Source organism: Microbacterium sp. USTB-Y (assembly GCF_023703415.1).
Classification (GTDB): Bacteria; Actinomycetota; Actinomycetes; order Actinomycetales; family Microbacteriaceae; genus Microbacterium.
Map to the genome: position 1 here is coordinate 396,821 of NZ_JAGMTU010000003.1, position 55,440 is coordinate 452,260.

General features: G+C 70.9%; 53 protein-coding genes (1 of these 53 running past the window's edge). 13 read left to right on the forward strand and 40 right to left on the reverse strand.

What is annotated here, in order from left to right; genetic code table 11:
* Window positions 1-165 precede the first annotated feature (165 nt).
* Window positions 166-747 (reverse strand): TetR/AcrR family transcriptional regulator, encoded by a 582-nt coding sequence (locus tag J8G10_RS09075; RefSeq protein ID WP_251443439.1) that lies wholly within the window; start codon window positions 745-747, stop codon window positions 166-168.
* A gap of 137 nt (window positions 748-884) precedes the next feature.
* On the opposite strand from J8G10_RS09075, the gene J8G10_RS09080 reads away from it, so the two are divergent.
* A complete protein-coding gene (locus J8G10_RS09080) occupies window positions 885-1,727 on the forward strand; it encodes an alpha/beta hydrolase (RefSeq protein ID WP_251443442.1) in 843 nt (280 codons plus the stop codon).
* A gap of 85 nt (window positions 1,728-1,812) precedes the next feature.
* On the opposite strand, the gene rpsN is transcribed toward J8G10_RS09080, so the two are convergent.
* The 10 genes from rpsN to J8G10_RS09130 form a co-directional block, all read right to left on the reverse strand.
* Entirely contained in the window at window positions 1,813-2,118 is a 306-nt protein-coding gene (rpsN, locus tag J8G10_RS09085; protein WP_045250847.1) for a 30S ribosomal protein S14, read from the reverse strand.
* 3 nt (window positions 2,119-2,121) lie between these two features.
* A complete protein-coding gene (gene rpmG, locus J8G10_RS09090; protein ID WP_045250846.1) occupies window positions 2,122-2,292 on the reverse strand; it encodes a 50S ribosomal protein L33 in 171 nt (56 codons plus the stop codon).
* Window positions 2,292-2,528 (reverse strand): 50S ribosomal protein L28, encoded by a 237-nt coding sequence (gene rpmB / locus J8G10_RS09095; RefSeq protein ID WP_045271470.1) that lies wholly within the window; start codon window positions 2,526-2,528, stop codon window positions 2,292-2,294. Before rpmB ends, rpmG begins: the two co-directional genes overlap by 1 nt.
* Window positions 2,529-2,669: 141 nt before the next feature.
* A complete protein-coding gene (locus J8G10_RS09100; protein ID WP_251443445.1) occupies window positions 2,670-3,482 on the reverse strand; it encodes a DNA-3-methyladenine glycosylase in 813 nt (270 codons plus the stop codon).
* On the reverse strand, window positions 3,482-5,335 hold the full coding sequence (locus J8G10_RS09105; protein ID WP_251443448.1) for a hypothetical protein: 1,854 nt from the start codon (window positions 5,333-5,335) through the stop codon (window positions 3,482-3,484). The genes J8G10_RS09100 and J8G10_RS09105 overlap by 1 nt, the downstream gene beginning before the upstream one ends.
* Entirely contained in the window at window positions 5,325-6,212 is an 888-nt protein-coding gene (locus J8G10_RS09110) for a TIGR03943 family protein (RefSeq protein ID WP_308220687.1), read from the reverse strand. Before J8G10_RS09110 ends, J8G10_RS09105 begins: the two co-directional genes overlap by 11 nt.
* Window positions 6,205-7,212: a permease gene (locus J8G10_RS09115; protein WP_285814213.1), complete on the reverse strand. Its 1,008-nt coding sequence runs from the start codon at window positions 7,210-7,212 to the stop codon at window positions 6,205-6,207. The genes J8G10_RS09110 and J8G10_RS09115 overlap by 8 nt, the downstream gene beginning before the upstream one ends.
* 73 nt (window positions 7,213-7,285) lie before the next feature.
* Window positions 7,286-7,684, reverse strand: coding sequence for a Fur family transcriptional regulator (locus J8G10_RS09120; RefSeq protein ID WP_251443451.1), 399 nt, complete (start codon window positions 7,682-7,684; stop codon window positions 7,286-7,288).
* 225 nt (window positions 7,685-7,909) lie between these two features.
* Entirely contained in the window at window positions 7,910-9,223 is a 1,314-nt protein-coding gene (locus J8G10_RS09125; RefSeq protein ID WP_251443454.1) for a DivIVA domain-containing protein, read from the reverse strand.
* Window positions 9,224-9,502: 279 nt separating this feature from the next.
* Window positions 9,503-10,084: a TetR/AcrR family transcriptional regulator gene (locus J8G10_RS09130; RefSeq protein WP_251443457.1), complete on the reverse strand. Its 582-nt coding sequence runs from the start codon at window positions 10,082-10,084 to the stop codon at window positions 9,503-9,505.
* 118 nt (window positions 10,085-10,202) lie between these two features.
* On the opposite strand from J8G10_RS09130, the gene J8G10_RS09135 reads away from it, so the two are divergent.
* Entirely contained in the window at window positions 10,203-10,889 is a 687-nt protein-coding gene (locus J8G10_RS09135) for a DUF899 family protein (RefSeq protein ID WP_251443460.1), read from the forward strand.
* Between the two features lie 63 nt (window positions 10,890-10,952).
* Here J8G10_RS09135 and J8G10_RS09140 read toward each other — a convergent pair whose 3' ends face one another.
* The 6 genes from J8G10_RS09140 to J8G10_RS09165 form a co-directional block, all read right to left on the reverse strand.
* The gene (locus J8G10_RS09140) at window positions 10,953-11,846 is read right to left on the reverse strand and encodes a metal ABC transporter permease (protein WP_251443463.1); all 894 of its coding nucleotides are present in this window, start codon (window positions 11,844-11,846) and stop codon (window positions 10,953-10,955) included.
* Entirely contained in the window at window positions 11,843-12,688 is an 846-nt protein-coding gene (locus tag J8G10_RS09145; RefSeq protein ID WP_251443466.1) for a metal ABC transporter ATP-binding protein, read from the reverse strand. The genes J8G10_RS09140 and J8G10_RS09145 overlap by 4 nt, the downstream gene beginning before the upstream one ends.
* Window positions 12,685-13,578, reverse strand: coding sequence for a metal ABC transporter solute-binding protein, Zn/Mn family (locus J8G10_RS09150; protein ID WP_251443469.1), 894 nt, complete (start codon window positions 13,576-13,578; stop codon window positions 12,685-12,687). The genes J8G10_RS09145 and J8G10_RS09150 overlap by 4 nt, the downstream gene beginning before the upstream one ends.
* A 97-nt stretch (window positions 13,579-13,675) precedes the next feature.
* The gene (locus J8G10_RS09155) at window positions 13,676-14,605 is read right to left on the reverse strand and encodes a carbohydrate ABC transporter permease (protein WP_251443472.1); all 930 of its coding nucleotides are present in this window, start codon (window positions 14,603-14,605) and stop codon (window positions 13,676-13,678) included.
* An 8-nt stretch (window positions 14,606-14,613) separates the two neighbouring features.
* Window positions 14,614-15,576 carry a carbohydrate ABC transporter permease gene (locus tag J8G10_RS09160; protein ID WP_251443475.1) on the reverse strand — a complete coding sequence of 321 codons (963 nt, stop codon included), beginning with the start codon at window positions 15,574-15,576 and terminating at the stop codon, window positions 14,614-14,616.
* Window positions 15,573-16,874, reverse strand: a complete 1,302-nt coding sequence (locus J8G10_RS09165) for an ABC transporter substrate-binding protein (protein WP_251443478.1) — start codon at window positions 16,872-16,874, stop codon at window positions 15,573-15,575. The genes J8G10_RS09160 and J8G10_RS09165 overlap by 4 nt, the downstream gene beginning before the upstream one ends.
* A gap of 226 nt (window positions 16,875-17,100) precedes the next feature.
* On the opposite strand from J8G10_RS09165, the gene J8G10_RS09170 reads away from it, so the two are divergent.
* From J8G10_RS09170 to J8G10_RS09180, 3 genes are read left to right on the forward strand one after another with little or no spacing between them, the layout of a single operon-like run.
* Entirely contained in the window at window positions 17,101-18,231 is a 1,131-nt protein-coding gene (locus J8G10_RS09170) for a substrate-binding domain-containing protein (protein WP_251443481.1), read from the forward strand.
* 9 nt (window positions 18,232-18,240) lie between these two features.
* Window positions 18,241-19,233 carry a Gfo/Idh/MocA family protein gene (locus tag J8G10_RS09175; RefSeq protein WP_251443484.1) on the forward strand — a complete coding sequence of 331 codons (993 nt, stop codon included), beginning with the start codon at window positions 18,241-18,243 and terminating at the stop codon, window positions 19,231-19,233.
* Entirely contained in the window at window positions 19,230-20,645 is a 1,416-nt protein-coding gene (locus J8G10_RS09180; protein ID WP_251443487.1) for a sulfatase-like hydrolase/transferase, read from the forward strand. Before J8G10_RS09175 ends, J8G10_RS09180 begins: the two co-directional genes overlap by 4 nt.
* A gap of 6 nt (window positions 20,646-20,651) precedes the next feature.
* Here J8G10_RS09180 and J8G10_RS09185 read toward each other — a convergent pair whose 3' ends face one another.
* The 6 genes from J8G10_RS09185 to J8G10_RS09210 all read right to left on the reverse strand — a co-directional run bounded on the left by J8G10_RS09185 (window position 20,652) and on the right by J8G10_RS09210 (window position 29,250).
* Window positions 20,652-22,076, reverse strand: a complete 1,425-nt coding sequence (locus J8G10_RS09185) for a sulfatase (protein ID WP_285814216.1) — start codon at window positions 22,074-22,076, stop codon at window positions 20,652-20,654.
* 45 nt (window positions 22,077-22,121) lie between these two features.
* Entirely contained in the window at window positions 22,122-24,536 is a 2,415-nt protein-coding gene (locus tag J8G10_RS09190) for a polysaccharide lyase 8 family protein (RefSeq protein ID WP_251443493.1), read from the reverse strand.
* 172 nt (window positions 24,537-24,708) lie between these two features.
* On the reverse strand, window positions 24,709-26,391 hold the full coding sequence (locus J8G10_RS09195; RefSeq protein ID WP_251443496.1) for a glycoside hydrolase family 13 protein: 1,683 nt from the start codon (window positions 26,389-26,391) through the stop codon (window positions 24,709-24,711).
* Window positions 26,392-26,441: 50 nt separating this feature from the next.
* Window positions 26,442-27,338, reverse strand: a complete 897-nt coding sequence (locus J8G10_RS09200; RefSeq protein ID WP_251443499.1) for a carbohydrate ABC transporter permease — start codon at window positions 27,336-27,338, stop codon at window positions 26,442-26,444.
* On the reverse strand, window positions 27,338-27,949 hold the full coding sequence (locus J8G10_RS09205; RefSeq protein WP_251443501.1) for a hypothetical protein: 612 nt from the start codon (window positions 27,947-27,949) through the stop codon (window positions 27,338-27,340). The genes J8G10_RS09200 and J8G10_RS09205 overlap by 1 nt, the downstream gene beginning before the upstream one ends.
* Window positions 27,946-29,250: an extracellular solute-binding protein gene (locus tag J8G10_RS09210; protein ID WP_251443504.1), complete on the reverse strand. Its 1,305-nt coding sequence runs from the start codon at window positions 29,248-29,250 to the stop codon at window positions 27,946-27,948. The genes J8G10_RS09205 and J8G10_RS09210 overlap by 4 nt, the downstream gene beginning before the upstream one ends.
* Window positions 29,251-29,380: 130 nt before the next feature.
* Here J8G10_RS09210 and J8G10_RS09215 point away from each other — a divergent pair, with 130 nt between their 5' ends.
* On the forward strand, window positions 29,381-30,664 hold the full coding sequence (locus tag J8G10_RS09215; RefSeq protein WP_251443507.1) for an ROK family protein: 1,284 nt from the start codon (window positions 29,381-29,383) through the stop codon (window positions 30,662-30,664).
* Window positions 30,665-30,719: 55 nt separating this feature from the next.
* Here J8G10_RS09215 and J8G10_RS09220 read toward each other — a convergent pair whose 3' ends face one another.
* From J8G10_RS09220 to J8G10_RS09235, 4 genes are all read right to left on the reverse strand, one after another.
* Window positions 30,720-32,063: a dihydrolipoamide acetyltransferase family protein gene (locus tag J8G10_RS09220; RefSeq protein WP_251443512.1), complete on the reverse strand. Its 1,344-nt coding sequence runs from the start codon at window positions 32,061-32,063 to the stop codon at window positions 30,720-30,722.
* A gap of 139 nt (window positions 32,064-32,202) precedes the next feature.
* A complete protein-coding gene (locus J8G10_RS09225; RefSeq protein ID WP_251443513.1) occupies window positions 32,203-33,210 on the reverse strand; it encodes an alpha-ketoacid dehydrogenase subunit beta in 1,008 nt (335 codons plus the stop codon).
* Window positions 33,207-34,346, reverse strand: coding sequence for a thiamine pyrophosphate-dependent dehydrogenase E1 component subunit alpha (locus J8G10_RS09230; RefSeq protein WP_251443516.1), 1,140 nt, complete (start codon window positions 34,344-34,346; stop codon window positions 33,207-33,209). The genes J8G10_RS09225 and J8G10_RS09230 overlap by 4 nt, the downstream gene beginning before the upstream one ends.
* A gap of 316 nt (window positions 34,347-34,662) precedes the next feature.
* Window positions 34,663-35,733: a histidinol-phosphate transaminase gene (locus J8G10_RS09235; protein ID WP_251443519.1), complete on the reverse strand. Its 1,071-nt coding sequence runs from the start codon at window positions 35,731-35,733 to the stop codon at window positions 34,663-34,665.
* A 106-nt stretch (window positions 35,734-35,839) separates the two neighbouring features.
* Here J8G10_RS09235 and J8G10_RS09240 point away from each other — a divergent pair, with 106 nt between their 5' ends.
* Window positions 35,840-36,244 (forward strand): phage holin family protein, encoded by a 405-nt coding sequence (locus tag J8G10_RS09240; RefSeq protein WP_251443522.1) that lies wholly within the window; start codon window positions 35,840-35,842, stop codon window positions 36,242-36,244.
* A 26-nt stretch (window positions 36,245-36,270) separates the two neighbouring features.
* On the opposite strand, the gene J8G10_RS09245 is transcribed toward J8G10_RS09240, so the two are convergent.
* Both J8G10_RS09245 and J8G10_RS09250 read right to left on the reverse strand, forming a co-directional pair.
* Window positions 36,271-37,749, reverse strand: coding sequence for a hypothetical protein (locus J8G10_RS09245; RefSeq protein ID WP_251443525.1), 1,479 nt, complete (start codon window positions 37,747-37,749; stop codon window positions 36,271-36,273).
* A 4-nt stretch (window positions 37,750-37,753) separates the two neighbouring features.
* Complete coding sequence (locus J8G10_RS09250) at window positions 37,754-37,999, reverse strand: hypothetical protein (protein ID WP_251443526.1); 246 nt, start codon at window positions 37,997-37,999, stop codon at window positions 37,754-37,756.
* Window positions 38,000-38,149: 150 nt separating this feature from the next.
* Between J8G10_RS09250 and J8G10_RS09255 the strand changes: the two genes are divergently transcribed.
* Together J8G10_RS09255 and purB are read left to right on the forward strand one after the other, a co-directional pair.
* Complete coding sequence (locus J8G10_RS09255; protein WP_251443529.1) at window positions 38,150-38,671, forward strand: low molecular weight protein-tyrosine-phosphatase; 522 nt, start codon at window positions 38,150-38,152, stop codon at window positions 38,669-38,671.
* A gap of 41 nt (window positions 38,672-38,712) precedes the next feature.
* Window positions 38,713-40,089 (forward strand): adenylosuccinate lyase, encoded by a 1,377-nt coding sequence (purB, locus tag J8G10_RS09260; RefSeq protein WP_251443531.1) that lies wholly within the window; start codon window positions 38,713-38,715, stop codon window positions 40,087-40,089.
* Between the two features lie 414 nt (window positions 40,090-40,503).
* On the opposite strand, the gene J8G10_RS09265 is transcribed toward purB, so the two are convergent.
* The 5 genes from J8G10_RS09265 to manA all read right to left on the reverse strand — a co-directional run bounded on the left by J8G10_RS09265 (window position 40,504) and on the right by manA (window position 45,596).
* The gene (locus J8G10_RS09265; protein ID WP_251443533.1) at window positions 40,504-41,946 is read right to left on the reverse strand and encodes an MFS transporter; all 1,443 of its coding nucleotides are present in this window, start codon (window positions 41,944-41,946) and stop codon (window positions 40,504-40,506) included.
* 48 nt (window positions 41,947-41,994) lie between these two features.
* On the reverse strand, window positions 41,995-42,366 hold the full coding sequence (locus J8G10_RS09270) for a hypothetical protein (RefSeq protein WP_251443536.1): 372 nt from the start codon (window positions 42,364-42,366) through the stop codon (window positions 41,995-41,997).
* The gene (locus J8G10_RS09275) at window positions 42,363-43,040 is read right to left on the reverse strand and encodes an acyl-CoA synthetase (RefSeq protein WP_251443538.1); all 678 of its coding nucleotides are present in this window, start codon (window positions 43,038-43,040) and stop codon (window positions 42,363-42,365) included. Before J8G10_RS09275 ends, J8G10_RS09270 begins: the two co-directional genes overlap by 4 nt.
* Before the next feature lie 107 nt (window positions 43,041-43,147).
* On the reverse strand, window positions 43,148-44,173 hold the full coding sequence (locus tag J8G10_RS09280; RefSeq protein ID WP_251443541.1) for a DMT family transporter: 1,026 nt from the start codon (window positions 44,171-44,173) through the stop codon (window positions 43,148-43,150).
* A 253-nt stretch (window positions 44,174-44,426) separates the two neighbouring features.
* Window positions 44,427-45,596 carry a mannose-6-phosphate isomerase, class I gene (manA, locus tag J8G10_RS09285; protein ID WP_251443544.1) on the reverse strand — a complete coding sequence of 390 codons (1,170 nt, stop codon included), beginning with the start codon at window positions 45,594-45,596 and terminating at the stop codon, window positions 44,427-44,429.
* Window positions 45,597-45,834: 238 nt separating this feature from the next.
* Between manA and J8G10_RS09290 the strand changes: the two genes are divergently transcribed.
* Window positions 45,835-47,580, forward strand: coding sequence for an AMP-binding protein (locus J8G10_RS09290; RefSeq protein ID WP_251443547.1), 1,746 nt, complete (start codon window positions 45,835-45,837; stop codon window positions 47,578-47,580).
* Between the two features lie 35 nt (window positions 47,581-47,615).
* On the opposite strand, the gene J8G10_RS09295 is transcribed toward J8G10_RS09290, so the two are convergent.
* From J8G10_RS09295 to J8G10_RS09305, 3 genes are all read right to left on the reverse strand, one after another.
* Window positions 47,616-48,518 carry a VOC family protein gene (locus J8G10_RS09295; protein ID WP_251443550.1) on the reverse strand — a complete coding sequence of 301 codons (903 nt, stop codon included), beginning with the start codon at window positions 48,516-48,518 and terminating at the stop codon, window positions 47,616-47,618.
* A 237-nt stretch (window positions 48,519-48,755) separates the two neighbouring features.
* On the reverse strand, window positions 48,756-50,228 hold the full coding sequence (locus J8G10_RS09300; RefSeq protein WP_251443553.1) for an MATE family efflux transporter: 1,473 nt from the start codon (window positions 50,226-50,228) through the stop codon (window positions 48,756-48,758).
* 373 nt (window positions 50,229-50,601) lie between these two features.
* On the reverse strand, window positions 50,602-51,606 hold the full coding sequence (locus J8G10_RS09305; RefSeq protein WP_251443556.1) for an aldo/keto reductase: 1,005 nt from the start codon (window positions 51,604-51,606) through the stop codon (window positions 50,602-50,604).
* Between the two features lie 174 nt (window positions 51,607-51,780).
* On the opposite strand from J8G10_RS09305, the gene J8G10_RS09310 reads away from it, so the two are divergent.
* Window positions 51,781-52,671, forward strand: coding sequence for a helix-turn-helix domain-containing protein (locus J8G10_RS09310; RefSeq protein ID WP_251443559.1), 891 nt, complete (start codon window positions 51,781-51,783; stop codon window positions 52,669-52,671).
* A gap of 2 nt (window positions 52,672-52,673) precedes the next feature.
* On the opposite strand, the gene J8G10_RS09315 is transcribed toward J8G10_RS09310, so the two are convergent.
* From J8G10_RS09315 to J8G10_RS09325, 3 genes are read right to left on the reverse strand one after another with little or no spacing between them, the layout of a single operon-like run.
* Window positions 52,674-53,225: a PIN domain-containing protein gene (locus J8G10_RS09315; RefSeq protein ID WP_251443562.1), complete on the reverse strand. Its 552-nt coding sequence runs from the start codon at window positions 53,223-53,225 to the stop codon at window positions 52,674-52,676.
* Complete coding sequence (locus J8G10_RS09320) at window positions 53,222-53,749, reverse strand: helix-turn-helix domain-containing protein (protein ID WP_251443565.1); 528 nt, start codon at window positions 53,747-53,749, stop codon at window positions 53,222-53,224. Before J8G10_RS09320 ends, J8G10_RS09315 begins: the two co-directional genes overlap by 4 nt.
* Window positions 53,750-53,802: 53 nt before the next feature.
* Window positions 53,803-54,303, reverse strand: a complete 501-nt coding sequence (locus J8G10_RS09325; protein ID WP_251443568.1) for a MarR family winged helix-turn-helix transcriptional regulator — start codon at window positions 54,301-54,303, stop codon at window positions 53,803-53,805.
* A 53-nt stretch (window positions 54,304-54,356) separates the two neighbouring features.
* Between J8G10_RS09325 and J8G10_RS09330 the strand changes: the two genes are divergently transcribed.
* Window positions 54,357-55,067: a hypothetical protein gene (locus J8G10_RS09330; RefSeq protein ID WP_251443571.1), complete on the forward strand. Its 711-nt coding sequence runs from the start codon at window positions 54,357-54,359 to the stop codon at window positions 55,065-55,067.
* Window positions 55,064-55,440 carry the 5' portion of an SDR family NAD(P)-dependent oxidoreductase gene (locus tag J8G10_RS09335; RefSeq protein ID WP_251443574.1) on the forward strand. The gene runs 349 nt beyond the window's last position, so the window shows 377 of its 726 coding nt (coding positions 1-377); the start codon lies at window positions 55,064-55,066; its stop codon lies off the right edge, out of view. The genes J8G10_RS09330 and J8G10_RS09335 overlap by 4 nt, the downstream gene beginning before the upstream one ends.

Below are 55,440 nucleotides of genomic sequence, written 5' to 3' on the forward strand. Positions count from 1 at the left end.
CTCGACCGAGCTCAGCCCCCCTCCTCTGAACACAACGCAGGAGATCCCGCAGGGTTCGGCGCAGATCGCCGATGGATGCCCCGAATCTCCTGCGTCGTGCTCGCGACGGCGCTGCCACCGGCATGCGGGGCGGGCGACGAGGGGTCCGTCCGTCGCCCGCGGAGGTCAGGCGCGGTGCGCGGCGATGAGATCCCGGGCGGTGCGGGAGAAGGCCGGGGCGACCCGGTCCTGGCCGTCCAGGTACCCGCCGACGAGCGCGGCGTCGCGCAGCAGCACGAGAGAGGCCGCGACGGCTTCGGGATCGCGGAGCCGGGCATCCTCCGCCAACTGGCGCAGCGTCTCCCGGAACCACTCGCGGTGCGCGGCGATCAGGTCGCGCACCGGGCCCTCGTCGGGATATTCCGCGGCGGCGTTGATGAACGGGCAGCCGCGCGTGTGACGCTCGCGGATGTCGAGCGCGATGCCGTCGACGACGAGGTCGAGCAGCACATCGGGGTCATCCGAGGCCTGCGTCGCTTGCGCGAACAGGCCGCGCAGCCCCTCGTCCTCCCCCTGGAGGTAGGCGAGGACCAGCCCCTCCTTGCCCGCGAACTGCTTGTACATCGTGGCGCGCGTGACACCCGCCTCCTCGATGATCCGGTCCACGCCGACGGAGTGGATGCCCTCGCGGTAGAAGAGGTCGGTCGCCGCGTCGAGCAGCCGCTGCCGCGCCGACCCGGATCGGACCGCCGCTGTGGTCGTCGTCATGGATGTCCCTTCCCCTCTCATCGTGCCACACGGGAATACTCTGGTGTAGATAGAACGTTCAGTCTACTATGAACGACAGCACCGCGGACGCGGATCCGGCAGAACACCAGAGCACCACCTCACCCAAGGAGCACGACATGACCGCCTCGACCAAGACCCCGATCGTCCTCATCCACGGCCTGTGGATGACGCCCAAGAGCTGGGACACCTGGGCGCAGCGCTTCCGTGACGCCGGCCACGAGGTCATCGTCCCCGGCTGGCCCGGCATCGACGACCGCGACGTGGAGGACATCCGCGAGAACCCCGAAGCCCTCAAGGGCGTGGGACTGAAGCAGATCGTCGACCACTACGAGGGCATCATCCGCACCCTCCCCGGGAAGCCGATCATCATCGGGCACTCGTTCGGCGGCGTCATCACCCAGATGCTCGCCGACCGCGGCCTCGGCGCCGCCTATGTCGGCGTCGCGCCGGGACAGACCGCCGGCATCACCACGCTGCCCCTGTCGACACTGCGGACGGGCTTCCCGATCCTCGCCAACCCGTTCGGGCGCAACGGAGCGAAGCCCCTGTCGAAGAGCCACTTCCACTTCACGTTCGGCAACGACCTGCCCCGCGCGGAATCCGACCGGCTGTGGCAGGAGTACGCGGTCAACTCGTACAACCGCGTCTTCTTCGAGGGCGTCTCGTCCGTGCTCGACGAGAAGGGCGGTGTCACCCATGTGGACTACAGCCGCATCGACCGCGCCCCGCTGCTGGTCATCACCGGCGAGATCGACCACGTCGTGCCGCCGGCCATCGGCCGGGCCATCGTGAAGAAGTACCGCTCCGGCGGCAGCCCCGCGGTCGTCGAGTACCGGGAGTACCCGGGCCGCACCCACCGGCTGGTGAGCCAGGACGGCTGGGAGCAGATCGCGGACGAGACCCTGGAGTGGGCGACCGCGCATCAGATCCCCCAGTCCGCGGCGGCGTCCGCGGAATGACGACGCCTCCGGGCACGCAGAAGGGGCGGGGATCCGAAGATCCCCGCCCCTTGCGTCCCCCGATGAACTCAGGGGCCGGTAAGACTTACCAGCTCGACTTGGTCACGCCGGGCAGCTCGCCACGGTGCGCCATGTCACGGAAGCGGACACGCGAGATGCCGAACTTCGTGAGGACACCGCGGGGGCGGCCGTCGATGGCGTCGCGCGAACGCACGCGCGCGGGCGACGCGTTGCGCGGCAGCTTCTGCAGGCCGACGCGGGCGGCCTCGCGGGCCTCGTCGGTCGCGTTCGGGTCGACCAGGGTCTTCTTCAGCTCGGCACGACGCTCGGCGTAACGCTCGACGACGACCTTGCGCTGCTCGTTGCGCGCGATCTTGCTCTTCTTAGCCATGGATCAACGCTCCTCTCGGAATTCGACGTGCTTGCGAACCACCGGGTCGTACTTCTTCAGCACGAGGCGGTCGGGGGTGTTGCGACGGTTCTTCTTGGTCACGTAGGTGTACCCCGTGCCCGCGGTCGAACGCAGCTTGATGATCGGACGGATGTCCTGTGCCTTCTTGGCCATTAGAGCTTCACACCCTTCGCCTGGAGGTCCGCGACAACCTTCTCGATGCCCCGGGCGTCGATCACCTTGATGCCCTTGGCGGACACGTTCAGCGTGATCTTGCGACCGAGCGACGGAACGAAATAGGTCTTCTTCTGCACGTTCGGGTCGAAGCGGCGCTTCGTCCGACGGTGCGAGTGCGAGATGTTGTGACCGAAACCGGGAACTGCTCCGGTCACCTGGCACACTGCTGCCATGATGACTCCTTCTCTACCGTGAGGCCGGACGGCCCCACCCAAGATCCCTTGTCTGCACACCTCTCCCCTCGCCGATCGACCGGCCGCAGGGAGGGAGGCATACGAACTGCGCACAGGAGTGTGCGCAGACAAAGAGCTACTCTAGCACGGATCCGACCCCGGGCGTGTCGTCGACCGCAGCGCCTCGGCGGCGCGATGGGCCTCCGCCGCGCCCCTCCCCCACCGGAACGGCGAGACCGTTGGATCCCCCGGGATCCAGAACCGCCACGGGAACGCGTCGGTACCGGCGACGCCCGCGACCCCCACCCGGGGCCCGGACGCGACCTCGGCGAGTGGCCGGCCCAGCCACAGCTCGGCGCGCGCGCCGGCCCGCTCGGCGCCCGTGACGGCATCGATGCCGTCGTGCTGCGGATGCCGCAGGCCGGAGGCCTGGCCGAACCGTCCCGGTCCGCGGGCGAGGTCTCGCGCCGATCCAGACCATGACGCAGGAGAATCCGCGGTGAGGACGTCGGATCCGGGAGCCGGATCCGGGTTTCTCCTGCGTTGTGTTCCGGCAGAGCGGCGCATCGCCGCCACGGCCACGCCGGATTCGACCTCGCCGGCGCGCAGCAGGATTCCGCCCGCGACGCGCTCCGGGCCGCAGACCACGTTCACGCAGGAGTGGATGCCGTGGCTGAGATACACGTACAGGTGCCCCGGCTCCCCCCACATCGTGGCGTTGCGGGCGGTGCGGCCCATGCGCGCATGCGAGCCGGGATCGTGCCGGTCGCCCACGCCCTGGCCGTGGTACGCCTCGACCTCGGTGATCCGCAGAATCACCTCCGCGCCGCCGACGACCGTGCGCAGCCGTGCGCCCAGCAGCCGCGGCGCGACCTCGAGCGGCAGCGCGAGCAGGTCGTCCCGACGAGCCCGGCGCAGGCCCTCGCCGGCCGGCGGCTGACCGGCGCCGCTCATCACCGGTGCGGCGCCTGGGCGCACCACGACGGGTCGAAGCCGGCGAGCACCACGAGCTCCTTGCCGGTCCTCGTGTCGACGATGTGCGTCTGCATCGTGGTCGGCAGCGGCAGCAGCGACTGGTCGTAGGGGTTGTTCACGAGCTTTGGAGCCACCACGATCGCGCTGTACTGGCCGCTCGGCGACGGGCAGGCCTGCATGATCGCGTCGGATCCGGTCACGCTGAACAGCTTGGTCGCCTTGCCGTCGTCGGCGACGCGGGTCACGATCTGCCCGGTCGGCAGACCGCTCTCGTCGCGGGTGGCGACCTGGCGCAGCGTCCCTCCGGGGAACGGAGCGATCGTGCCTGGCACGCCGAAGTCGGGCGTCGAGGCGGCGAGCGGCTTCTCGGATCCGTCGGCCAGGTTCAGCTCGATGAGATCGGCGCCGCGGCTGACGATCGCGGTGTAGGTGCCGCGGGTGATGCCCTCGATCGTCTGAGCGGCGCCGAGGGCGGTCGGGGCGGCCTTCGCGTCCGCGCGGTCCTCGACGTACAGGGCGCCGGTGAAGTCGATGAACAGCGCCGAGGAGGAGTCGGGCACGAACGCCCACTGCCCCACGCTCGGCTGCTTGTCGGCGAGGGACACGATCCGCGGCTCGCCGTCGCCGGTGAGCGACTGCGTGACGAGGACGCTCGCCCGCCCGCTGGTCGCGCTCACGCCCTTGTCGGTGAAGGTGTAGCCGACGAGGTTGCCGCGCTCCGACACCTGCAGGGAGGAGAGGAACCCGGGTCCCGGGAGCTTCAGCTCCCGCTCGTTCTTGCCCTGGCGGTCCATCACGAGCAGCGCCGAGATGCCGTCCTTCTCGGTGGCGACCACGAGGTGGTCGGCGGTGGCACGGAAGTCGTCGATCTTCTCGTGCTGCACGATCGGGACGGCGTTCTTGCCGCCGAGATCGGTGTGGAAGATCGTGTCGTCGCCGTCGGGATTGCGCTGCAGCAGGAAGATCGTCGACTTCGGCGTCTGGAAGGTGGCCTGCAGCGTGCCGCGGCGCTGCTTGTCCGTGCCGGTCGCATCCTTCACCGTCACCGTGTAGTTCGTGTCGTCGTCGAGCGGCACCGTGAAGCGCACGCCGACGTTGCGCCCCGAGGTGTCGACGGTGAACGGCGTGGCGGGGCTGACCGACACCTGCGAGGCCGCGACCTTCGCGAGCGGCTGGCTGGCGGTGATGATCATCCGGGTCCCGGAGGCGTCGATCGCGGCCTGCGCGTCGACCTTCACGCTGCTGACCCGCGGGCCCTGCAGCAGGGTGATCACGCCGAATCCGGCGACGACGAGCACGAGCACGCCGATCACGGCGCCGAGGATCAGCGGGAATCGGCGGCGCGACCTGACCGGCTGGGGGGTGGGATGGGGCTCCCACGCCGGCGGCTCGAAACGCGGATCCGGTCCGGGGCCGCCCGCGGCATCGTCAGCCGAGCGGCCGAGATCGGGGCCGGCGGAGGCGTCGACCGGAGCGGGCGGCACGGGGACGGGCGGCACGGCAGGGGCGGGTTCCGGCAGCGGCGCCGGCGAGGCGGGCATGTCGCGGGGATCGATGACCGGCGTGTCGTCAGGGGTGACCGAAGCCGCCGGCACCGGTTCCAGCGAAGCGGGCGCCTCGGGCGCTTCCGAAGTCGTCGGGAGAGCCGACGGCGCGTCGGGACGCGGCATGCCCGCAGAGGACGACGTCTCGCCTCGGTCGCCTTCGGCGTCCTCGCCCGACGCGGGATCCGAGTCCGCGGAGGCAGGGGCGACCGAGGCCGCCTCCTCGGCCTCGCGGCGGGCACGCAGCTCGGCGCGGGTGAGGGGACGATCCGCGTCGTCAGTGCTCATAGGGGTCCTTCGGCTCCGGGATCTTCGACACGCTGGCCGGCACGATCGAGAGCTTCCCGTCGGCGCTCGCGCGGACGGTCCCCTTGACCTGCACCCAGTCGCCCACAGCGTACTGGCCCTGCCAGCCGGTGATCTGCACCGGCACCGAGGCGGGCTGCGCGTCGAGCACGCAGTGCGAGATGACCATGCGCGTCAGATGCGCCTGATCCTTCGCGGATCCGCTGGGCGTGAGGAATCCGGTGAGCGTGACCGACGAGCCGTCGTACTTCTCGGGCCGGGATCCGGTCGCGAACACGCTCGCCCATCCGCCGATGCCGAAGGTGCTGGTGTCGGTGTTGGCGCCGAGCGCCACGTCGTCGGCGCCCGCGAACAGCACATTGCCCATCGGGGCGCGCTGCATCGCCATGTCGACCGAGAGCGACGCGGGCGGCAGCAGCAGGGCGCCGGCGACGACGCCCGTCGCGATCACGCCTCCCGTCGCACCCGCGACCGCGCCGACGACCCGGCGTGCCGACGGTCGCGCGTGATCCTGAGCGTGACCGTGGTCGTGACCGCCGTGGTCGTGGCTGCCGTGGTCGTGCCCGTGCTCCTGCTCGGCGCCGAGGGGCAGCGCGCACGACCAGACCGCTCCGACGAGCGTGACGATCGCCGCGGCGACGGCGAACCAGACCGTCTCCGGGCTGATGTAGAGGGTGAGGCGGCCGGTCGCCGCGAGGGCGAGCGTGGCCACGGCCAGCGCCGCGGCGAGTCCGGCGCCGAGCCAGCGGGTGCCCAGCGCCCGCGCGCGCGACCCTGCGGCCTCTGCGGCGTGGTCGTGAGCGTCGACGGCGCGGGGCGCATGCGTCTGCCGGCGGGTGGCGGTCGTCGTGTCAGGCAAAGACGTTCACCCCGATCCCCAGTGCGAAGCCGAACAGGATCACGATGCCGACGATCCCAGCGAGGGTGCGCGCGGTGAACGTCGTGCGCAGCAGCGCCATCATCTTGATGTCGACCAGCGGACCCACCAGCAGGAACGCGACGATCGCGCCGGGCGAGAACGTGGAGGCGAAGGACAGCGCGAAGAACGAGTCGACGTTCGAGCAGATCGCCACCGAGATGGCGAGCGCGATCATCGCGACGACCGAGAGCAGCGGGTTGGATCCGATCGCGAGCAGCACGTCGCGCGGCACCAGCACCTGCACGGCGCCGGCGAGGGCGGATCCGATGATCAGTGCGGGCATCACGGCCCGCAGCTCGATGAGGAATTGCGCGAGGCTGCGACGGATCCCGGATCCCTGCTCGTGCACGACGACCTCGCAGGTGTCGCGGAACCGCTCGGTGAGCAGCGCATCGGGATCCGGATGCCGGCTGTAGATCCAGCCGATGAGGTTCGCGACGAGGTAACCGCCGACGAGGCGGGCCACGAGGATGCCGCCGTCGAAGCCGAACGCCGCATGGGTGGTGAGGATGACGATCGGGTTGACGATCGGCGCGGCGATGAGGAAGGTCAGAGCCTCGGCCGGCCCGAGACCCCGCATCATCAGTCCGCGCGCGAACGGCACGTTGCCGCACTCGCACACCGGGATGAGCATGCCCAGCAGCGACAGCACCGCCCGCCGCGCCCAGCCGCGCTTCGGCAGCACCCGCTCGATCACCCCTGCGGGCAGCCACACCTGCACGACGATCGACAGCAGCACGCCCAGGATCACGAACGGCAGCGCCTCGAAGAGCACGCTGAGCGACAGCGTCAGTCCGTCCTGCAGCCGGTTCGGCAGCCGTGCGGAGAACAGGTGCGGCGCGAGGGCGTCGATCGCGATGAGCGCACCGATCACGACCGCGCCGATCGCGGCGCCGATGAGAGCGGTGCGCCCGGTCAGCCGCGGCGGTTCGGCGCGCAGGGCGTGCGGGGTCGCCGCCCCGTCTCGTGCGGCGGTCGCGCGGCGGCCGGGGGTCGTCAGGGTCACGCGGGGATCACTCCTGGGCGGCGTTGGCGCAGCTCGCGCACAGTCCGAAGATGTCGACGACGTGCTCGGCATCACGGAAGCCGTGCAGGGCGGCGGTGCGCTGCGCCCACTGCTCGACGTCGGTGGCCTCGATCTCGACGGTGAGCCCGCAGGACCGGCAGATCAGATGATGGTGGTGGCCCTCGCTGCTGCACGCCCGGTAGAGCGCCTCACCCTCGGGGCTCTGCAGCGAATCGGCGTCGCCCGAGGCGGCGAGACCGGCGAGCGCCCGGTAGACCGTGGCCAGTCCGATGCCGGTGTTCGCCTCGCGCAGAGTGGCGTGCAGGGTCTGCGCGCTCACGAATCCGCGCGCGTCCGAGAGCTCCTCGCGCACGCGCTCGCGTTGCCACGTGTTCCGCTGAGCCATGCGTCGAGTCTAGAGCGGTGTTCTGGCCCCCGGCTGGGAGCAGCCGTTCCGGGGGCTGGACGCCGGATCCGCTGCCGTCCTCAGGGTCGCCGAGCGAGGATGCCGAAGGCGACCGAGACGAAACGGGGTCGCCGAGCGAGGATGCCGAAGGCGACCGAGACGAACGGGGTCGTTGAGCGAGGACGACGAAGGCGACCGAGACGAAACGGGGCCGGACCGGAGTGGTCAGGCGTCGGCACCCTCTGCGGGAGCCGCCGTAGCCTCGTCCGCGGCGACGTCCTCGGAAGCCGCGGCCGCGGATCCGGATCTCTCGCTGCCGAGCGCGCCGTCGGGGCGGATGAGCTCGCGCACCTCGGCCATGAAGCTGGTGAGCTGCTGCTGCTGCCAGCGCAGCTGGCGGGCGCGGTCGTCGGCGTCGCGCACGACGTTCGCCGTGTGCGCGGTGACCATGTCGACGATCTTCTGCGACTTGGTGCGGGCGCGGTCGAGCGTCTCGCGGGCGCGCACCTGCGCCTCGGCCTCGATCGCGTTCGCCTGCGACCGCATCAGCCGCTCGTAGTCGTCGGCCTTGCCCGAGATCCGCTCGGCGTGCGCGAGCGAGGCGGCGACCTGCTCGTTCGCGTCGACGGTGATGCGCTCCGCATGGGCGACGGCCTGGTTGTGCAGCACCAGGAACTCCTGCTGCGCGTCGTCCTGACGGCGGGTGAGGGACTCCTCCATCTCGAGCACGCGCGCGTTCATCTCGCGCACCTCGCGCTCGGCGGCGACCCGCAGATCGGTGGTCTCGCGGGTGACCATGGCGCGCAGCGCCGCGGCGCCCTTCTCGGCCTCGGTGCGAATGGAGTGCGCCTCCTGCTCGGCGTGGTTCACCTTCTCGGCGGCGTGCGCGGCCTCGCGCTCGACCTGCGCGGTGTGCGCGGTGAACTCGGTCTCCATCTTCAGGCGCACCTGGTCGGCGTCGCGTTCGGCCTGCGCGGTGATGCGCGCGACGTCGGCATCGAGCTCGGCGCGCTTGGCCGCGGCCTCGTCGCGGGCCGCCTCGAGCAGGCGCTCGGCCTGCACCGCGGCGTTCTGGATGAGGACGCTGGCCTGCTCCTCGGCCACGCGCAGCACGGTCTCGAACTGCGAGCGCGAGGTCGCCTCGTCGATGTCCTCCTGGGATCCCGCGAGCGCCGTGCTCAGCGACTGGATCTGCTGAGCCGACTCGGCGATCTTCGCGTTCGCGGCGGCCAGGTCGGCCTCGAGCTTCGCCGAGCGCTCCTCGTGCGCCGCCGTGGCCTTCTCGAGCTCGCGGCGGTGCTTCTCGGACGCCTTGTCCAGCTCGCCGCGGAGGTGGGCGTCGGTCTTGGCGCTCGAGTCGGTCGCGCGGCGCAGCTCTTCCGTCAGGGCGGTGAGGTGGGCGTCGACCTCGGCCTTGTCATAGCCGCGGAAGCCGATCGTGAAGGCGTGCTGGCTCGACGGGGTCTCCAGGAGCTGATCGAAGAAGTCGCCCTGCGGCGCCTGCTCCTCGGATGCACGGTTCTCGGTTGCCTCGGCCACGGCATCGCCTTTCTGTCCATCCCTCCCCCTCCCGGGCAGGGGGGATGCCGGGAGGATCGATGCGGAGGGGGAATCGCGTCGTCCAGCGCCCTGGGTGCGGGGGCCGTGATCCGCGCGAGTCCTGACGATCCTAACCCGCGGTCCCCGGTGCCGACAGGGGGCGGACCCTGAACGGATGACGAGAGATCCCTGTCGGGATCCTCCCCGTGCGTGATGCGGTGATCCGCTCCGGGGACCGCGACGGTCAGGGATCCGATGCCGGGCAGGAGAGGGCCGGCCTCAGCGGGCGGCCGCCTGTATCCCGGCGATCACGGCCCGGACGGCCGCCTCCCCGCGACGGCGCTGCTCCACGCGGTCCACACCGACGAGCGGTCCGCGCAGGCACAGCTCGGCGAAGCCGTGCACCGTTGCCCAGCACGCCCAGGCGGCGTCGTCGCGACCGGCCGGCGGCAGCGCCCCCGCGTCGACCAGGTCGTCGAGTGCCGCGGTCAGCGCCCGGAACGCCGGGGACTGCGCCATCGTCGCGGAGTCGGGCGGGCGGATGCCGAAGAACACCACGGCGAACCATCCCGGCTCGTCTAGCGCGAACGCGATGTAGGCCGTGCCGATCCGGTGCAGGCGCTCGGCGGGCGAGAGCCCGGGGGAATCGGTCATCGCGGCGGCGAGACCCTCCTGGATCGCGGCGGCCGCGGCGCCCACGAGCGCGGCCCGGTCGGCGAAGTGCCGGTAGGCGGCGTTCGGCGACACGCCTGTGCGCCGGGTGACCTCGCGGATCGTGATCGCGGCGGGTCCGCCCTCGCGGCCCAGGGCGACCGCCGCCTCGACGAGGGCGGTGGCGAGATCGCCGTGGTGATAGGCCATCGGATAGCTCCTGCCCCCTTGAGGTGTCGCCACCTGATGTGTACGGTGTGAACATAGCAGATGTGGACGCCGTGAACATCGGCGCCCGAGAGCACGCCGCAGACCATCGGAGGATGTCATGACCGCTCTGCCCCCTGTCGTCGACGAGCAGACCTGGCGCGAGGAGCTCGCGAGACTCCGAATACGGGAGAAGGCCGCGACCCGCGAACAGGATGCGATCGCCGCCGCGCGCCGCCGCCTGCCGGCCGTGAAGCTCCCCGCCTACACGCTGATCGCCGAGGACGGCAGCCGGGTGAGCCTCGCCGACGTGTTCGACGGGAAGAGCCAGCTCGTCACCTATCACCACATGTGGACCGACGGTGCGTCCTGGCAGTGCGGAGGGTGCACCGGCCTCACCTCGCAATGGACCCGCACCGGGCACATCGAGGCGCAGGACGCACGCCTCGTGATCGTGACGAACGGCCCGATGGACGAGGTCCTCGCGTACAAGAAGCGCGTCGGGAACCGGCTGACGTGGTACTCCTCGTCCGAGTCCTCCTTCGGCGCCGACATGGACGCCGGCCCCGGAGAGGGGTTCGGCTTCAACGTGTTCCTCCGCGACGGCGACGACGTCTACCGCACCTGGCACACCGACGGTCGTGGCGCCGAGCGCTTCAGCGTCGCGTTCGCCGTCTCCGACGTGCTCCCCTACGGCCGGCAGGAGGAGTGGCAGGACGTGCCGGAGGGCTGGCCGCAGGATCCGACGTACTCGCGCTGGGTGAGCTCCCAGGACGTCGCGGCGCAGTACGGCGATCCGGTCGCCTGACGGAGGGCGGCGGGTCGGGCTCTCCGCGCTCGGCGAGCTCGGCGACCGGCGGTGCTTCCCGCCTCAGCCGGCCCGCCGCACCCGGTCGCGCGCGCGCTGCACCAGCCAGCACACCACGTAGATCCCGAACGAGATCGTCGTGATGTAGGGGCTCACCGGCAGCGTGCCGGCCAGGGCGAGCAGGATGCCGCCGACCGCCGAGACGAAGCCGAACAGCGCGGCGAGCAGCGGCACCCGCAGCGGCCCCGCCGTGACGCGCATCGCGGCGGCTGCGGGCGTCACCAGCAGCGCCATCACGAGCAGCGCGCCGATGATGTGCACCGCCACCGCGACGATCAGCCCGAGCAGCACCATGAACACGAGACCGATGGTGCGGGTGGGCACGCCGCGCGCCTCGGCCGACACCGGGTCGAGCGAGTCGAACCGCAGCGGGTTCCAGACGAGCACGAGCGCCACGAGGACCGCCGCGCTGATCCCGATCAGCCAGCCCAGATCGGGTGAGGAGACGGACACGATCTGCCCGGTGAGCAGGCTGAACCGGTTCGCGCTGCGCCCGTCGTAGAGCGACAGGAACAGGATCCCGAGGCCGAGGCCGAACGGCATGAGCACGCCGACGATCGAGTTGCGCTCCCTGGCGCGCGCGCCGAGCAGGCCGATCAGGATCGCCGCCACGAGCGCGCCGCCGATCGAGCCGGCCACGACGCTGCCCCCGAACAGCAGGGCGGCCGCGGCTCCGGCGAACGACAGCTCGCTCACGCCGTGCACGGCGAAGGCGAGGTCGCGCTGCATCACGAATACGCCCACGAGGCCCCCGACGATGCCGAGCACGGCGCCGGCGATGATCGAGTTCGCCAGCAGCGCGACGAGCTCGACGTAGTCGGCGAACGAGAAGATGTCGCCCCAGTTCACGGCGGGAACGGGACCCGCGGCGGTCAGCAGGCCGAGCACGGCGCTCATGCGGCGCCCTCGTGGTCGTGGTCGTGGTGCGGCTCGACATCGGGCACGCCGACGACGATGAGGCGGTCGCCGGCGCGCAGCACGAACACCGGCGCCCCGTAGAGGTCGGTGAGCACGCGGGTCTGCAGCACCTCGTCGGGCGTGCCGAGCATGAACCGGCCGCCGGCGATGTAGAGGATGCGGTCGACGCGGCCCAGGATCGGGTTGATGTCGTGGGTGACGAACAGCACGGCCGCGCCGTGCGCACGCCGCTGGCGGTCGATGATCTCGGTGACGCCCTGCTGGTTGGCGAGATCGAGGTTCGACAGCGGCTCGTCGCAGAGCAGCAGCGCCGGGCGGTCCATGAGCGCCTGGCCGACGCGCAGCCGCTGCTGCTCGCCGCCGGAGAGCGCGCCGACCCGGCGGTCGCCGTAGTGCGCGGCGCCGACCTCCGCGAGCATCTCGTCCACGCGCTCGCGGTCGCCCCGGCGCGGCACCGGCAGTCCGAACCGGCGGCCCTGCAGCCCGAGCGCGATCACGTCGCGGGCCCGCATCGCGGTGTCGGGCGGGTAGGGGCGCTGCTGGGGGATGTAGCCGATCCGGGGGTTGCCGCGGGTGGCGGGGACCCCGGCGACCCGGATCTCCCCCGCGCTCAGATCCTGCAGCCCGAGGATGCTGCGCAGCAGCGTGGTCTTGCCGGATCCCGACGGGCCCAGCACCGCGATGAACTCGCCGGGCCGCACATCGAGGTCGAGCCCCGACCACAGCTCACGGTCGCCGCGGCCCTGCGGGCGGTGCAGCGCGGCGCCGCGGATCTGCAGCACCGTCGCGGCGGCCGCCGAGGCGTCCGCGGGCGCGGTCATGCTCCGACGGCAGCGGCGAGGGAGGCGATCGCTGCATGCATCCATTCAGCGTACGCGGTGCCCTTCGGAAGGATCTCCGTGAAGGTCACCACCGGGATCCCCGCCGCCTTCGCCTCCTGCTCGACGCGCTGCGTCTCGGATCCACCGGCCTGGCTGTTGGCGAGCACGGCCTTCACCTCGCCGCTCTTGACGACGTTCACGGCCGCGAGCAGCGTCGCGGGGGCGACGTCATGGCCCTCCTCGACCGCGCTCGCGAAGCCCTCGGGCGCCTTGTCGACCAGACCCGCCGCGTCGGCGAGGTAGCCGGGCACGGGCTCGGTGATGAACACGCCCGCCCCGGGGGCCTTCGCCTTGATGGCGGCGAGCTCGCCCTCCGCCCGGGTGAGGTCCGCAGTGAGGGCCGCAGCGCCCTTCGCGAACTGCTCCTTGCCGGCGGGGTCGGCCTTCGTCAGCGCGCTCTCGACCTGGCCGACCACGGTGATCATGGTCGTCGGGTCGAACCACACGTGCTCGTTGAACCCCTCCTGATCGTGACCGGGGTGCGCGTCGGCGGCCGTGACCACCGTCGCCTTCGATCCGTCGAGCAGGTCCTTCATGAACGGGTCGTAGCCGCCGCCGTTCTCGATGACCAGCGCGGCGCCGCGCACGGCCAGGCGGTCGCGTGCGGTTGCCTCGTACTCATGCGGATCCTTCGAGAGCGAGTCGATAATGCTCGTGACCTGCACCCGGTCGCCGCCGATCTCCGTGGCGATGCTGCCGTAGACGTTGGTCGTCGCGACGACGTCGATCTTCCCCCCGCTGTCCGCGCCGCTTCCCGTGGTCTCGGAGCATCCCGCCAGAGCGAGGATCGAGGCGGCGGCGAGGGCGAGGGCGACGAGGGGCTTCTGCATGACCTCGACACTACGTTAAATGAGAATCATTATCAAAACGGACCCGCATCCGCCGTGACGGATCGATTCCGCCCGTACCGCCGGAACCGTCGCGAGGTTACTTGCCCATGCCGAGCGTGAGCCCTTCGGTCAGGCGACGCCCGAGCCACAGATAGATGGCGAGCATCGGCAGCACCACGATGCACAGTCCGGCGAACAGTCCTCCCCAGTCGGCGCCCGAGTACGTCTGCTGCTGGATGAACGAGATCAGCGCCACCGGCAGGGTGTACTTGTCCGTCGACTGCAGCAATGTCAGCGCGAGCAGCGTCTCGTTCCAGTGCGAGATGACCTGCAGCACGAACGCGGTCAGGATGCCGCCCTTCGCGAGCGGCAGCGTGATCCGCCAGAACGTCCCGAACGCGGAGGCGCCGTCCAGCGCCGCGGCCTCCTCGAGCTCCTGGGGCAGCGAACGGAAGAACGCGATGAGCAGGAACACCGTGAACGGCATCGAGACGCCGACGTAGACGATGTTGAGGCCGACCAGGCTGTCGGTGAGGTACACCTCGTTGAGCATCACGAACAGCGGGATCAGGATCACCTGGACCGGGATCCCCAGCCCGAGCACGAAGTACATCGTGAGCGCGTTCGTGAACCGGTTCTCCACCCGGCCCAGGTAGTAGGCGGCGGGCGCCGCGATCGCGACCGTCACGAACGAGGAGACCAGCGTCGTGCTCACGCTGTTGAGCGTCGCGGTGGCGAAATCGCCCGCGGTCCAGGCGGTCACGAAGTTCACCGGATCGAGCGAGGTGGGCAGCCCCCACGGATCGCTCAGGATCGAGCGCGTGTCACGGAACGCCTGGATCACCATCCAGATCATCCAGGCGATGTTCAGCGCGACGAAGGCCCACAGCAACACCAGCCCGATCCCGCGCAGCACGCTGCGCTCGCGGCCGATGGCGGCGCCCCGGCGGCGGCGCGGCCGGTCGGACCGACCGGTCACGACCGTGCGGGTGCTGGTGTCCTCCCGGAGCATCTCAGCAGTGGTCATCAGGACTCCTAGATCTCGATCGCGTCGCGCCTCATCACGCGGCGCAGCAGGACGACGAGCACCGACACCAGGGCGAGCGACAGGATCGCGCTGGCACTGGCCATGCCGTATGCGGGGATGGACTCTCCGGAGAACGCCGTCACGTAGGTGTAGACGGCCGTGCTCCAGGTGCGTGTGGGCGGGATGCCCTGACCGGTCGAACCTCCGAAGATCCAGATGATCTCGAAGATCTTCACCGAGGAGATCGTCCACAGCACGGCGCAGGTGCCGAACACGTCCCAGGTCAGCGGGAGGATCACGTAGCGCAGCCGCTGGAACGCGTTCGCGCCGGCGAGGGCGCAGTCCTCGTAGTAGTAGGGCGGGATCCGGTCGACACCCGCCATCAGGATCGTCGTGTAGTAGCCGGTGGTGATCCAGGTGAGCATCACCATGATCAGCGGGAACAGGTTCTCCGTCGCGAGCCAGGCCGGCGGATCCGTCACGCCGGCCCAGCCCAGCAGCGTGTTCACGAGACCGCCGGGGTTGAGCACGAAGCCGGCGAGCACGCCGAAGATCATGGCGTTCACGAGGTGCGGGAAGAAGATCACGGAGCGGGCGATCTTGCGCCCCGCCATGTCCCGCAGCACCAGGGTGAGACCGAACGAGACCACGAAGATCGCCAGGCCGACCACGAACAGCAGCAGCAGGGTGTTGCCGAAGGACTGCAGGAACAGCTTGTCGCCGAAGAGCTTGACGTAGTTGCCGAGACCGACGAACTCCATCGGACCGGCTCCGGCCCATTTGTGGAAGCTGATCCAGATCGCGTAGACGGAGGGGCCGACGAACAGCACCGAGTAGAACAGCAGCGCCGGACCCACGAAGGGGACGAAGAGCTTCTTGCGGGCCTTGTCGATGGCGTTGCCGCCGGCGCGGGTCGTGCGTCGCGCGACCCGGCCGGCGGCGACCCCGGGCATCGCTGCCGTCTGGGTCATGAGTTCTGCTTCCAGTAGTCGGCCTGGCCCGAGGTCATGGCGGCGATGAACTCGGTCGCGGAGAGCTTGCCCTGCACGAGCTGGTCGATGGTCGGGTAGAGCAGCTTCTCGGCGTAGCCCGGGAGGGTGATGCCGTCGTTCTGCACATAGAAGCCGTCGGCCGCGTCGAGGGCCTTCTTCACGGAGTCGACCTCGGGACTGATGGCGGCATCCGCGCGGATGGGCAGGATCTTCGCGTCCGTGCCGAGCGCGTCCTGGTACTTCTTGCTCAGGAAGAACGAGGCGAACTTCTGCGCGTTCTCGGCGTTCTTGGCCTTGGCCGGCACCGCGAACCCGATGAAGTCGGCCCGCGAGACCTGCTTGCCGCCGTCGACCGTCGGGAACGGGAACGACGAGTACTGGAAGCCGCTCGTCGCGTACGACGCCGTCTCGGTCGGGATCCAGGTGCCGTTGTAGAGCAACGCGGCCTTGTTGTCCGCCCAGGCCTGCTGCTGTGCGGGCCACTTGCTCGCGTTGTAGCCGGAGATGAAGTAGCCGCCGTCGACGAGCTGCTGCACCATCGTGGCGGCCTCGACGGCGTCGGCGCCTTGCCATGCCTTGCCGGTCTTGTCCTCGGCGATCTTCTTCATCGCTCCGGGACCGGCGATGTGCACGAGCGCCGACGTGTACCAGTAGGCGTTGTAGCCGGAGACGTCGCCGTCGATCGCGAGCGGCACCTCGTTCGCGGCCTTGAGCGTGTCGAGTTCGGCGACGAACGCGTTCCAGTCCTTCGGCGGCGCGGACGCGAGCTCTGGGTGCGTGGCGGCGTTGAACCAGATCGCGTCGCTGGTGAGCGTGTAGGGCAGCATCCACGGCGCCGTGTCGCCCTCGCGCGTGATGTCAGCATCGGCGAGGTACGCCTTCGGGACGAGGTCGGAGACCTTCTCGCCGTCCACGTCCGCGCCGTACGCGGCGGTCAGTTCCTTGGCCTGCCCGCTCGTCGCGAGGACCGGGGCCAGTTTGGCGAACGAACTGTCGATGAGGTCGGGGACGTTGTTGGTGTTGAGCGTCGGGACGACCTTCTTCACGCTGTCGCGACCCTGCCACTGCACGGTGACCTTGATGCCGGTCTCCTTGGTGAAGTCGGCGATCGCGGAGGCGAGGACCTTCTGCTGCGCCTCCCCCTCCTTCCACATCGACCAGTAGGTGAGCGTGCCCCCCGAGCCGGACCCGCCGCCCGCACCGGATGCGCATCCGGTGGCGGCGAGTGCGACCGCGCTGATGAGGGCGAGGGCAGAGAGCGTTCGGGTCTTCGCCATCGGACTTCCTTCCGTCTGAGAGGCATCGTCGCCTGTGTCGCACGACTCTCGCTCGACCCGGAAGAAGCATTCAAGGAGTAATCGGGAATTCGTCTCCTCGTTGCGCCGCGATTGTCGGAGGACAGCGATCAGGCACCCTCCTCCACACACGATGAATCGCCGAATACGTCTTTATTCCTCACTATGTGCGGAACAGAATCAGAGGAAGTACGACGGAGGGATCGTGATGGCCGGAAAGCGCGGGACACCCGTGCGCGACGCGGAGTCGCGCGGATTGAAGTTCGAGATCCTCGCCGACCAGCTGCGCCGCGGGATCCTGGCCGGGACCTGGACCGCGGGGCAGAAGCTCCCGACCGAGCAGGAGCTCTCCAAGGAGACCGGGCTGTCGCTGACCACCGTGCGACGCGCGTTCGACGAGCTCGTCGCCGAGCGCATCGTCGTGCGCCGCCAGGGCGCGGGCAGCTTCGTCGCGCACGCCCGACCGCGCGAGGAGCGTGCGCGACGGCGCATCGGCGTCCTGCTGCCCGATACCCAGCACTACTACCCACGGGTGCTGCAGGGCATCGACGAATCGCTCTCCGCGGCGGGCGCCTCGCTGCAGCTCGCCACGTACCGGTATCAGCCCGAGCGCGAGGACGACGCCATCGCGTCGCTGCTCGACGCCGGCGTGGACGGCCTCCTGCTGGCGCCGACGCTCACCGGGATCGAGGATCCGCTCGCGCGCTCCCGGGAGCTCACGGCGCTGCCCGTGCCCGTGGTCCTCGTGGAGCGCAGCCTGCACGGCATCGGCCCCGCCGACACCACGGAGCACGTGTGCTCGGACCACGCCGGCGGCGCGTACGACGCGGTCGTGCACCTCGCCCGCCTCGGGCACACGCGCATCGCACTGCTCACGCGCTCGCGCACGGTCACCGAGTTCGGGGTCGTGCAGGGCTATCGCAGCGCGGTCGCCGACCTCGGGCTCATCGCGGATCTGGAGTTCTCGCAGGCCAAGAGCGAGTGGGAGGCCGATTCCGCCGAGTCGGCGTTCCGCGCGCTGCGCGCCTTCGACGCGACGGCGGCGCTCGTGTTCGGCGATCGCGAAGCGGCCATGCTCGAAGGCGCCGCGCGCCGCGGCGGAGTCCGCGTGCCCGACGACGTCGCGCTGGTCTCGTACGACGACGAGTTCGCCGATCTCGCCGAGGTGCCGCTGACCGCGGTCGCGCCACCGAAGTACCGCATCGGACGGATGGCCGCCGACGTCATGCTGCGCCGCCTCGTCGAGGGCGACGAGTGCCCACTGCACCAGATCAGACTTCGACCGCGCATCGTGATCCGCCGATCCTGCGGCGCGGGCGACCGAGACGACGAACACTGAGGAGAACACGTGCGCATCGGATTGATCGGGGCGGGAGCAGTCGCCTCGTTCCACATCACGGCCGCCTCCGTGCTGGACGGGATCGAGCTGACCGCGGTCTGCGACATCGACGAGCAGGCGGCACGGCGGGCGACCGCCGGCACGGGAGTCGCCGTGTTCACCGATCATCGACGGATGCTGCAAGCCGGCCTCGTCGATGCGGTGATCGTGAACACTCCCCACTCCCTGCACCTGCCGATCGCCGAGGACGCGGCTGCGGCGAGCGTGCACGTGCTCGTAGAGAAGCCGATGGCCACGAGCGTCGCCGACTGCGACCGGCTGATCGCGGCGTGCCGCGCGGCGGGGGTCGCCCTGACCGTGGGACACATCCAGCACTTCCTTCCGGAGAAGCGGGCAGCCGCCCGCGTGATCGCCTCGGGCGAGCTGGGCCGGGTCCGCATGATCCGCGACAACCGCAGCACCGACTACCGCCCCGGAACCCGGTCGGCCTGGTTCTTCTCCCCCGAGATCGCCGGTGGCGGCGCGCTGATCAACATCGGCGGTCACTGCCTGGATCGGTCGCTCTGGCTGGGCGGGGGGCGCGCGGTGGAGATGCTCGCCGACACGGCGAGCCGGTTCGGATCTCCTGTCGAGACCGACGGCAGCATGCAGCTGCTCCTCGACAACGGCGTGGGCGTGACGATCTCGGTCATCAGCGACCCGGCCACGCGGAGCGACAGCATGACGATCGTGTGCGAGAGGGGCGTGATCGAGGTGGATCCGCGTCACGGCACGACGGTGCACGTCGACGGTCGCACCCGCACCGTCCACGAGAGCGGTCCCGACGACATCCAGGACGCCTTCACGGCGCAACTGGCGGACTTCGCCGCGGTCGTCGGCGGTGCGGCGCCCACCGTCCCCCTCGCCCATGCGCGGCACGTCGTCGAGCTGGTCCTCGCCGCCTACCGCTCGGCAGAGACCGGTACCGCGGTCTCGTTCGCCGCCGCGGAGGCCCTCACATGACCGGATCCCGCCGCAACCTCATCCTGATCGTCAGCGACGATCAGGGCCCCTGGGCGCTCGGTGCCGCCGGGAACGCTGAGATCCGCACCCCGGTGCTCGACGGCCTCGCCCGCCGTGGCGTGCGCCTGGAGCGCTTCTTCTGCGCGTCGCCGGTGTGCTCACCCGCGCGCGCGAGTCTGCTGACCGGGCAGATCCCGTCGACGCACGGCGTGCACGACTACCTCGGCGGCGCCCATGTCGGCCCGGACAGCCGCGACTACCTGCGGGACCTGCCCACGCTGACGGACGCGCTCGCCGATGCCGGATACCGCCTCGGCCTCTCCGGGAAGTGGCATCTCGGCGCGAGCGACGTGCCGCGGCGCGGCTTCGTGCACTGGTACGCGCTGGAGGGCGGCGGCAGCCCCTATCACGACGCGGTGATGTACCGGGATGGAACGGCCGAGCACGTCACGGACTACCTCACCGACGTCATCGCCGACGATGCGGCGGCCTTCATCGACGCCGAGCAGGGGCAGGACGCGCCGTTCTTCCTCGCGATCAACTTCACCGCGCCGCATCGCCCGTTCGCCGGGGAGCATCCGGAGGAGTTCACCGCCCTGTATCGCGACTGCGCCTTCGACACCTGCCCTCAGGAGACGCCGCACCCGTGGCTGCAGACCAAGGACGGCGCCCCGATCGGAGGCGAGGCCGATACCCGCGAGGCACTGATCGGCTACTTCGCCTCGGTCACCGCCATGGATGCCGCCATCGGTCGCGTCCTCGAGCGGCTCCGCACGCACGGCATCGAGGAAGACACGATCGTGGTGTTCCTCAGCGACAACGGGTTCAGCTGCGGCCAGCACGGCTTCTGGGGCAAAGGCAACGGCACGTTCCCGATGAACATGTACGACGAGTCGGTGATGGTGCCTTTCCTCATCTCCGCGCCGGGGCTGCTTCCCGGCGGAACGGTCCACGACCAGCTGCTCAGCGCCTACGACCTGCCCGCCACCCTGCTCGATCTGATCGACCGGGATCCGGCGGTCTTCGAAGAGGGCCCTGGACGAAGCTTCGCGGACCTGCTGCGCGACGGCACGACCACGGATCCGGACCGCCCGGTGGTCGTGCACAGCGAATACGGCCCGGCCCGGATGATCCGCACACGGGAGCGCAAGTACGTGCACCGGGCGCCCTACGGCCCCCATGAGCTCTACGACCTTGTGCAGGATCCGCAGGAGCGCGTCAATCTCGCCGAGGATCCGGCACACGCCGACGATGTCGCGGTGCTGCGCCGGCTGCTCTGGGAGTGGTTCGCCGCGCACAGCACCGAGGACGCCGACGGGGTCGCCCTGCCGGTGATGGGCTCGGGCCAGCTCCGCCCCCTCGACGGCGACCCGCTGGGCGCCTTCGACGAGCCGGACTGGGACGGCGCCTGAGAGCTCTCAACCGGTGACGGCCGGGTAGGCGTCCGCGAGTGCGGCAGCGCCTTCCCAGGCGTCGTCGGCCTCGGCCAGGGCTGCGGCGAGCGCGGTCGCGAGCCGGTGCGCCGCCGGAGCCTGCGGAGCGCTGTCGAGTTCGAACGGGTCGGCGACGAGGTCGAAGAACTGCACGTCCAGGCCCTGATCCGGATGCCACACCGCGACGAGCTTGCCCGTCGTCGTGCGCAGGCCGCGTGCGCTGCTCGGGTCCGAGCGGGATGCGTGGCGGGCGTACACCGTCGCGTCGTCAGCGTCGGCCTCGGCCTGCCCTCGCAGCACCGGGGCGCGGTCGCGGCCGACCATCCGCGGATCCGTCGCCGCGATGCCGGCGAGGCCGAGGATCGTCGGCGCGACGTCGAGCGAGTCGATCACGGCGTCGCACGACCCGGGCGGGACGAGCGCGGGCGAGTGCACGATGAGCGGCACGCGCATCGACTCCTCGTAGGCGACGTTCTTGTAGAGCAGCCCGTGGCTGCCGAGCTGCATCCCGTGATCGGACGTGAACAGGATGACGGTCGGGCGGGGGTCATCGAGGGCGGCGACCGCGGCGGCGAGGCGACCGACCTGCTCATCGACCCCGGTGATCGCCGCGAAGTAGTCGCGGGCGATGGCCGCGGCCTCGGCGGCGATCGGGGTGCCGTGGGCGACGTTGGGACGGTTCAGCAGGGTGCGCTCGTCAAGCTCCGCATACGCGGCGCGATAGCGGTCGGGCACCTGGTCGAACGGCTGATGGGGCGGGTTCAGCGACACCATGAGCGCGAACGGGCCGTCACCGCCCTCCCGGAGGAACGCGATCGCGACGTCGGTCTCGTGCGCGGCCGACCACTGGTCGACATCGATGCGCTCGTCCCGCCCGGCGTCGGTCGTCCAGTAGTGCGGTGCGAGGTGTCGGTCGGCGGCGCCGTAGGAGTACCAGTAGTCGAACCCGAAGCGGCGGGTCGGCGACGACCAGGCGTCCCACACCTTGCCGTCGTCCCGGCGCCCCTCGCCGTAGCGCTCGTCTGCGGCGACCGGGGGCTCCAGATGCCATTTGCCGATGTAGCCGGTACGCCAGCCCTGCGCGCGCAGCACGCTCGCCCAGGTCGGCAGACCGTCCCGCAGCCCCACGCCGTCCTGCGCGGTCTCGGAGTTGACGTTCAGCGTGACGCCGTTCACCTGCGGCCTCATGCCGGTGAGGAACATGGCGCGGTGCGGACTGCACACCGGGTACGAGCTCACCGCGTGACGCACCACGATCCCCTCGGCCGCGAGCCGGTCGAGATGCGGCGTCCGTACCGGATCGGATCCCGTGCTGCCGAGCGCGGCGGCGCGGAACTGGTCGGCCATGACGATGAGGATGTTGGGGCGTTGTGAAATGATGCCTCCCTGTGGGCGGGTCTTCGCCGGCAGGCGCGGTGCCCGCCGAAGTGATCGGTGCCTCCTGTGAGGATCTCGTCAGCGCTGCAGGACGAACTCCACCGTCCGACCGGCTGCGGCCGACACGTCGACCGTGACGCGGGCCCCGTCCGCGCGTCGCACGACGGAGACGCGGCCGGCGTCCGGGCCGTTGGCTCTACTCACCGTCGTGTTCGCCAGATCGATCACGATCGTCGCCTCCTTCTGAGTGGGCTCGCTCACCGAGATCCGCGTCATGCCCGGCGTCTTGCGCAGGATCACGCAGGCGGCTCGGTCCACGCTCACCTCCCCCACGCTTCCGGCCTTCCAGAACGCGGCGGCGATGACGTGCGGTGCGGGCTGGATCGCCTGGGCCGTCTCGTCGTTTCGCAGGACCTGCACCGGGGGGTTCTGCGCGAGCGCGGCGGTCGTGGCGGCGTCGGCACCGGGACGCAGGAGATATGCATAGCCGCCGGAGGCATTCGCCCCGACGCCGTGCGAGAGGGTCAGCGTGGCGTACGTACGCTGCTGCAGGACGCCCGTGCCTGCCGCCTTGTTCGTGTTGTTGCGCTGCCACGAACCCTGCCTGCCGCCGATGCTCGCGGTGAGCGGTGCGGATCCGTCGAGGAAGACATAACCGCCGACATCCTCGAGGTGCGCCCAATGAGCACCCGGAAGCGTGCTCTCGTCGGAGATGTCGTGGCCATCCACGATGAGACGCCTTCCGGCCGTGCCCAGGTTGCGGTGCTCGACGACCGTGCGCACCTCGCTCGTGCTGCGCGTCGAGATGCCGGTCCCGAGGGCGACCACGGCGTCGGGCAGGGCGAACCACGCCTTGCGAGCCTGGAGACCGGTGCCTCCCGGCGCGACCAGATGCATCGCCGCAAGCGCCATGTCCTCGAAGGTCGCGCCACCGGTCCATTCGTTCTGCGGAGTACGCGCTCCCCACTCCCCCTCGGGGTTCTTCGGCAGCGGGGTCAGATCGACCGTGGTACCGGGAGGCGCGTCGAGATCGGACGTGGCCCAGAACTCGTCGTCGAACGCGTTCTCCTGGCCGGCGAGGTACAGATAGGTCATCCCCTGGCTCGTCTTGGCTCCGAGGAAGTTCTCGTCGGGCGTGCCCTCATTCCAGGCGATGCGGTTCGAGCACATGGCCACGCACAGCGCCCACTCTCCGTCCGCCGAGCGGTGCACCAGACGATCCATGGCGGGGAACAGCTTCGGCCCGCGGGGATCCGGCACCGAGGGCGTATCGGACGCCAGGAGCTCCGTGACCAGCGACAGCCGGACGATGTTCGTCGATGCCCTGATCTCCGCCGCGGAGTTGCTTTCGATCCACTGCCGGCACAGACCCCGCCAGCGAGCAGCGGTTTCGGCGTCGGCGGACTGCGCGAGACGCAGGGCGTACTCGATGAGGCCGTCGCCGTCGTCGATGCTCCGCTCCGCGAAGCGGGAGACGGCCCGCCCGCGCACCGCGTCCATCATCTGGCCACGGAACATCACGGGTGCGAACGAATCGTCGACCGCGCTGGTGATGTTGACGCGGGTCGGATCCGTGATGTCGAACGAGGAACCGGCGACGAGGGCGAACAGCTTCGCGAGCCCGCCGAGCAGCACCAGCCCGTACGTGCCCGTGTAGCCGATCGTGGAGTGCTGCACGAACGAACCGTCGCGGAAGAACCCGTTGCCCTCCGTGACGTACTGCCAGCTGTCGCTCAGCGCGGCCACCGCGGCCTTCAGCAGGTCGGCGTCGGGCTGCACGATCGAACGCACGATGATGCTCTGGCAGATGTCCACCCGATTGGCCGCGTCCGAGAGCTGAACCCCGCTGGGGTGCAGTTGCATCCGCGGATCACGGTTCGGGAGGAAGTGGTCGATCGCGGCGCAATAGGCGTCCACCTCGTCCGTGGACAGGTGATCATGAACGATCGCCATCGTGCTGGCGAGCGGCTGCGGCGCTCCGATGTTCCAGGACCACCAGTTCCCCCACCACGCCGTCCCCGTGTTGAAGATCCGCTCATTCATGTGCGCCAGACCGCGGACGATCACGTCGAGCACCGCTGTCGACCCCTCGTGTTTGGATCCCGGGGTCGCCCAGGACACCGCCAAGGTCTGGATGCCGACGTAGTTCATCCGCATGGAATTGGATCGGGCGATGTCACTCGCCCCGATCGCCCAGTCCTGGTCGGAGAAGTAGCGCGTCGCCGTGGGGCTCACCTTGTCGAGCAGCGCATCGGCGGCTTGGTCCTGACGTGCGATCGCATCGGCGAAGACGCCGGGCGAGGCAGCCACGATCGCCCGTCCGGTCAGGGTCTCCACCCAGCGAAGGCGCAGCGCCTCGATCTCGGGCACACCGACCGCGAGGGGCCGTGTCGCTGCGGCGGCGTGCGGCGGACGGGACAGGTCGGCGAACAGCGCAGCAGCGGCGGCCAGGCCGCCGAGCTGCAGCACGGTGCGGCGGTTGAGAGCAGGCATGCGAACCCCTTCGGTCGTCTCTGCGGACGAGGCTAGAAGGCGATTGCAAGAGGAATAAACGTGGAATCCGAGGGAGCATCCGGCGCTCGCAGGACGTGCGCCGGGCACACCTGAGATCGGACGGACGCGGCTCCCGCAGGAGCGCGCGTCCGCCCGACCGCATCGGGCCGGCTCAGCCGCGCAGCCAGACCGTGCTCTCGCCGGCCACCGCACCGTCGACGAGCGTGCCGAGCACCGGCTCCTCGCCCGCGGCAAGCGCGAACGGCTCGGTGCCGAAGTTGGTCACGACCTGCCAGCCGTTGGGGCGGGCGAACCGGAGCACGTCGTCGCGCCCCGTCTCGATCCACTCCAGGTCCTCGCCGGTCTGCAGCTCATGCCGCAGCGCGAGCGCGCGACGGTAGGTGTTCAGCGACGACTCCGGATCCGCGTCCTCCACCGCGACCGCGTAGTCGGCGAACCACGCCGGCTGCGGGATGTGCGCACCCGCGGCGCCGAACCCGAACGACGCGCCGTCGCCGGCCCAGGGCAGCGGCACGCGGCAGCCGTCGCGACCGAGGCCGTCGCGATCGGGATCCGCTCCGCGGAAGAACGCCGGGTCCTGCCGGTCCTCGGGGGCGATGTCGCCGACCTCGTGCAGGCCGAGCTCCTCGCCCTGGTAGAGGTAGGCGCTGCCGGGCAGCCCGAGCAGGAACAGCGACGCGGCGAGCGCCCGCCGGCTGCCGCCCGCAAGGTCGAGCTGGTCGGCCGGGGCGCCGGCGATGATCCAGGCCGAGCCCTGCTTGGCGGGGTTTCCCCGGCGGGGCGCGAGGCCGTACCGGGTCGCGTGACGCACCACGTCGTGGTTCGACAGCACCCAGGTCGAGCTGGATCCGGTCGCCGCGCTCTGCGCGAGATTGTCGGCGACGATCTCGCGGAACTGCGCGGCGTCGAAGTCGGCCTCGAGCAGGTCGAAGTTGAACGCCTGGCCCAGCCCGTCGGTGGTGGCGTACTTCGCCCGGCGCTCGGCCGTGGCGACCCAGGCCTCGGCGACCGCGATGCGCGGCGGGTCGTACTCGTCGAACACCTGCCGCCACTCGCGGTAGATCTCGTGCACCGCGTCGCGGTCCCACAGCGGGTGCTGCCCGTCGGTGGTGTCCCGTGCGTCGAGCTCGGCCTGGCTCGGCAGCACGGCCGGCAGATCCTTGCTGAGCCCGTGCGCGACGTCGATGCGGAACCCGTCGACTCCGCGGTCCGACCAGAACCGCAGCGTGGTCAGGAACTCCTCGTGCACGTCGGGGTTGTCCCAGTTGAAGTCGGGCTGCTCCGTGGCGAAGTAGTGGAAGTACCACTGGCCGTCGCCGACCGGTTCCCAGGCCGGACCCCCGAAGCACGACTGCCAGTCGGCGGGCGGCAGCTCCCCGTTCTCGCCGAGGCCGTCGCGGAAGATGTACCGGTCGCGCTCCGGCGACCCCTTCCCCGCGGCGAGCGCGGCCTGGAACAGCGCATGCCGGTCCGAGGAGTGGTTCGGCACGATGTCGACGATGACCTTGATGCCGCGGGCGTGCAGGGCCGCGATCAGGTCGTCGAAGTCGGCGAGGGTTCCCAGGCGCGGATCCACGTCGCGGTAGTCGGCGACGTCGTAGCCGCCGTCGGCGAGCTCCGAGGGATAGAACGGGCTCAGCCAGACCGCATCGATGCCGAGGCCGGCGAGGTAGTCGGCCTTCTCGACGACGCCGCGGATGTCGCCGAGACCGTCGCCGTCCGCATCCGAGAAGCTGCGCGGATAGATCTGGTAGACGGCGGCCTGACGCCACCAGGCGGCGGCATCGTCGGATCCGATCACGCGCGGGTCGGCGGCGAGGACTGCATCGGTCATGGGGTTCCCTTCTGGGGTGGGCGGTTCGGGTGGTCTCGGGGCGGGACGCGTCAGCCCTTGACGGCGCCCTGGGTCACGCCCTCCATCACCCAGCGCTGCGTGAACAGGTAGGCGACGATCGCGGGGGCCATGGCCATCAGGTACGAGGCGAAGGACACGTTGTAGTTGTTGCTGAACTGCGTCTGGAACAGGTTCTGCCTCACCGGCAGGGTCTGCAAGGCCGGATCCGAGATGATCAGCGACGGCATCATGAAGTCGTTCCAGGCGTAGAGGAACGCGAAGATGCCGACCGTGGCGCTCATCGGCCCGAGCAGCGGGAAGATGATCCGCCAGAACGTCTGCCAGGTGCTCGCTCCGTCGATGCGCGCGGACTCCTCGAGCTCGAGCGGGATCGAGCGCAGGAACGCGGTGAACAGCAGCACGCTGAAGCTCAGCTGGAACATCGTGGCGAGGATGACGACGCCGAACGGGTTGTCCAGGTGTACGAGACCGGTGAGCTGGATCTGCGGCAGCGCGACCACGGGGAACGGGATGAACATCGCCGCGAGCAGGTAGAAGAACGAGTACCGGAACAGCTTCCGATCCCAGTTGCGCACGATCGCGTACGACGCGAACGCCGCGAGCACGATCGTGAGCACCACGGTGCCGGCCGTCACGAACAGGGAGATCCCGGCGCCGACGGGGAAGGTCGTCAGGTTCCACGCCTGCACGAAGCCGTCGATCGAGAAGGGCGCCGGCAGCGAGAAGGCGTTGCCGTCCACGGCCTGGTTCGTGGTCTTGAAGGCCATCGAGATCGTGACGTACAGCGGCAGCAGCACGGTGATCGCGCACAGGATCAGGATGATCGTGCCCGACCAGTTCACGCGCTCCATGCGGACGCGCGGCCGGCGGCCCCGGGCGTTGACGGTGGTGAGCGCCTCGGTCGTGAGGAGGGTCTGGGTCGACATCAGAGTGCGTTCCTTCCGCGCGTCAGCGACAGCTGGAGGAGGGAGATGAGGATGGCGACGACGAAGAAGATGGTCGCGTTGGCCATCTGATAGGCGTAGTCGCCGCCGTTGAAGCCCGCGATGATCGTCATCGCGACGCTGCGCGTCGCCGTGCCCGGACCACCGTTGGTGAGGCCGACGATGATGTCGTAGGCGTTGAGGAAGACGTAGGCGATGATGATGCCCGAGATCACCATGGGGATCACGAAGATCGTGCGCAGCCCGGCCTTGAACCGGATCCGCGAGGTGAGCCCGACCGCGAGCAGGAACGCGATCACGTTCACCACGATCACCGTCGCGAGGGAGAACCCGAACGTGAACAGGTAGCTCTGCAGGATGGCGGGATCGCTGAACGCGGCGACGTAGTTGGTCACCCCGTTGAAGCTCCAGTCGCCGATGCCGATGGAGTCGGTGAAGCTGAAGAAGATGCCGATGATCGCGGGGACCGTGATCGCGAGCGTGAACAGGATCAGGCTCGGCAGCAGGAACAGGTAGTAGATCGGCTCGACGCGGCGGGTGCTCCGGCGGGCCGTGCGATCGCCCTGGGTGACGATCGTGGTCGTGGTGGTCACTTCGCCGCTCCCTTCGTGTCACGGGCCGCCGGCGCGCGGAACGCGAGCCGGGCCCAGTCGGCGTCCATCGTGGCGAGGGTCGTCGCGGGCTTCGCGCCCAGCCCCATCGCCTGCGCGTAGTTGAAGACCGGGATCGTCTTCGGCACCAGCACCGACGGCCCCTGATAGACCTGCCCCTTGTCCACGTACGGGATCATCCCGGCGATGCGGGGGTCGTCCGGCGCGGCCGCAGAGGCGGTGGGCGTGAACCCGAGCTGCGAGGCGTTGTACGCCTCGATGTTCTGCGGCTGATACAGGTACTCGAGGAAGTCGCGCGCGGCGACCTTGTGCCGGGATCCCTCGGGGATCATCGCGGCGAGGTCGAGATTGACGCGCACCTTCAGATCCTTCGTGCTGTCGGTCATCGGCAGCGGGAACGTCCCGAGCGGCAGGTCGGGTGCGGTCTTCGCGATCTCACTGAACGCCCACGGGCCCTGCAGATACATCGCGGCCTGCCCCTTCGAGAAGGCGAGGTTGCCGTCGCCGTAGCCGCGGCTCGCTGCGTCCTTGTTGACGTAGGAGCCGACCAGCTGCTGCATCTTGGCCATGGGCTCTGCGAAGTCCTTCTGGAACGAGGTGTCGGAGCCGGGTCCGACCTCCGCCCCTTCGGCGTTCAGCTGCTGGAAGAAGTCGAGCACGTCGAGGGATCCGCCGGCCGCGTAGTCGTACCAGCCCTGTCCGACGGTCCAGTCGTCCTTGAGCGTCGCGTAGAACGGGGTGACCCCGGCGGCCTTGAGCGCGTCGCAGGCCGCGATGAGCTCGTCCCACGTGGTCGGCACCGCGATGTGGTGCTCGGCGAAGATCTGCTTGTTGTAGATGACCGATGCGGCCATGACCGAGTACGGCAGGGCGCTCGTGCGGCCGGCGCAGGTGCCGTACTGGTCGAGCAGCGGCTGGTACGTGTCGGCGATCTCGCCCGCGGCCTTCGTGCCGCTCAGGTCGCTGAGCGCGCAGCGCGAGACGAAGCGTGCGACCTCCATGTTGTAGTTGGCGAGCATCAGGTCGGGCGGGTTGCCGCGCACGAAGCTCGCCGAGACGACGTCGACGCCCGAGGTGTCGATGACCACGCGGACCTTGTCCTGCGAGGCGTTGTACTCCGCGACCTTCTTGGTCATGAAGTCGATCGCCTCGCGTTTGCTGAACGTGAAGCGGATCGTCTCGCGCCCGTCGGCGGGGGCGCAGCCCGCGAGGGCTCCCCCGACGACGGCGAGCGCGGCGACGGCGGCGAGCGCCCTCGCGATCCGCGTGCTTCTTGCAGACACCCTTGTCCTCGTCCCTTCCGGGATCCGGCCGTCCTCGGCCCGGATCTTGTTCCGGAGATTAGATTTTGTTCCCGAATTAACTCGGGCAAGGGATACTCTGACAGAGGTCCACCCGAGAGGTCAAGCACGAATGCCGAGAACGACCGCGCCCGACACGACCCCCGCCGATCGCGGCGCGGGGCCCGTCAGGGTTCCCGGGACCGGCGCATCGCCGGCCACGGCCGCGGGCGCCGCGCGACCGAGCCTCGGCCAGGTGCTGGACTTCGCGTGGGGGCGCGGCCCGTTCACCGCAACCGAGGCGATGGCGGGCGCCTCGCTCACCCGCTCGACGACCATCGACGCGATCGACACCCTGGTGGCGGCCGGGGTGATCCGCGAGCTCGCGAACGCGCGCGACGCCGGCGAGTACTCCGCGGGCCGCCCGGCCCGGCGCTTCGAGTTGCCGTCCGATCTCGGCGCCGTGATCGCCCTGGACGCCGGGGACACCCACCTCGGCGTGACGGTGACCGACCTCGCGCGCACGCCGCTCGCGCACGTCCGCGCCGACCTGGATCCGCAGCACACCGTGGGTCAGCGGCGCACGGCGATCCTCACCCGTCTCGACGCCGCCCTGACCGCGAGCGGAGTCCCCCGCGACCGCGTCCTGGCGCTGTGCGCCGGCGTCGCGGCCCCCGTCGCGCGCAACGGGTCGTCGCCGCCGCACCCCGACGGCTTCTGGGAGCGCACCAACCCCGGCCTCGCCGAGCTGCTGGCGGGGTGGGCGCCGGTCGTCGAGATCAAGAACGACGCCGTGCTCGCCGCCGCCGCCGAGGGCGATCTGGGCGAGGCCATCGGCTGCCGCGACTACATCGCGCTCATCGCCGGCGAGCGTTTCGGCGCGGGCGCCGTCGTGGACGGGCACATCCTGCACGGCGCGCACGGCGGCGTCGGCGAGATGGTGCTCTTCGACCACGTGCGCGGCGTGGACTCGGCGGAGGGGCTGGGGCCCGCGATCACGCGGATCGCGGGCGAACTGCTCGCCTCGGGGGCGGCGTCACCGCGCGGGGCGCTCGCAGACCTCGACGCCGGCGGCCTGCGCGCGGACCGGATCCTCGCCCTCGCCGCCTCCGGCGACCCCGATGCGGCGCAGGTGGTCCGCGGCGCCGGTGCGTTCCTCGCCCGGGTGGTGGCCGTGCTCGGCAGCACCTACGACCCCGACCGCGTGATCGTCTGCGGCGCGATCGCCGAGAGCATCCAGCCCGTCCTGGACGCGGCCCGCGACGTGCTGCGCCCGCTGCTCGACCTTCCCGCGCCGACGATCCTGCGCTCCCGCCTCGGGGCCGACATCGTGCTGGAGGGCGCGGTGTCCACAGCCCTGGCCGCCGCGCGCACCGTCGGACTCCCGCAGCTCGTGGCCCAGCGGCTGCACGGCTGAGGCGGAGGGTCCGTCCGGGGCCGTTGCGCGAGCCCCGAACGGACCAGGATCCCTCTCAGTCCACGAGCAGGGCGGGCTCCTCGAGCACGGCGGCGACGTCGGCGATGAAGCGGCTCATGCCGTCGCCGTCCACGACACGGTGGTCGAAGGAGCCGGCCACCGTCGTCACCCAGCGCGGGCGCACCTCGCCGTCGACGACCCACGGCTTCTGGCTGATCGTGCCCATGGCGACGATGCCGGCCTCGCCGGGATTGATGATCGGGGTGCCCGCGTCCATCCCGAACACGCCGATGTTGGTGATCGTGATGGTGCCGCCCTGCTGGTCGGCGGGCGTCGACTTGCCCTCGCGGGCCGTCGTGGTGAGCCGGTTCAGGGCGCGGGCGAGATCCTTCATGCCCATCTCCTGCGCGTCCTTGATGTTCGGCACGAGCAGGCCCCGCGGGGTGGCCGCGGCGATGCCGAGGTTCACGTAGTGGCGCACCGCGATCTCGGCGCCGTCGGCGGTGTCGATCCATGCGGCGTTGACCATCGGGGTGCGGCGCACGGCCCAGATCACCGCGCGGGCGACGATCAGCAGCGGCGACACCTTGATGTCGGCGAAGTCGGGCGAGGCCTTCAGGCGCTTCACGAGCTCCATGGTGCGGGTCGCGTCGACCTCCTTCCACACCGTCACGTGCGGTGCCGAATAGGCGCTCTGCACCATCGCCGAGCTCGTCGCCTTGCGCACGCCCTTGACCGGGATCGACTCGGTGCGGCTCTCGTCGGCGCCGGCCCGGGCGGGCGAGATCCCGCGGGCGACACCGACGGGTGCGGGCTGCGGCGCGGGCACGGTCTCCTCCCGCACGTCGCCCCACTCGGGCGTCTGGATGTTGCGGAACACGCTCGCCTGCTCGGCGTGCTTCATGACGTCGTCGCGGGTGACCTCTCCGTCGGCGCCCGACGGGGAGACCTGCGTCAGGTCGACGCCGAGGTCGCGCGCGAGCTTTCGGATCGGCGGCTTCGCGATCACGCCGACCGTGGAGCGCACGGGGCGCTCCGCCGGACGCCGCCGGCGCGAGGTGGCCTCCGCACCGGAGCCGTAGCCGACGAGCACGGATCCGGATCCCTCCTCCGCGGCGGGGGCGGCGGGGGCAGCGGACGACGCGGCCGGGGCAGCACCCTCGGACACGAACGTGATGATCGCGGTGCCGACGTCGACGGTCTTCCCCTCGGGCACCAGCAGCTCGCCGACGGTGCCGGCGTGCGGCGACGGCAGCTCGACGAGCGACTTGGCCGTCTCGATCTCGCAGATCACGTCGTTGACCGCGACGACGTCGCCCGGCGCGACCCGCCACGTGACGATCTCGGCCTCGGTCAGCCCCTCGCCGACGTCCGGGAGGGTGAAGGTCTGGGTGCTCATGGTCGGGATCCTTTCATCCCCAGGGGTCGTTGAGCGAGCACGGCCGCAGGCCGAGCGAGACGAAACGCGGTTTCCTGCAGGATCGCCGCGTTTCGTCTCGGTCGCCTGCGGCGTCCTCGCTCAACGACCGGACAAGACATCAGTACGCGAGGGATCGGTCGACGGCCTCGAGGATCCGGTCCGGATCCGGCAGGTAGACGCCCTCGAGCTTCGCGGGCGGGAACGGGGTGTCGTAGCCCGACACCCGCAGCACCGGCGCCTCCAGCGCGTAGAACGCGCGCTCCATGACGGTCGCGGCGATCTCGCTCCCGAGGCTCACGAATCCCGGCGCCTCCTGCGCGTAGACCATGCGGCCCGTGGAGCGCACGGAGTCGAGGATCGGCCCGTAGTCGACGGGCGAGAGCGAGCGCAGGTCGACGACCTCGCAGCTGGTGCCCTCCGCCTCGGCGAGCGCCGCCGCCTGCAGCAGCGTCGAGACCATGGCGCCGTGACCGACGAGGGTGACGTCGGATCCGCGGCGCACGATCCGCGACGCGTGCAGCGGCAGCGCGGGCGCGGCGAGGTCGACCTCGCCCTTGGGCCAGTAGCGGCTCTTGGGCTCGAGGAACACGACCGGGTCGTTCGAGGCGATCGCCTCCTGGATCATCCAGTACGCGTCGTTCGGCGTCGACGGCGACACCACGCGGAGGCCCGGGGTGTGCGCGAAGTAGGTCTCGGGGCTCTCCTGGTGATGCTCGACCGCGCCGATGTGCCCGCCGTAGGGTATGCGGATCACGACCGGCATCGACACCGCGCCCTGATGCCGCGCCGTGATCTTCGCGAGCTGCGTGGTGATCTGGTCGAAGGCGGGGAAGACGAAGCCGTCGAACTGGATCTCGATGACCGGGCGGAACCCGCCCATCGCCAGGCCGATCGCGGTGCCGACGATGCCCGACTCGGCGAGCGGGGTGTCCAGCACCCGCTGCGGGCCGAAGTCCCGCTGCAGGTGCTCGGTGACGCGGAACACGCCGCCGAGCGCACCGATGTCCTCGCCCATGAGGATGACGCGCGGATCGTCCTCCATCGCCTTGCGCAGCCCCGCGTTCAGCGCCTTGCTGAACGGCATCGTCTCGATGCTCGTGCCCGCGGTCGTCTCGATGGTGCTCATCGGTGGCCCCCCTGCCCTTCTGCCGCGAACGAGGCTTCGTACTGCGCCTGCCAGGCCTTCTGCTCGGCCATGAGCGGGTGCGGATCGGTGTAGACGTGGTCGAAGATCGCCTCGGGCCCCGGCGAGGTGAGCTCGAGGGTGCGCACCCGCAGGTCCTCCGCCGCCTCGGCCGCCTCGGCCTCCGCGTCGGCGAAGACGGATCCGGCCGCGCCGCGGTGCTCGAGGTGGGCGCGGAGGCGGGCGATCGGATCGCGCCGCGCCCACTCCTGCTCCTCGTCGCTGCCGCGGTACTTCGTGGGGTCGTCGCTCGTGGTGTGCGCGCCCATGCGGTAGGTGACGGCCTCGATCGCGCGCGGGCCGTCGCCGCCCCGTGCCTCGTCGAGCGCCCGGCGGGTCACCGCGTAGCTCGCGAGCACGTCGTTGCCGTCCACCCGCACCGAGGGGATGCCGTAGCCGATACCGCGCTGCACGAGCGGAACGCGGGACTGTGTGCTCACCGGCACCGAGATCGCCCAGTGGTTGTTCTGCAGGAAGAAGACCTCGGGGGTGCGGTAGCTCGCGGCGAACACCATCGCCTCGTGCACGTCGCCCTGGCTGGAGGCGCCGTCGCCGTAGTAGACCATGACGGCCTCGTCGCGATCCGGGTCACCCGTGCCGCACTTGCCGTCAAAGACGAGCCCCATGGCCAGTCCCGTGGCGTGCAGGGCCTGCGAGCCGAGCACGAGGGTGTAGATGCGCGTGTTGCCGTTGCGGGGATCGGTCGGATCCCAGCCGCCGTTCGAGGTGCCGCGCATGAGCTTGATGATGTCGACCGGATCCACACCGCGAATACGGGTCACGACGTGCTCGCGATAGGACGGGAAGATCGTGTCCTGCGGACGGGCGGCGCGGGCGGATCCGACCTGGGCCGCCTCCTGCCCCCGGCTCGGCGGCCAGAGAGCGAGCTGGCCCTGGCGCTGCAGGTTGGTCGCCTGGGTGTCGATCGCGCGGATCGCGACCATGTCCCGGTAGAACTGCTCGATCTCGCCATCGGGGAGCGCCTCGATCAGAGGCAGATACTCCTCCGCCGCGGCGTTCGGGGCGTAGCTTCCGTCGGCGTCGAGGACGCGGACGACGGGGATATCGGCGTCAGTCACCTTGTCTACGCTAACCGACGTTTCGCGCTTCGCAGTGGAGGGTGCGCACAAACGATGCCGGGGGTCCTGTGACGATCCCCACGGACGCATGCGGGCTCGCGGATATCCAGGTGTCCCATGCATTTATGCCAGGTCCCCCTAGCTTTTTGCGTGGGATGCCTTGCATCTCTCGCGGCCCCGTCGAGCGCCCCGTGCGACGGCGGACGGGCGGACAACGGACGGACGTGCGGGCGGACGTGCGGGCGGACGTGCGGGGGCGACGGACGGATGTGCGGACGACGGACGGACGCGCGGACGGCGGGCGTCGCCCGGGGCGTCAGGGGCGCTGCGCGGCGGCGACGGCGAGCACGCGGGGAAGCGACTCCGCCTCGCCGACCGAGATCCGGATGCCGTCTCCCGGGAAGGCGCGGACGATGAGACCCGCCTCCTCGAACGCCGCGGCCACATCGGCGGTCGCCTCGCCCGTGGGCAGCCAGACGAAGTTGCCCTGCGCATCGGGCACGTCCCATCCCTGGGCGCGCAGGCCGTCGCGCAGCTCCGCGCGGCGCTCGACGATGACGGCCACCCTGGCGCGCAGTTCCTCCTCGGCGTCCAGGCTCGCGATCGCGGCGCCTTCCGCGGCGGCCGTGACCGAGAGCGGGATCGCCGTGGTGCGGGCGGCGTCGAGCACCCGCGGGTTGCCGATCGCGTAGCCGACGCGGAGGCCGGCGAGCCCGTACGCCTTGGAGAAGGTGCGCAGCACGACGACGTTGGGATGCGCCTCGAAGATGCGCTCGGCCAGGCCGTCGACGGCGTCGGGGGCGGTGACGAACTCGGCATAGGCCTCGTCAAGCACGATCAGCACGTCCCGCGGCACCTTCTCGACGAAGGCCGCGAACTCGGCGCTGGTCACGATCGGGCCGGTCGGGTTGTTCGGCGTGCACACGATCACCACGCGGGTGCGGTCGGTGATCGCCGCGGCCATCGCGTCGAGGTCGTGGCGCGCGTCAGCGGTCAGTGGTACCTGCACGCCGGTCGCCCCCGCCACCAGCGGAAGCCCCGGATACGCCTCGAAGGAGCGCCAGGCGTAGACGACCTCGTCGCCGACCGTGGCCGCCGCCTGCACCAGCTGGTAGAGGATCGCGACGCTGCCCGAGGCGACGTGTACCGCGTCGGGGGCGACGCCGTAGCGTTCACCGATCCGCGCACGCAGCGCCGCGGCCGTGGCATCGGGGTAGCGATTGATCGGCGCGCCGGCGGTGAGGGCGGCGACGACCGACGGCAGCGGCTCGAACGGGTTCTCGTTGCTGGACAGCTTGAACGCATCGGCGCCGGCCTGCTTGCCCTGACGGTACGGCGGGAGGGCCGCGATCTCGGCACGGATGCGGGGCAGGATCTCTTCGCTCACGGGTCGAGTCTAGATCCGCGCTCCGCCCTGGCGCCCGGCCCGTCATCGCGCGCGTTCCGGGCGAGACTCCCCGCCGGATCCCGGTTTCAAGTGCGAGAATCGGCCCATGAGGTTTCTCATCCGCGTCGTCGTGAACGCCTTCGCCATCTGGGTCGTGAGCCTGATCACCATCCTCGAGGTCACGGTCACCCCGTACCCGCCGGGCGGCCAGATCCCCCTGGTGGTCACCCTGCTCGCGATCGGTGCGGTCTTCGCGATCGTGAACACGATCGTCGGCACCGTGGTGAAGGTGGTCGCGATACCGCTGTACATCCTCACCCTCGGGCTGATCTCGCTCGTCATCAACGGGTTCCTGCTCTGGCTCACCTCCTGGATCACCGGCTTCTGGGGATGGGGGCTGGCGGTCGGCGGTTTCGGCTGGACGATCGTGGCGGCCTTCCTCATCGCCGTCATCAACGCGATCTTCAACGCGATCCTGCGCCCGCAGCGCCAGCGCGACCGGGATCGCTGAGGATTCACGAGGCGCTCTCCCGCTCGTCATCCCGACTCCGTCACCCGTGTCGCGGTGAAGTCCGTGGAGTCGATCAGGCTCGCGCCGTCATAGGCCGCGAATCGGTCACGGATCGCCGTCATGCGCGGGTCCCCGGACTGCTCGGCCCTCTGCACGGTCTCGCGGTACTCCCCGAACCGATGCGCGGGCATGCCCGCGTCGATGCCGTGACCCGGCACAGCCGCGCGCGTGATCACCACGCTCTGCGCCGACCCGGATCCGTCCGGCCTCCCGCCTCCCGCGAGACCGGCCACCGGATCGTCGGTGTGCCGTACGGCGACGTGCATCACGTCGCCGGGCAGCGCGGGTTCGACCGGCGAGCCGATCGTGTAGACACCCTGCACGGTGAACGCGCCGGACTGTGCGATCAGGTCGACGTTCATGCCGCCCTGCGAGTAGCCGACGAGGTCGACGGGCGTCTTCTCGTCCACGCCCGAGGCCCGGAGGGCGGCGACCGTGGCTTTGTACGAGTCGGACTCCTCGCGCCGGAGATACGCCTGCACGTTCGACCGCATGTCCCAGGGCTCCGTATCCGGCCGCCCCGGCCGCGTGCCGTCGACGTAGGCCACCACGCGGGCCGAGCCGTCCGCCAGGACGTACCTCTCGACGCGCACCTGCGGCCCCTCGCCGAAGGGGATCCGGCTGATCGCGTCGCTCAGGGAAGCCGGGGCCGCAGGAACCGGCAGAGCACCGGCGGCCGTCGATCCGCCGGCGAGCCGCCCCGGGCGGGACGTGAGGAGCAGGTCCCCGGGACGCGGCCCCACGGCACCCCGGCCCGGTGCGCCCGGTCCGGCGAGCCCGTCGACGAACACGACGCCCGGTGTCGGCTCGAGCGGTGCGCGCGGCGTCTGCCCGAGGCCCGGCGCCAGCAGCATCAGCAGAAGCAGGGCGCCCTGGGAAATACCGGCCTCGGTCGCGCCCCCGGTCAGGAGGGCCACCCGCACGGCGGGGCTCAGCGCCGCGAGCAGGTCGCCCGCGGTTCCCTGCATCTCGGAGAGCGGGGCTCCCGGCACGGCGGCGAACCCGTCGAAGACAGCGCGCGCCCATCCCTCCCGCAGTTCGCGCTGCATCTGCACCAGTCCCGGATTGCGTGCGAGGAGCTCGTCGATGCGGTGCAGGGATCCCTTCACGAGCTCCGGATCCGCCGGACCCGGCATCTGACGCCACGCGCGCAGCTCGGCGATCTCGAAGACGTCCGCCATGGTCGCCGTCGCGCTCGCGACCTCGTCGAGCGCGGAGTCGATCGCGTCGAGACGCCCCGTGGCCGCCCACACCGCTCCGAGGCCCCCGAGCGGCAGCCGGGCGGCGAGCCCGGACGCCTCGACGAGCACGGGGATCTCGAGCAGTTCCTCCCGCGCGACCTGCACCGCCGCGGCATCAGCTCGCACCCGGCCGGCCATCGCCCGCAGCCCGTCGGGGTCGACCGCGACGATCCCGCCGTGGGTGATCTCCACCTCTCCGCCCACGCCGTCACCCCGCCCGCAGCCCGGACTCGATCGATTCCAGGAGATCGACCACCCCCGTGAGCTCGTGCTGTTGCTCGGTGCACCGGTCGAGCATCAGCTCGATCGCACGAGCCTTCCAGGCGCAGTCGACGACGAGCGCACGTAGATCGGCGAGCACGCGGTTGAGCCGATCGCGGGCGCTCAGGCAGCGCAGCAGCGCCTCGGCGAGCATCCAGGATCCTTCGGCGGTGGCGGGGGCGACGGTCGGCATGGCATCCACACTGCGCTCCGGCGCAGCGTCCCGGGGCGCGGCGGCCGCACTCCGTGCACTCCTCCGGGGCCTTCCGCGCTGTGCAGGACGACCACCGTGCGAGCCCCTCCCCGCACTCGGGCGGCCGGCGCGGTGCGGCACAATGGAGCCATGACCGAGTCGGACCCGTTCCGCGTGATCTTCGTGTGCACGGGCAACATCTGCCGGTCCCCCATGGCGGAGGTCGTCTTCCGCGACATCGCCGCAGCACAGGGTCTCGGCGACCGCATCGTCTCGACGAGCGCGGGCACCGGCGACTGGCACGTCGGCGAGCAGGCGGATCGCCGCACGATCGATGCCCTCGCCCGCCGCGGCTACGACGGTTCGGCACACCGCGCCCGGCAGTTCACCTACGACGACTTCGCCGAGAACGACCTGGTCGTCGCCCTGGACCGCACGCACGAGCGGATCCTGCGGCAGTGGGCGCGCGATGAGTCCGAGGAGGGCAAGGTGACCCTGCTGCTCTCCTTCGAGCACCACGGCGCCTCGTTCGAGCACCAGGGCGCGCTGGACGTGCCCGACCCCTACTACGCGGACGCCCCGGTGTTCGACGAGGTGCTCGGTATGATCGAGAGCGCGAGCCACGGCCTGTTCCGCCAGCTCGAACCCGCCATCCGACCGCCGCGTCCGTGACACCGGCGGCCCGGATCCACGACTCTTCCCGGAGGACCCCCGTGACCGCCTCGCTCCCCGTCCAGCCCCTCAGCCCGCTCGACGGCCGCTACCGCGCCGCTGTCGCCGGCCTCGCCGACTACCTGTCCGAGGCGGGCCTGAACCGCGCCCGCGTCGAGGTCGAGGTGGAGTGGCTGATCGCCCTCACCGACCGCTCGCTGTTCGGCACCGCCCCTCTCGCCGACGCCGACAAGGAGCGCCTGCGCGGCCTCTACCGCGACTTCGGTCAGGCCGAGATCGACTGGCTCGCCGAGAAGGAGGCGGTGACCCGCCACGACGTGAAGGCCGTGGAGTACCTCGTCCGCGACCGCCTGTCCGCCCTGGGCCTGGACGCGATCGCCGAGCTGACGCACTTCGCCTGCACGAGCGAGGACATCAACTCCGCCTCGTACGCGCTGACCGTCAAGCGCGCGGTCGAGCGGGTGTGGCTGCCCGCCCTGCAGGACGTGATCGCCAAGCTCCGCGAACTCGCGGTCGAGCACGCCGACGCCGCGATGCTGTCCCGCACGCACGGCCAGCCCGCGACGCCCTCCACCATGGGCAAGGAGCTCGCCGTCTTCGCCTGGCGCCTGGAGCGCGTCGTCTCCCGGATCCAGGGATCCGAGTACCTGGCGAAGTTCTCCGGCGCGACGGGCACCTGGTCGGCGCACCTCGCCGCCGAGCCCTCCGTGGACTGGCCGGAGCTGGCGCGCGAGTACATCGAGGGCCTGGGGATCGACTTCAACATCCTCACGACCCAGATCGAGTCGCACGACTGGCAGGTCGAGCTGTACGACCACGTGCGTCACGCGGGCGGGATCCTGCACAACCTCGCGACCGACATCTGGACGTACATCTCGCTGGGCTACTTCGCGCAGATCCCCGTCGCCGGCGCGACCGGATCCTCGACCATGCCGCACAAGATCAACCCGATCCGCTTCGAGAACGCCGAGGCGAACCTCGAGCTGTCCGGCGCCCTGCTGAACTCGCTCTCGCAGACCCTCGTCACGAGCCGCCTGCAGCGCGACCTCACCGACTCGACGACGCAGCGCAACATCGGCGTCGCCTTCGGGCACTCGCTGCTCGCGCTGGACAACCTGCGCCGGGGCCTGAACGAGATCTCGCTCTCGCGGGACGTGCTGCTCGCCGACCTCGACACCAACTGGGAGGTGCTCGGCGAGGCGATCCAGACGGTGATCCGCGCGGAGGTCGTCGCCGGCCGCTCCACGATCCAGGATCCCTACGCGCTGCTCAAGGAGCTGACCCGCGGTCACCGCGTGGGCGCGGCCGAGCTCGCCGAGTTCGTGCAGGGGCTGGAGATCGGCGACGCCGCCAAGCAGCGCCTGCTCGCGCTGACCCCGGCGACCTACGTCGGGCTCGCCGAGACCCTGGCGAAGTAGCCGCGCTGGCCGCGTTCACACTGTTCGGTGGTTGAGGCCGCGCAATTCAGGCCCGGCCTCGGAGAACCCGCCGTTCCGCGCCTGGAACGGCGGGTTCTCATGTTTCTGACCTGAATTGTGCGGGGAGGGTCGACGTAAGGCCTACCGCAACCGAGTGAAACGGGCCGAAACCGGGCTGACCCGGGCTGTGGCCGCGAGCCAGCACCGGGCCGAAACGGCAAGCCCGGACCGCACGACCGGGCGCACGGACAGGACGACCGGACGAACGGACCGGACGACCCGGGCGCACGGACCGGACGACCCGGGCGCACGGACCGGGCGCACGGACCGGACGACCCGGGCGCACAGACCGCACGACCCGGGCGCACAGACCGGGGGACCGGGCGCACGCACCGGGCCGGGACCGCCCGGGGTTCAGGCCTCGGCCGGCACCGCCGCGGGCGCGCCGGAGTACTCGCCGGCGCGGTCCTTCGGCATCGCGAAGATGGCGATCAGCATGAGCGCGGCCGTCACCGCGGCCGCGACGAACACCCACGTCGACGCATGCACGACCGTAGCCGGATCCGCCGATCCCCCGCCGGCGGCCATCACCGCGTTGGAGATCGCGCCGTAGACGGCGACGCCGACGGCTGCTCCGGCCGACCGGGCGAACGTGTTCATGCCGGTGACCGCGCCGCGCTCTCCCCAGCCCACCGACGCCTGCGCCACGATGAGCGTGGGCGCCGCCGTCCAGCCGAGGCCGAATCCGATCACGAACGCGACCGCGGCGAGCGAGAACGCGTTGGGGTACGGGCCGATCAGCGCGAGCCCGAGTGCGCCGATCGTCGCGATCGCGGATCCGATGAGGGCCGTGAAGCGGAATCCGCGGCGCAGATACAGCCGGCCCGCGTTGGCTGCCGAGAGCGGCCAGCCCAGGGTCATGGCGGCGACCGCCAGTCCGGACAGCAGCGGGACGACACCGATCGACCCCTCGAGGTAGGCCGGCGCGAAGCTCGTCACGCCGGTCAGCAGCGCGCCGATCGCGAACGACGCGAGGGTCGTGGTGAGGATCAGCCGGCTCGAGATCAGGCGGAAGTCGATGATCGGCTCGGCCGCGCGGCGCTCCACGAGCGCGAACACGACGATCGCGGCCGCCCCTCCGACGAAGCAGATGAGGCTCTGCGGCGACAGCCACGCCCAGGCGTTGCCGCCCTCGAGCACGCCGAGGATGATGCCGGTCAGCCCGAGGGTGAGCAGCGCCGCCCCGACGTAGTCGATCCGGTGCCGTCGGCGCTCTGCCTGCTCGTGGAAGTGCCGCAGCAGCATCCATCCCGCGATGAGGCACAGCGGGACGTTGATGAAGAAGATCAGCCGCCACATGTCGAGCTGCGCGAACACGCCGCCGAGGGCGGGGCCGACGACCGAGCTGATCGCCCACACGCTGGCGATGTAGCCCTGCACGATCGCCCGCTCGGACACGGTGTAGATGTCGCCGACGATCGTCATCGCCATGGGGCCCACGGCACCGGCGCCGAGGCCCTGCACGAGGCGGAACAGGATGAGCGAGGGCATGCTCCAGGCGAAGCCGCAGAGGATGGATCCGAGCAGGAACAGCGCGATCCCGATGAGGATGATCGGCTTGCGGCCGACGGTGTCGGCGAGCTTCGAGTAGATCGGCACGCTCACCGCCTGCGCGAGCAGGTAGACCGAGAACAGCCACGGGAACTGCTGGTAGCTGCCCAGATCGTGCACGACGCTGGGAACAGCCGTCGCGAGGATGGTGGCGTCCATCGCGATGAGGCCCGTGGCCAGCATCAGCGAGAGCAGCACGGGGCCGCGCTCGGAACGGAATCCCACAGAGGCGCGGTCGACGGTCATGCTCACCTTCGGGTCAAGGCTCGACCGGCCCGCGCTATTCCCCGCGGCTCAGATCTGCGGCGCGTCGCCCGAGGCGCTGCCGGCGTCTGCGGCACCGTTCGCGGGTGCATCCCCGTCGTCGGTCTTGTCGTAGAGCACGGGGCGGTCGTGCGGCTTGGTGAAGTCCGCGGGGTCGACCGCGAGGATCAGGATCGACAGGATCAGCAGTGCGGCGATGAAGATGCCGCCGGTGACGATGAAGGCGAGGTTCCACGGCGGGATGCCCGCGTAGGTGCCCTTGTCGACCATGCGCATCACCTTGTCGGTGAACGCGCCCGTCGCGATCAGCGTGACCATCCCGGCGAAGACGCCGCACAGCAGCGACAGCCCGATCAGCTGCACCGGCCGGAACAGATCCCTGCGCCTGGTGTTCTCGGTCATGCGGATCCTTCGTTCTCGGCCGGCGCCGTCCCGGCGGCGGCGGTTTCTGCACCCGCGTCGATGGAGGTGCGGGAGCGCGGGCTGAGACCCGCGATACCCAGGAACACCGCGACGACCGCGGCATAGGCGCCGAAGATCCCCACGGCGAGGGTGATGCCGGTCAGGGTGAACGACCCCGCCTCGGCGATCGAGTAACGCAGCGCGTAGGTCGTCGGCACGCACAGCAGTCCGACGGCGAGAGCCAGCCCCAGGGATCCGACGAGGATCGCGTCGCGGGCGCCGTCGGCGACCACGGCCGGAGCGTCGCCGGTGCGCGCGAGGCGGCGGGCGCGGATGCCCGCGATGAGCTCGATGAGCCCGGTCAGTGCGCCCCAGGCGATCACCATCACGAAGAACATCGGGGTGGAGCGCCAGGCGGGCACACCGCCGGCCATGCCGGTGAGGATCGACACCGCGGCGAGCAGGATGAACGGCCAGCGCCAGCCCGAAGGCGCCATCAGCCAGGCGCTGAGGATGTGGATGAGCGCGGTGACCAGAGCGAATCCGCTGAACACCGCCAGTCCCACGGTCGCCGAGTGGTCCGCCGAGAACGTGATCATGAGGGCCGCGACCGCGGCGAGGGCGGCGCGCGCGAGCTGCACCTGACGCAGCGTGAGCGTGCGAGTGGCTGACATGACGGATCCTCGGGTCCTGTGCTTGGGGCGAGCACGCCGCAATGGCATCGCGGGCTCGGCGCCGCCACGGCGTGTCGGGCGGACCCGTCCAGTCTACGCGCGGGATCCTAGGCGCCCGCTCGGGGCGCCGCCTCCCGTCCCTCCGGCTCCGGATCCTGAGTTGGCCCCTCCCCGCGATCGTCCGTCGCCCCGTCGTCGCCCGGCTCGCCCGCCGCCGGATCCTCTGCCCCGGGGTCCTCGGCCGCGCCGCCGTCGGCGCGCCGGGGCTGCAGCTCGCTGAGCAGGGTGCCGGCGATGATGAGCCCGGCCCCGAGGATCGCGAGCGGGGGGATCCTCTCCCCCGCGATCCGTCCGACGACGCCGGCCCACACCGGCTCTCCCGTGTAGATGATGGTGGCGCGGGTCGCCGACACGGAGCGCTGCGCCCAGTTCATGGTGAGCTGGATGAGCCCGCTCGCCAGCCCCATGGCGAGCCCCGCGATCAGCCAGACGGGGTCGAAGGCGGGGATCGGCTCTCCGGCCAGCGGCATCGTCGCGAACCCCAGCACCGAGGCGGTGAGCAGCTGCACCACGGTGAGCCGTCCGACGTCGAACCGCCCGCCGAAGAGGCTGATCAGGATGATCTCGCCGGCGATCGGCAGCGTGCTGATGAGCGTGAGAATCTCGCCCGTGCCGAGCTGGATCCCCCGGGATCCGATCCCGGCGACCAGCAGCAGGCCGACGAACGCGAGTCCTGCGCCGACCAGCGTGAGCGCGCGGGGCGGCTTGCGCAGCACGAGCCACTGCAGCAGCGGCACGAGCGGCACGTAGAACGCCGTCATGAACGCGCTGGTCGAGGAGTCGATGGTCTGGAGGCCAGCCGTCTGCAGACCGTAGCCGCCGTAGATGGCCGCGCCGATCGCGGCGCCCGCGCCGAGCTCGCGCCAGGACATGCCCCGCAGCGACCGCCAGAAGATCGCGGCGGCGAAGAGCCCGGCCGCGAGGAAGCGGAACCCGACGAAGAACCACGGCCCGGAGTGCTGCATCGCGGTGTGCACGACGAGGAACGTGCCGCCCCAGATCATCGTGATCCCGACGAGCGCCCACTCCTGGACGGACAGCCCGAGCACACGACGGGCGACGGAGCTGTTCACGGTAATACGCTACCGGGCGCTCCGCCTCAGGTCATGGCGCCGACGACGCCAGCGCACGACGAGGCACCCGCGAAACCGAACCCGAGTCCCGAGACCGCGGTTCGTTTCGTCGGTCTCGGGACGGAGGTTCGGTCTCGCGGGAGCGCGGGCGCGGGGCGCCGGGGGCGCGGCGCGGGAGCGCGGCGCGGGGCGCGGGGCGCGGGGCGCGGGGCGCGGGGCGCGGGGCGCGCGGGGCGGGGCGCGCGGGAGCGACTCAGACGGCGGTCGCGATCCAGAGGCGGCCGGATCCGGTGATCCGCACCTGCGCCGGGCGGGTGACGAACACCGCGGCGCCGCGCGCGACGGCGACCTCCGCGCCCTCCGCGCCCTCCGCGCCCTCCGCGGCGAGGGCGAAGGAGCCGTCCGTGGCGATCGCGATCGACGGGCCAGCGAGGGCGACGTCCGCGGCACCGGTGACGGCGAGCAGCTCGAACGGCACGTCCGCTCCCGACGCATGGATCCGCGGGCGGTAGCTGCGCACGCCCTCCGCGATCTCGACGGGCAGGAGGTGGTCGTCCTCCGAGGCGGTGAACGTCAGCACCTTCTCCAGTTCGGCGGTGTCGACGTGCTTCGGGGTGAGTCCGCCACGCAGCACGTTGTCGCTCGGCCCCATGAGCTCGACGCCCGCGCCGCGCAGGTAGGCGTGGATGTTGCCCGCCGGCAGCCACAACGACTCCCCCGCTGCCAGCGTGACATGGCGCAGCATGAGCGCGACCGCGATGCCCGGATCCCCGGGGTAGGCCGCCGCGAGACGGGTGATCAGCTCGAAACGCTCCTCGCCCACGGCCGCGGCGACCAGAGCGGCGACCGCGAGATCCACATCGGCGCCGCCGCCCAGCAGCCAGGAGAACCCGGCGCGCAGCCCGTCGGGACCGGCCAGTGCGGCGCGCCACGGCGCGAGCGCATCGGATCCCGCGCGGGCGGCGAGCTCGTCGACATCGACGAGGATCTCCGCGACCGAACGGAAGCCGCACAGCGCCTCGAAGCCGTCCTCGAGCGCGACGATCAGCTCCGGCTTGGCATACGGGTCCTTGTAGTTGCGGTGCGACGCCTCGAGCGGGATGCCCCGGTCGTTCTCATCCGCGAAGCCGGCGGCCGCCTGGGCCGGCGTGGGATGCGCCTGCAGGGACAGCGGGCCCGCCGAGACGAGGATCTTCAGCAGGAACGGCAGCCGGGCGCCGGCCTGCCGCTCCCAGTCCAGGAGGGTCGCCCACGGCGCGTCGCCGACCGTGCGGGCCGGGGATCCGGGGTGCGCGCCGAGCCACAGCTCCGCCTCGGGGCCGCCCGTGCCCGCGGCGCCCAGCACTCCGGCCACGCCGTCGACCCTTCCCCAGGCGTAGTCGCGCGGCGTGTTGGCGATCTCGACGAACAGGGGCTCGGACATGCTGCTCCGATCGGTGGATGGCGGGGACGCACGCCAGCGTATTGCACCCCGCCCCGGATCCTGTCGGCCGGACGCCGATCGCACAATTCAGGCTCGTTTCCCGCCACCGGCCCGGATCCGGCCCTGTCCGGCCTCTGAGCGGGATCCAACCTGAATTGCGCGACGGCCTCGCCGAGCACGAGCGCTTCCCGTGGCCCGGACGCTCCCCGAAACGGTCCGGAGCGACGAAGATGGCTCCATGAGCCAGCCCCGTGCCGCCACCGCGGCGACCTCCGCGATCCGCTCCGCCCGCGACCTGCTGCTCGCGCATGCGAACGACTACACCCGGGCGCGCGCCGTCTTCCACTGGCCCGAGCTGCGCACCTTCAACTTCGCGCTGGAGTGGTTCGACGTGGTGGCCGGCGAGACGCCGAACCGCCCGGCCGTGCAGATCGTGTCCGCCGATCTCACCAGCCGGACCTGGACGTACGGAGAGCTGGCGCGGCGGTCCGACCAGGTGGCGAACTGGCTGCACGGGCTCGGGATCCGCCGCGGCGACCATGTGATCGTGATGCTCGGCAACACGATCGACCTGTGGGAGACCATGCTCGGTCTCACCAAGCTCGGCGCGGTCGCGATCCCGACCTCGACGCTGCTCTCGCCCGCGGATCTGGCCTACCGGGCGGAGAAGGGCGAGGCCCGCGGCATCGTGACCCTCGGATCCCTCGCGGACCGCGTCGCCGGCCTGCCCGCCGGCATCGTGCGCATCGCCGTGCCCGATGCCCCCGGTGCGCCCGCACCCGACGGCTGGCACGACTTCGCCGACTCCCACGGCGCCTCGGACGACTTCGAGCCCGACGGCCCCACCCCCGCGGGCGATACCAGCCTGCTCTACTTCACCTCGGGAACCACGAGCCGGCCCAAGCTCGTGCAGCACACGCACGTCTCCTACCCGGTCGGGCACCTCTCGACCATGTGGTGGCTGGGCGTGCGCGAGGGCGACGTGCACCTCAACATCTCCTCGCCGGGCTGGGCGAAGCACGCATGGTCGAGCTTCTACTCGCCGTTCCTCGCCGAGGCCACCGTGTTCGTCTACAACTACGACCGCTTCGACGCGAACACCCTCATGGAGGTCATGGAGCAGCACCATGTCACGACCTTCTGCGCACCGCCGACCGTCTGGCGGATGCTGATCCAGGCCGACCTGGGCCGGCTCCCGCACCCGCCGCGTGAGCTCGTCGGCGCGGGTGAGCCGCTGAACCCCGAGGTGATCGGGCGCGTGCGCGACGCCTGGGGCGGCACCATCCGCGACGGCTTCGGGCAGACCGAGATGACCGCCTGCGTGGGCAACTCGCCGGGGCAGGTCGTGAAGGACGGATCCATGGGTCGCCCGCTGCCCGGGTATCCGGTGGTCCTCGTGGATCCGGTCACGGGCGCCCGCGTCGACGGCGATGCCGACGGCGTGGCCGAGGGCGAGATCTGCCTCGACCTCGCCGAGCGCCCGCTCGGGCTCATGGCCGGGTACTACGCGGATCCCGAGGCGACCGCACGCTCGCGCGAGGGCGGCTTCCACCACACGGGCGACATCGCCACCCGCGACGCCGAGGGGTACCTGACCTATGTCGGCCGTGCGGACGACGTGTTCAAGGCATCCGACTACAAGATCTCGCCGTTCGAGCTCGAGTCGGTGCTGCTCGAGCACCCCGACGTGGTGGAGGCGGCCGTCGTGCCGAGCCCGGATCCGACCCGCCTCGCGGTGCCGAAGGCGTACGTGCTGCTGACGGCGGCCGCGCACGACGACCTCACGGCGACCGCGGGCTCGATCTTCGCCTATGCGCGCGGCCAGCTCTCCCCGCACCTGTGGGTGCGCATCATCGAGTTCGTGCCGGAGCTGCCCAAGACGATCTCGGGCAAGATCCGCCGGGTGGACCTGCGCGCCCGCGAGGCCGAGCGCATCGCGAACGGCGACGAGTCCGGTCAGCACCACGACCGCGACCACCGCTGAGGCTCAGCCGTCGGATCGGGACGCGCGGATCCGGCTCAGAGATCGGCGATGACGATGCGCCCCATCCGCATGAGGTGCTCGTAGGCGTTCGGCCGCTGCATCAGCTCGCCGAGGTTCGCCGGCACGACCTGCCAGCTCACGCCGAAGCGGTCGACGAGCCAGCCGCACTGCTCGGCCTCGGGCACGGCGCTCAGCGCGTCCCAGATCCGGTCGAGCTCGTCCTGCCCGTCGCAGTCGACCTGCAGTGAGAACCCGGGTGTGAACGTGAAATCCCGGTCGACCGGAGAGTCGAAGGCCGCGAAGCGCTGCCCGGCGAGCTGGAACTCGGAGTAGACGATCGGCTCGTCGATGTGCGGGGATTCGGTGACGGGGTACTCGACCTGGCGGGTGATGCCCGCGGGCGGCATCAGCTCGCCGTACAGCGCGATCGCCTCCAGCGACCTGTTCCGCACGGGTCCGCCGAACACGAGCATCGGAGTGATCAGCGGCGCGGGCTCGGCGTCCCGATCCATCAGCTTCAGCTGCCAGCTCACCCCGTAGCGGTCCTCGACCCAGCCGTACAGGCCGCTGAAGAAGTACTCGCCGATGTCCATGAGCACGAGGCCGTCCTCGGCGAGCCGCGTCCAGGTGCGGTTGATCCAGGCGCGGGCGGCATCATCGCCACCGAAGCGGCGCGGATCCACGCTCACCAGGAAGGACGTCGCCGGGTTCGGGGCGAACTCGGATCCGGCGTTGATGAGAGTGATCCGATAGCCGTCGATCGACACGTCGACGGTGAGCGCCTGCCCGGCGAACGCGCGCTGGAACTCCGGCAGACCGTGGTCGGGGTAGCGCGCGACGACCCGCGAGGTGGTGCGGTCGAACACCGAGGCGTAGAAGACCCCCGCCTCCTCGGCGGTGTGGTCGCACCAGATGTTGGGGGTGATCCGCTGGGTCATTGGGGAAGCTCCTCGCACGCCGATGGTCCCGCCAGATCTCCAGAGTGCGCGACCCCGCTCCCCCACCGCAAGCGCCTGGCGGACATCCGTCGCTCGCCGTCGTGATTCCGCCCGTCGATCGCGCGCCGGCGCCCGCCGTCGCCCCGGCTCGCGGCACCGGTGCAACCCCCGGCGGCCGGCAGCCGCGCGACGAGCTCCTCGCCCCGGCACCGCGACCCCGCGGTCAGGCGTGCAGCGTCAGCGGCGTCCGACCTTGAGGCGCGCCCTTCTCCTCACCACGGGAACGGGGGCGGTGAAGACCCCGTCGACCACCATGGATCCGTCGGTCGGACCGACCACGGGGATCGCCGTGGTCGGGGTGACCTCCACGGGGTCGACCGGCATGGCGGCGAGCTGCCGGTGCGCCTTCACGTACGCGGGGATGAGCAGCGCGGCGGCGCCGAACCACGCGAGCGGATTGCTCAGCGCGACGCCGGGGTACCCGATGAGCGCTCCCAGCACGACGGCGGCGCCGACGCGCATCACGAGCTCGATCACTCCGGTGATGGTCGGGATCAGGGTGTGGCCGAGCCCCTGCAGCACGCCGCGCAGCACGAACAGCACGCCCAGCGCGGTGTAGGTGAACCCGTTGATCAGGAGCATGAGCGCGGCCAGACGCACGACCTCGTCGGATCCGTCTCCGATGAAGACCCGCACCATCGAGGATCCGAAGAGCACCAGCAGCGCGCCGAGCACGACCGCGGTGATCACGGCCATCCAGATCGCCTGGGTCACGCCGCGGCGGATGCGGTCGGGGCGGCGTCCGCCCAGGTTCTGCGCGGCGTACATCGACGCGGCGAGCCCGATCGACGAGAGGAACGCCACGGCGATGCTGTCCACCCGGGACGCCGTCGTGTAGGCGGCGACCGCGTCGGCGCCGAGCATGTTCAGCGCCACCTGCACCGTGATGGTGCCGATCGCGATGATCGAGGCCTGGAATCCCATCGGGAGTCCGAGGCGCAGGTGCTCCGCGATGTCGGCACGGGTCACCCGCCAGTCGGCGCGGTGCACGTGCAGGACGGGCAGCTTGCGCCACACGTACACGAGACAGAGCGCGACCGAGACGCCTTGGGCCACGACGGTGGCCCAGGCGGCCCCTGCGACGCCCCACTCGAACGTGCCGACCATGAGGATCACGAGCACGATGTTCAGCGCGCAGGAGACCGTGAGGAAGACCAGGGGCGTCCGCGAGTCGCCGATCGCCCTGATGACCGCCGAGAGGTAGTTGAAGAACATCACGGTGCTGCCGCCGATGAAGGTCACCTGCGTGAACACCGTTGCCTCCGGGAGCAGCGCCTCGGGCGTCTGCAGCAGCCGGAGCAGCGGTTCGGTGACCAGCGGGGCGCCGATCGTGATGACGATGCTGGTGGCGGCGGTGAGCAGCGTGCCGGTGGCGACCGAACGCCGCACCGCGGCGTGGTCCCCCGCGCCGAACGACTGCGCGGTCGGGATGGCGAAACCGCTCGACAGACCCCAGGCGAAGCCGATGAGGAGGAAGATCAGGCTGCCCGTCGCGCCCACGGCCGCCAGCGAGTCCACGCCGAGGTGGCGTCCGACCACGATCGCATCGGCGAACTGGTACAGCTGCTGGACGACGTTGCCGATCAGCAGAGGGACGGCGAACGCGAGGATGACGCGCCAGGGGCGGCCTGTGATCAGGGAGACGGCCATGAGGAGACTCTTCGGGCGAGGATCGGCGGGGGACGAAGCAAGGCTCCCCGTGATCGGTCACGGCGAGCCGTCTCCATCGTATCGAATCGATTCGGAGAAGCGAAGAGAACATCCGATCTTTTTCCAGGATCGGCGGGCGCCGCGGCGGTCGCATGGTCCCGCTCCGTTCCCGTCGCCCGCCCTTCCGTTCCCGTCGCAAATAATGTCGTTCGGCAGCGCCCTGAGCGACATTTTTTGCGACGGGAACAGAGCGGGGCGGGCAGACCGGGTGTCCGACCGCCGGTGCCGCGGGCGGGGGCCGGCGCCGGAGGCCGGCTGTGGCCGGCCGGGGGCGTCGCCGGCCACAGCCGCAGGTCGGCCGCCCGCGCGATCCTCAGCGACCCACGTAGGAGAACTGCGCCGCGTTGTAGCGATCGCCGGCGACGCCGAGGCGGGCCGCGAGGGAATCGAGGTCGGCGCGTTCGTCGGCCGACAGCGCGACCGCGGTGGATCCGGCGTTCTCCGCGATGCGCGCGGTGCGCCGGGTGCCCGGGATGGGCACGATCCACGGCTGCTGCGCGAGCAGCCAGGCCAGGGCGATCTGCCCGGGCGTCGCCCCCTTGGCAGCGGCGAGCGCCGCGACGTGATCCACGAGACGCTGGTTCGCCGCGCGGTTGTCGGCGGTGTACCGCGGGATGGTGGCGCGGATGTCCCCCTCGGCGAACGACGCCTCCGCCGAGACCGTACCCGTGAGGAAGCCCTTGCCGAGTGGGCTGAACGGCACGAACCCGATGCCGAGCTCGGCGAGCGCCGGCAGCACCTCGGCCTCCGGATCCCGCGTCCACAGGGAGTACTCGCTCTGCACGGCGGTCACGGGGAACACGGCGTGCGCGCGGCGGATCGTGGCGGCCGATGCCTCGGACATGCCGAAGTGGCGCACCTTGCCCTCTCGCACGAGCTCGCCCACGGTGCCCGCGACGTCCTCGATCGGCACGGCCGGATCCACCCGGTGCTGGTAGAAGAGGTCGATCACGTCGGTGCGCAGCCGTCGGAGCGAGGCCTCGGCGACCCGGCGGATCTGCTCCGGGCGGCTGTCGACCCCGGTGTAGCGGCCGTCCTCCTCGATGTGCCAGCCGAACTTCGTGGCGATGACGACCTGGTCCCGGACGGGCTCGAGCGCTTCGCCGACGAGCTCCTCGTTGACGTAGGGCCCGTAGACCTCCGCGGTGTCGATGAGGGTGACGCCGTGGTCCAGTGCCGAACGCAGCACGCCGATCATGTCCTCCCGGCTGCCGGGATTCGGACCGTAGCTCTGCGACATCCCCATCGCGCCGAGGCCGATCGCGGAGACCTGGAGGCCCGCGCCGTCGAGACCGTGTCCGAGTGTGCGCGTGTGCATGCGCCTCTCCTTCCGTCGCTGCCGGCCGGCGCGTCGAGCAGCCCTGCCGGATCCCGCTCCGGCGGATCCGGAGCACGTCCAGTCGACTCCGATTCCCCCGCGGGCACCAGACCCGGATGTTCCGGGTACTGCCAGTGCCTGGCACCGCCCGATCGCGGCGCGTACCGTCGAGGCATGGACGATCGCGGGCGGGACGCCAGGGCTGAGGTGCAGGACTTCCTCACGTCCCGGCGCGCACGGCTGTCTCCCGAGCAGGCCGGGCTTCCCGCATACGGGCGGTTCCGCAGGGTTCCCGGGCTCCGTCGCGAGGAGGTCGCGCTGCTCGCGGGCGTCAGCGTGGACTACTACATCCGCATCGAGCGCGGCGACCTCACCCGCGCCTCCGACACGGTGCTCGCGGCCATCGCCGGAGCGCTGCAGCTGGACGAGGCCGAGACGGCCCACCTGTTCGACCTCGCCCGCGGCTCCGGCCGCGTCACGCGCCCGGGCCTCGCAGCCCCGGTGCGGGCCGCGGCCCTCCGCCCGAGCGTGCTGCGGATGATCGACGCCATCGTCGATGCGCCGGCGATCGTGCGCGGCGGCGGTTTCGACTATCTCGGCGCGAACCGCCTGGGCCGGGCGCTCTACGCCCCGCTGTTCGCGCACGAGCGGCCGAACAGCCTGCGCTTCGCCTTCCTGGACCCTGTGGCGCGCACCTTCTACCGCGAGTGGGATCAGGTCGTGCAGGATCTGGTCGCGACTCTGCACGCCGAGGTCGGACGGCACCCGGCGGATCCCGCGCTCGCGTCGATCGTCGATGAGCTGTCGGACTGCTCGGACGAGTTCCGCACACTGTGGGCGGCGCACAACGTGCGCTTCCACCGCACCGGGATCAAGCGCCTGCATCACCCGGTCGTCGGCGACCTGGACCTCACCTACGAGGGCCTGGACCTTTCCGCCGACCCGGGCGTGATGATGGCCGTGTACACGGCGGAGCCCGGATCCGGGTCGGCGGACGCTCTGCGGATGCTGGCGAGCTGGGCCGCGACCGACGAGGAGGAACGGCTCCGCGCGCGCGACCTCTGAGCTCAGTAGAGCTTCGACCGGACGGCATCCACGAACTTCGGCACCCCGGAGCGAGCGAGCGCGAGCAGGAAGCCATCGACGGTCATCGCCGGGGAATCGTACCCGTCGACGAGTTCGACCAGGGTGCGGAGAGTCGGTGCGCGATAGAGGTCGAGCTGATCCAGAAGAAAGGCATCGGGGTGGACTACTTCGAGATCAAACGGCTCGACGGAATCCGTCGGGAAGTCCTTCACATTGAAGGTCACAAGCACTTCGGCGCTGCCTCGGACCGCGGCTGCGAGCACATGACGATCCTTCTTGTCATTGGTCATCGTCGGCACCAGATCGCCGTAGCCGGTAACCAGCGCATCAGCGAAGTAGTGCTCCATCGTGCTGACGCGCTTCTCAACGAGCGCAGGATCCTCGCCGTTCTTGACCAGGTTCTTCGCGAGTTCGAAAAGCACATCCCTCGACCACAGTGGCCGAAACAGCCCGCGATCAGCGAGTTCGAGGATGAAGTCGTTGAGCAGCGCCCCGTAGAGGGCGTTGGTGTCGAAGAACGCCGGAAAGCTCACTCAGCGTTCAGCTCCGCACGACGCTCCACATCCGCGGGGTTACCGACTTGAATCTTCGCGCCGAGACTGGCACGGTGCAGCTCGCGCAATGCGGCTCGGCGCTCAGCACGGAAGGTCGCCTGGTAGGCGACCAAGTCCTCCAGTTGGACACGACGGTGACGGCCGGGCTTGTCGTACGCGATCTCGCCGGCCTCCAGGAGTCGGACCAGCGTCGGGCGACTGATTCCCAAGAAATCCGCGGCCTGTTGCGTCGTCATGGACATGCCCTGCGGCACTATCGTGATGCCCTCACCCGCCGCGAGCGCGTTCGTCACCTGGTCGAGGATGCGAAAGATCTCATCCGGGATGGGACGGGCATCGCCCTGAGGATCGACGAGCGCAGCCTTGGACGAACTCTGCACGAGGAAGACCTCGAGCTCGCGCATCAACTCGGCAAAATCGAGAATCTCCTCGCGAGCGTCCGCCTCAGGGAGGTAGGTCTGCGCCTTTCGGGCACCGCGTGGCACGCCAGTTGAGGTACTCATAGCAACCAACCTACTCGAACAAAACGAAAAAATCGAACATTCGGGACTCGTCGCTACGCCCGGTCCTCGCGCCGCGCCCCCTCGGCACGGGGGTGATCGGCGAACCCGCGGTGCACGTCGGGGTCGATGCCGTGCGCGGCGGCGAGCCGGGCGACGAGGGCGGCGAACGCCTCGCGCTCGGCGGGATCGAGGGGCCCGAGGATGTCGGCGTTCTGCTGCTCGGCCGCCGTGCGCAGCCCCTGCAGCGCGGCGCGCCCCGCGTCGGTGAGATCGAGCCGGTGGTGACGACGGTCGTCGGGATCGCGGGTGCGGGAGACGAGTCCGGCGTGCTCGAGGGCGTCGACGAGCACCACCACGCGACTGGGCACGGCCCCGAGGCGGTCGGCGAGCGCGCGCTGGCTGAGACCGGGACTGCGCGCCAGGATGCGCAGCGCACCGGCAGTCGCCGGGGTGAGGCCGGCCGGCTTGACGAGCTCGGCGAAGCGCGCGGCGGCGAAGGATCCGAGCTGCGAGAGGAGGAAGCCCGTGCGCTCGGGGCGGCGAGGGGTGTCCATCACCTCAGCTTAGTCCCTTGACAGAATGATTCATACCATGCATCGTTTGTTGTATGACCGATTCTTCGCAGCGCCCCCGTCGCCCTGGTGGACCTCCCCTGGGCCCGCTCGCGATCGTGACGTTCGCCCTCACGATCGCCGGCGTCGTCACCCTCATCGCGGGCACCGGATCCGCTCCCGCGCCGTTCGCACCGGCCGGCGACGTCGCGGCCTGGTACGCGGCGCACGCGCTGCCGATCCGCATCGCGGCGACGCTGCAGCTCGGCGCGGCCGTGCCGCTGGGGATCCTCGCCGCCTCCGTCTACGCGCGGCAGCTCCGGCTCGGCGTGCGGGTGCCCGGACCGGTGATCGGACTGTACGGCGGCATCGCGGCCTCGCTGCTGCTGCTCCTCTCGGCCCTCGTGACCTGGTCGCTCGCCTCCGGATCCTCCCTCGGGGATCCGGGCTCCGTCGCGGCGCTCGGCCGCCTCGCGTTCGGGCTCGGCGGCGTCGGATACGCGGTGGGCATGGGCCTGCTCATCGCGGGCATCGCCGTCCCCGCCTACATCCTGCGCCTCCTGCCGCGGTGGCTCGCCCTCGCGGGGCTCGTCATCGCCGCCGCGGGCGAGGTGTCGTTCCTCTCGCTCGTGCTGGATCCGCTGCAGGTCCTTCTTCCGATCGTCCGGTTCGGCGGCGGCGCCTGGCTCATCGCCGCGGCGTTCCTCCTCCCCCGCGATCGCCCTCGCCGCGATCCGCGCCTGGCAGGCCGGGAGGACAGGTCATGAGCTGTGCGATCGTGGTCGGCGCGAACGGGGGGATCGGCGGAGCGGTCGCACGGCGGCTCGCCGGCGAAGGGCACCGGATGCTCCTCGTGGCACGCCGGGCGGAGCCGCTCGACGCCCTCGCCGCGGAGCTGCGGACGACCGGGGTCGACGTGGCCGCGGGCGCCTTCGACGCCTCGATGGAGGGCGCGCTCGAGGAGTTCCTCTCCCGCGAAGCCCCCGATGGAATCCAGGTCGCCGTCAACAACCTCGGCGTCGCGCACCTGCCGCGCCCGCTCGGTGCGATCGACGATGCCGAGCTGGAGCACGTGCTCACGGTGGACCTCCTGGGGCTGGCGCGGTGCCTGCGGGCCGAGCTCGCCGTCATCGGCGACGG

What these genes read in the sequence shown, in the direction of transcription:
- J8G10_RS09255 (WP_251443529.1), top strand. Translation starts at nt 38,150, where the DNA reads ATGACCGAGTCGGACCCGTTCCGCGTGATCTTCGTGTGCACGGGCAAC.
- J8G10_RS09145 (WP_251443466.1), bottom strand. Translation starts at nt 12,688, where the DNA reads ATGACCGCGCCCGCGGACGCCTCGGCGGCCGCCGCGACGGTGCTGCAG.
- J8G10_RS09130 (WP_251443457.1), bottom strand. Translation starts at nt 10,084, where the DNA reads ATGGCCTATCACCACGGCGATCTCGCCACCGCCCTCGTCGAGGCGGCG.
- rpmB (WP_045271470.1), bottom strand. Translation starts at nt 2,528, where the DNA reads ATGGCAGCAGTGTGCCAGGTGACCGGAGCAGTTCCCGGTTTCGGTCAC.
- J8G10_RS09075 (WP_251443439.1), bottom strand. Translation starts at nt 747, where the DNA reads ATGACGACGACCACAGCGGCGGTCCGATCCGGGTCGGCGCGGCAGCGG.
- J8G10_RS09275 (WP_251443538.1), bottom strand. Translation starts at nt 43,040, where the DNA reads ATGTCAGCCACTCGCACGCTCACGCTGCGTCAGGTGCAGCTCGCGCGC.
- J8G10_RS09105 (WP_251443448.1), bottom strand. Translation starts at nt 5,335, where the DNA reads ATGAGCACTGACGACGCGGATCGTCCCCTCACCCGCGCCGAGCTGCGT.
- J8G10_RS09310 (WP_251443559.1), top strand. Translation starts at nt 51,781, where the DNA reads ATGGACGATCGCGGGCGGGACGCCAGGGCTGAGGTGCAGGACTTCCTC.
- J8G10_RS09225 (WP_251443513.1), bottom strand. Translation starts at nt 33,210, where the DNA reads ATGAGCACCATCGAGACGACCGCGGGCACGAGCATCGAGACGATGCCG.
- manA (WP_251443544.1), bottom strand. Translation starts at nt 45,596, where the DNA reads ATGTCCGAGCCCCTGTTCGTCGAGATCGCCAACACGCCGCGCGACTAC.
- J8G10_RS09170 (WP_251443481.1), top strand. Translation starts at nt 17,101, where the DNA reads ATGGCCGGAAAGCGCGGGACACCCGTGCGCGACGCGGAGTCGCGCGGA.
- J8G10_RS09220 (WP_251443512.1), bottom strand. Translation starts at nt 32,063, where the DNA reads ATGAGCACCCAGACCTTCACCCTCCCGGACGTCGGCGAGGGGCTGACC.
- J8G10_RS09330 (WP_251443571.1), top strand. Translation starts at nt 54,357, where the DNA reads ATGACCGATTCTTCGCAGCGCCCCCGTCGCCCTGGTGGACCTCCCCTG.
- J8G10_RS09320 (WP_251443565.1), bottom strand. Translation starts at nt 53,749, where the DNA reads ATGAGTACCTCAACTGGCGTGCCACGCGGTGCCCGAAAGGCGCAGACC.
- J8G10_RS09100 (WP_251443445.1), bottom strand. Translation starts at nt 3,482, where the DNA reads ATGAGCGGCGCCGGTCAGCCGCCGGCCGGCGAGGGCCTGCGCCGGGCT.
- J8G10_RS09120 (WP_251443451.1), bottom strand. Translation starts at nt 7,684, where the DNA reads ATGGCTCAGCGGAACACGTGGCAACGCGAGCGCGTGCGCGAGGAGCTC.
- J8G10_RS09265 (WP_251443533.1), bottom strand. Translation starts at nt 41,946, where the DNA reads ATGACCGTCGACCGCGCCTCTGTGGGATTCCGTTCCGAGCGCGGCCCC.
- J8G10_RS09290 (WP_251443547.1), top strand. Translation starts at nt 45,835, where the DNA reads ATGAGCCAGCCCCGTGCCGCCACCGCGGCGACCTCCGCGATCCGCTCC.
- J8G10_RS09080 (WP_251443442.1), top strand. Translation starts at nt 885, where the DNA reads ATGACCGCCTCGACCAAGACCCCGATCGTCCTCATCCACGGCCTGTGG.
- J8G10_RS09300 (WP_251443553.1), bottom strand. Translation starts at nt 50,228, where the DNA reads ATGGCCGTCTCCCTGATCACAGGCCGCCCCTGGCGCGTCATCCTCGCG.
- J8G10_RS09150 (WP_251443469.1), bottom strand. Translation starts at nt 13,578, where the DNA reads ATGCAGAAGCCCCTCGTCGCCCTCGCCCTCGCCGCCGCCTCGATCCTC.
- J8G10_RS09325 (WP_251443568.1), bottom strand. Translation starts at nt 54,303, where the DNA reads ATGGACACCCCTCGCCGCCCCGAGCGCACGGGCTTCCTCCTCTCGCAG.
- J8G10_RS09165 (WP_251443478.1), bottom strand. Translation starts at nt 16,874, where the DNA reads ATGGCGAAGACCCGAACGCTCTCTGCCCTCGCCCTCATCAGCGCGGTC.
- J8G10_RS09195 (WP_251443496.1), bottom strand. Translation starts at nt 26,391, where the DNA reads ATGACCGATGCAGTCCTCGCCGCCGACCCGCGCGTGATCGGATCCGAC.
- J8G10_RS09270 (WP_251443536.1), bottom strand. Translation starts at nt 42,366, where the DNA reads ATGACCGAGAACACCAGGCGCAGGGATCTGTTCCGGCCGGTGCAGCTG.
- J8G10_RS09180 (WP_251443487.1), top strand. Translation starts at nt 19,230, where the DNA reads ATGACCGGATCCCGCCGCAACCTCATCCTGATCGTCAGCGACGATCAG.
- J8G10_RS09305 (WP_251443556.1), bottom strand. Translation starts at nt 51,606, where the DNA reads ATGCACACGCGCACACTCGGACACGGTCTCGACGGCGCGGGCCTCCAG.
- J8G10_RS09250 (WP_251443526.1), bottom strand. Translation starts at nt 37,999, where the DNA reads ATGCCGACCGTCGCCCCCGCCACCGCCGAAGGATCCTGGATGCTCGCC.
- J8G10_RS09160 (WP_251443475.1), bottom strand. Translation starts at nt 15,576, where the DNA reads ATGACCCAGACGGCAGCGATGCCCGGGGTCGCCGCCGGCCGGGTCGCG.
- J8G10_RS09200 (WP_251443499.1), bottom strand. Translation starts at nt 27,338, where the DNA reads ATGTCGACCCAGACCCTCCTCACGACCGAGGCGCTCACCACCGTCAAC.
- J8G10_RS09295 (WP_251443550.1), bottom strand. Translation starts at nt 48,518, where the DNA reads ATGACCCAGCGGATCACCCCCAACATCTGGTGCGACCACACCGCCGAG.
- J8G10_RS09240 (WP_251443522.1), top strand. Translation starts at nt 35,840, where the DNA reads ATGAGGTTTCTCATCCGCGTCGTCGTGAACGCCTTCGCCATCTGGGTC.
- J8G10_RS09190 (WP_251443493.1), bottom strand. Translation starts at nt 24,536, where the DNA reads ATGCCTGCTCTCAACCGCCGCACCGTGCTGCAGCTCGGCGGCCTGGCC.
- rpsN (WP_045250847.1), bottom strand. Translation starts at nt 2,118, where the DNA reads ATGGCTAAGAAGAGCAAGATCGCGCGCAACGAGCAGCGCAAGGTCGTC.
- J8G10_RS09215 (WP_251443507.1), top strand. Translation starts at nt 29,381, where the DNA reads ATGCCGAGAACGACCGCGCCCGACACGACCCCCGCCGATCGCGGCGCG.
- rpmG (WP_045250846.1), bottom strand. Translation starts at nt 2,292, where the DNA reads ATGGCCAAGAAGGCACAGGACATCCGTCCGATCATCAAGCTGCGTTCG.
- J8G10_RS09135 (WP_251443460.1), top strand. Translation starts at nt 10,203, where the DNA reads ATGACCGCTCTGCCCCCTGTCGTCGACGAGCAGACCTGGCGCGAGGAG.
- J8G10_RS09140 (WP_251443463.1), bottom strand. Translation starts at nt 11,846, where the DNA reads ATGAGCGCCGTGCTCGGCCTGCTGACCGCCGCGGGTCCCGTTCCCGCC.
- J8G10_RS09155 (WP_251443472.1), bottom strand. Translation starts at nt 14,605, where the DNA reads ATGACCACTGCTGAGATGCTCCGGGAGGACACCAGCACCCGCACGGTC.